The organism is Corallococcus sp. CA049B (assembly GCF_003611685.1).
Classification (GTDB): domain Bacteria; phylum Myxococcota; class Myxococcia; order Myxococcales; family Myxococcaceae; genus Corallococcus; species Corallococcus coralloides.
In genome coordinates this window covers 1-52,355 of record NZ_RAWC01000044.1, presented here as the reverse complement: position 1 = coordinate 52,355, position 52,355 = coordinate 1, and the positions used below count along the sequence as shown (strand labels likewise).

39 protein-coding genes are annotated in these 52,355 nt (G+C 70.2%); 25 read left to right on the top strand and 14 right to left on the bottom strand.

Features of this window, described 5'->3' with window-relative positions:
- Nucleotides 1-82: 82 nt before the first annotated feature.
- A complete protein-coding gene (locus D7W82_RS13140) occupies nucleotides 83-1,441 on the bottom strand; it encodes an RtcB family protein (RefSeq protein WP_120618679.1) in 1,359 nt (452 codons plus the stop codon).
- A 235-nt stretch (nucleotides 1,442-1,676) separates the two neighbouring features.
- On the opposite strand from D7W82_RS13140, the gene D7W82_RS13135 reads away from it, so the two are divergent.
- Nucleotides 1,677-1,958, top strand: a complete 282-nt coding sequence (locus D7W82_RS13135; protein ID WP_120618678.1) for a hypothetical protein — start codon at nucleotides 1,677-1,679, stop codon at nucleotides 1,956-1,958.
- Nucleotides 1,959-1,965: 7 nt separating this feature from the next.
- Here the strand turns inward: D7W82_RS13135 and D7W82_RS13130 are convergent, their stop codons facing one another.
- From D7W82_RS13130 to D7W82_RS13120, 3 genes are all read right to left on the bottom strand, one after another.
- The gene (locus tag D7W82_RS13130) at nucleotides 1,966-2,316 is read right to left on the bottom strand and encodes a DUF2019 domain-containing protein (protein WP_120618677.1); all 351 of its coding nucleotides are present in this window, start codon (nucleotides 2,314-2,316) and stop codon (nucleotides 1,966-1,968) included.
- A complete protein-coding gene (locus D7W82_RS13125; protein WP_120618676.1) occupies nucleotides 2,313-3,656 on the bottom strand; it encodes a hypothetical protein in 1,344 nt (447 codons plus the stop codon). The genes D7W82_RS13130 and D7W82_RS13125 overlap by 4 nt, the downstream gene beginning before the upstream one ends.
- A 97-nt stretch (nucleotides 3,657-3,753) precedes the next feature.
- Nucleotides 3,754-4,947, bottom strand: a complete 1,194-nt coding sequence (locus D7W82_RS13120) for a BTAD domain-containing putative transcriptional regulator (RefSeq protein ID WP_120618675.1) — start codon at nucleotides 4,945-4,947, stop codon at nucleotides 3,754-3,756.
- A gap of 204 nt (nucleotides 4,948-5,151) precedes the next feature.
- On the opposite strand from D7W82_RS13120, the gene D7W82_RS13115 reads away from it, so the two are divergent.
- On the top strand, nucleotides 5,152-5,478 hold the full coding sequence (locus D7W82_RS13115; protein WP_158617649.1) for a pilus assembly protein N-terminal domain-containing protein: 327 nt from the start codon (nucleotides 5,152-5,154) through the stop codon (nucleotides 5,476-5,478).
- 21 nt (nucleotides 5,479-5,499) lie between these two features.
- Here the strand turns inward: D7W82_RS13115 and D7W82_RS13110 are convergent, their stop codons facing one another.
- The gene (locus D7W82_RS13110; RefSeq protein ID WP_120618673.1) at nucleotides 5,500-5,952 is read right to left on the bottom strand and encodes a PaaI family thioesterase; all 453 of its coding nucleotides are present in this window, start codon (nucleotides 5,950-5,952) and stop codon (nucleotides 5,500-5,502) included.
- Nucleotides 5,952-6,380 (bottom strand): PaaI family thioesterase, encoded by a 429-nt coding sequence (locus D7W82_RS13105; RefSeq protein WP_233587464.1) that lies wholly within the window; start codon nucleotides 6,378-6,380, stop codon nucleotides 5,952-5,954. Before D7W82_RS13105 ends, D7W82_RS13110 begins: the two co-directional genes overlap by 1 nt.
- A 181-nt stretch (nucleotides 6,381-6,561) precedes the next feature.
- Here D7W82_RS13105 and D7W82_RS13100 point away from each other — a divergent pair, with 181 nt between their 5' ends.
- Nucleotides 6,562-10,005 carry an amidohydrolase family protein gene (locus tag D7W82_RS13100; protein WP_120618671.1) on the top strand — a complete coding sequence of 1,148 codons (3,444 nt, stop codon included), beginning with the start codon at nucleotides 6,562-6,564 and terminating at the stop codon, nucleotides 10,003-10,005.
- Between the two features lie 409 nt (nucleotides 10,006-10,414).
- Nucleotides 10,415-10,885, top strand: coding sequence for a hypothetical protein (locus D7W82_RS13095; protein ID WP_147439310.1), 471 nt, complete (start codon nucleotides 10,415-10,417; stop codon nucleotides 10,883-10,885).
- Nucleotides 10,886-10,889: 4 nt separating this feature from the next.
- On the opposite strand, the gene D7W82_RS13090 is transcribed toward D7W82_RS13095, so the two are convergent.
- On the bottom strand, nucleotides 10,890-14,279 hold the full coding sequence (locus D7W82_RS13090; protein WP_120618669.1) for a PAS domain-containing protein: 3,390 nt from the start codon (nucleotides 14,277-14,279) through the stop codon (nucleotides 10,890-10,892).
- A gap of 625 nt (nucleotides 14,280-14,904) precedes the next feature.
- Between D7W82_RS13090 and D7W82_RS13085 the strand changes: the two genes are divergently transcribed.
- Complete coding sequence (locus tag D7W82_RS13085) at nucleotides 14,905-16,416, top strand: M20/M25/M40 family metallo-hydrolase (RefSeq protein WP_120618668.1); 1,512 nt, start codon at nucleotides 14,905-14,907, stop codon at nucleotides 16,414-16,416.
- Between the two features lie 7 nt (nucleotides 16,417-16,423).
- Here D7W82_RS13085 and D7W82_RS13080 read toward each other — a convergent pair whose 3' ends face one another.
- Nucleotides 16,424-18,184 (bottom strand): MDR family MFS transporter, encoded by a 1,761-nt coding sequence (locus tag D7W82_RS13080; RefSeq protein WP_120618667.1) that lies wholly within the window; start codon nucleotides 18,182-18,184, stop codon nucleotides 16,424-16,426.
- 247 nt (nucleotides 18,185-18,431) lie between these two features.
- Here D7W82_RS13080 and D7W82_RS13075 point away from each other — a divergent pair, with 247 nt between their 5' ends.
- The 4 genes from D7W82_RS13075 to D7W82_RS13060 all read left to right on the top strand — a co-directional run bounded on the left by D7W82_RS13075 (nucleotide 18,432) and on the right by D7W82_RS13060 (nucleotide 25,153).
- Complete coding sequence (locus tag D7W82_RS13075) at nucleotides 18,432-20,417, top strand: lysyl oxidase family protein (protein ID WP_120618666.1); 1,986 nt, start codon at nucleotides 18,432-18,434, stop codon at nucleotides 20,415-20,417.
- A 147-nt stretch (nucleotides 20,418-20,564) separates the two neighbouring features.
- Nucleotides 20,565-22,526 (top strand): lysyl oxidase family protein, encoded by a 1,962-nt coding sequence (locus D7W82_RS13070; protein ID WP_233587458.1) that lies wholly within the window; start codon nucleotides 20,565-20,567, stop codon nucleotides 22,524-22,526.
- A 152-nt stretch (nucleotides 22,527-22,678) separates the two neighbouring features.
- Nucleotides 22,679-23,905: an ABC transporter permease gene (locus D7W82_RS13065; RefSeq protein ID WP_120618664.1), complete on the top strand. Its 1,227-nt coding sequence runs from the start codon at nucleotides 22,679-22,681 to the stop codon at nucleotides 23,903-23,905.
- Between the two features lie 21 nt (nucleotides 23,906-23,926).
- Complete coding sequence (locus D7W82_RS13060; protein WP_120618663.1) at nucleotides 23,927-25,153, top strand: ABC transporter permease; 1,227 nt, start codon at nucleotides 23,927-23,929, stop codon at nucleotides 25,151-25,153.
- A gap of 94 nt (nucleotides 25,154-25,247) precedes the next feature.
- On the opposite strand, the gene D7W82_RS40930 is transcribed toward D7W82_RS13060, so the two are convergent.
- Both D7W82_RS40930 and D7W82_RS13055 read right to left on the bottom strand, forming a co-directional pair.
- A complete protein-coding gene (locus tag D7W82_RS40930; RefSeq protein ID WP_014392946.1) occupies nucleotides 25,248-25,421 on the bottom strand; it encodes a hypothetical protein in 174 nt (57 codons plus the stop codon).
- A gap of 166 nt (nucleotides 25,422-25,587) precedes the next feature.
- Nucleotides 25,588-26,385 (bottom strand): hypothetical protein, encoded by a 798-nt coding sequence (locus D7W82_RS13055; protein WP_147439309.1) that lies wholly within the window; start codon nucleotides 26,383-26,385, stop codon nucleotides 25,588-25,590.
- 195 nt (nucleotides 26,386-26,580) lie between these two features.
- Here D7W82_RS13055 and D7W82_RS13050 point away from each other — a divergent pair, with 195 nt between their 5' ends.
- The 4 genes from D7W82_RS13050 to D7W82_RS13035 all read left to right on the top strand — a co-directional run bounded on the left by D7W82_RS13050 (nucleotide 26,581) and on the right by D7W82_RS13035 (nucleotide 32,293).
- Nucleotides 26,581-27,825: a phosphatidylserine/phosphatidylglycerophosphate/cardiolipin synthase family protein gene (locus D7W82_RS13050; protein ID WP_120618661.1), complete on the top strand. Its 1,245-nt coding sequence runs from the start codon at nucleotides 26,581-26,583 to the stop codon at nucleotides 27,823-27,825.
- A gap of 99 nt (nucleotides 27,826-27,924) precedes the next feature.
- Nucleotides 27,925-29,889: a DUF4091 domain-containing protein gene (locus D7W82_RS13045; RefSeq protein ID WP_120618660.1), complete on the top strand. Its 1,965-nt coding sequence runs from the start codon at nucleotides 27,925-27,927 to the stop codon at nucleotides 29,887-29,889.
- Nucleotides 29,890-30,353: 464 nt separating this feature from the next.
- The gene (locus D7W82_RS13040) at nucleotides 30,354-30,878 is read left to right on the top strand and encodes a GNAT family N-acetyltransferase (RefSeq protein ID WP_120618659.1); all 525 of its coding nucleotides are present in this window, start codon (nucleotides 30,354-30,356) and stop codon (nucleotides 30,876-30,878) included.
- Nucleotides 30,879-31,057: 179 nt separating this feature from the next.
- Nucleotides 31,058-32,293, top strand: coding sequence for an AAA family ATPase (locus tag D7W82_RS13035; protein ID WP_120618658.1), 1,236 nt, complete (start codon nucleotides 31,058-31,060; stop codon nucleotides 32,291-32,293).
- A gap of 6 nt (nucleotides 32,294-32,299) precedes the next feature.
- On the opposite strand, the gene D7W82_RS13030 is transcribed toward D7W82_RS13035, so the two are convergent.
- From D7W82_RS13030 to D7W82_RS13020, 3 genes are all read right to left on the bottom strand, one after another.
- Nucleotides 32,300-33,046, bottom strand: coding sequence for a hypothetical protein (locus D7W82_RS13030; protein WP_120618657.1), 747 nt, complete (start codon nucleotides 33,044-33,046; stop codon nucleotides 32,300-32,302).
- Nucleotides 33,043-34,782, bottom strand: a complete 1,740-nt coding sequence (locus D7W82_RS13025; RefSeq protein ID WP_147439308.1) for a PilZ domain-containing protein — start codon at nucleotides 34,780-34,782, stop codon at nucleotides 33,043-33,045. The genes D7W82_RS13030 and D7W82_RS13025 overlap by 4 nt, the downstream gene beginning before the upstream one ends.
- A 149-nt stretch (nucleotides 34,783-34,931) precedes the next feature.
- Nucleotides 34,932-35,648 carry a hypothetical protein gene (locus D7W82_RS13020; RefSeq protein WP_120618655.1) on the bottom strand — a complete coding sequence of 239 codons (717 nt, stop codon included), beginning with the start codon at nucleotides 35,646-35,648 and terminating at the stop codon, nucleotides 34,932-34,934.
- A gap of 285 nt (nucleotides 35,649-35,933) precedes the next feature.
- Here D7W82_RS13020 and D7W82_RS13015 point away from each other — a divergent pair, with 285 nt between their 5' ends.
- The 11 genes from D7W82_RS13015 (at nucleotide 35,934) to D7W82_RS12965 (ending at nucleotide 48,841) form a co-directional block, all read left to right on the top strand.
- Nucleotides 35,934-36,587: a hypothetical protein gene (locus D7W82_RS13015; protein WP_147439307.1), complete on the top strand. Its 654-nt coding sequence runs from the start codon at nucleotides 35,934-35,936 to the stop codon at nucleotides 36,585-36,587.
- A gap of 209 nt (nucleotides 36,588-36,796) precedes the next feature.
- Nucleotides 36,797-37,237 (top strand): hypothetical protein, encoded by a 441-nt coding sequence (locus D7W82_RS13010; protein WP_120618653.1) that lies wholly within the window; start codon nucleotides 36,797-36,799, stop codon nucleotides 37,235-37,237.
- Nucleotides 37,238-37,439: 202 nt separating this feature from the next.
- The gene (mmsA, locus tag D7W82_RS13005) at nucleotides 37,440-38,924 is read left to right on the top strand and encodes a CoA-acylating methylmalonate-semialdehyde dehydrogenase (RefSeq protein WP_120618680.1); all 1,485 of its coding nucleotides are present in this window, start codon (nucleotides 37,440-37,442) and stop codon (nucleotides 38,922-38,924) included.
- Between the two features lie 68 nt (nucleotides 38,925-38,992).
- Nucleotides 38,993-40,246 carry a GTP cyclohydrolase II gene (locus tag D7W82_RS13000; RefSeq protein WP_120564756.1) on the top strand — a complete coding sequence of 418 codons (1,254 nt, stop codon included), beginning with the start codon at nucleotides 38,993-38,995 and terminating at the stop codon, nucleotides 40,244-40,246.
- The gene (locus D7W82_RS12995) at nucleotides 40,239-41,447 is read left to right on the top strand and encodes a URC4/urg3 family protein (RefSeq protein ID WP_120618652.1); all 1,209 of its coding nucleotides are present in this window, start codon (nucleotides 40,239-40,241) and stop codon (nucleotides 41,445-41,447) included. Before D7W82_RS13000 ends, D7W82_RS12995 begins: the two co-directional genes overlap by 8 nt.
- Before the next feature lie 24 nt (nucleotides 41,448-41,471).
- Nucleotides 41,472-42,116: a uracil phosphoribosyltransferase gene (gene upp / locus D7W82_RS12990; protein ID WP_120618651.1), complete on the top strand. Its 645-nt coding sequence runs from the start codon at nucleotides 41,472-41,474 to the stop codon at nucleotides 42,114-42,116.
- Nucleotides 42,117-42,171: 55 nt separating this feature from the next.
- Nucleotides 42,172-42,945 (top strand): serine protease, encoded by a 774-nt coding sequence (locus D7W82_RS12985; RefSeq protein WP_158617648.1) that lies wholly within the window; start codon nucleotides 42,172-42,174, stop codon nucleotides 42,943-42,945.
- Nucleotides 42,946-43,052: 107 nt separating this feature from the next.
- A complete protein-coding gene (locus D7W82_RS12980; RefSeq protein ID WP_120618649.1) occupies nucleotides 43,053-44,456 on the top strand; it encodes a hypothetical protein in 1,404 nt (467 codons plus the stop codon).
- A gap of 63 nt (nucleotides 44,457-44,519) precedes the next feature.
- Nucleotides 44,520-45,278, top strand: coding sequence for a class I SAM-dependent methyltransferase (locus tag D7W82_RS12975; protein ID WP_120618648.1), 759 nt, complete (start codon nucleotides 44,520-44,522; stop codon nucleotides 45,276-45,278).
- Nucleotides 45,278-46,567, top strand: coding sequence for a CapA family protein (locus D7W82_RS12970; RefSeq protein WP_120618647.1), 1,290 nt, complete (start codon nucleotides 45,278-45,280; stop codon nucleotides 46,565-46,567). The genes D7W82_RS12975 and D7W82_RS12970 overlap by 1 nt, the downstream gene beginning before the upstream one ends.
- 6 nt (nucleotides 46,568-46,573) lie before the next feature.
- Nucleotides 46,574-48,841 carry a membrane dipeptidase gene (locus tag D7W82_RS12965; protein ID WP_120618646.1) on the top strand — a complete coding sequence of 756 codons (2,268 nt, stop codon included), beginning with the start codon at nucleotides 46,574-46,576 and terminating at the stop codon, nucleotides 48,839-48,841.
- A 7-nt stretch (nucleotides 48,842-48,848) separates the two neighbouring features.
- Here the strand turns inward: D7W82_RS12965 and D7W82_RS12960 are convergent, their stop codons facing one another.
- A complete protein-coding gene (locus tag D7W82_RS12960; protein ID WP_120618645.1) occupies nucleotides 48,849-50,135 on the bottom strand; it encodes a chloride channel protein in 1,287 nt (428 codons plus the stop codon).
- A 227-nt stretch (nucleotides 50,136-50,362) separates the two neighbouring features.
- Between D7W82_RS12960 and D7W82_RS12955 the strand changes: the two genes are divergently transcribed.
- Nucleotides 50,363-51,448 carry an SGNH/GDSL hydrolase family protein gene (locus D7W82_RS12955; RefSeq protein WP_120618644.1) on the top strand — a complete coding sequence of 362 codons (1,086 nt, stop codon included), beginning with the start codon at nucleotides 50,363-50,365 and terminating at the stop codon, nucleotides 51,446-51,448.
- Nucleotides 51,449-52,355 lie beyond the last annotated feature (907 nt).

Genomic DNA, 52,355 nt, shown 5'->3' with positions numbered 1-52,355 from the left:
GGGCATGGGTGGGGCTCCAGGCGGAGGCTCAGTCTAGCGCCGCCCGGCCTCCCCCACGAGTCCCCCTTCCAGGGATATCCCGTCAGTCCGCGCCCTTGATGCAGGCCACCGGCTTGAGGCGGTGGGCCACCCGGGCGAGTCCTGCCTGCTCCACCGTCTCCAGCACGTCGTCCAGGTTCTTGTAGCAGGGCCCGGACTCGTCCAGCGGCGTGGTGCGGGTGTTGAGCAGGATGCCGGCCTCCGCCATGCGCCGGTCCGTCTCCTCCTGCTGGAGCTGCCGGCGCGCGGCGGCGCGTGACAGCCGCCGGCCGGCGCCGTGGTTCACCGAGTAGATGGACTTCTCCGCCCCCGCTTGCGCGAAGAGGATGGCGCTGCCCGTCTCCATGGAGCCGGGGATGAGGATGGGGTGCCCGGTGGCCTCCCACGTCGTGCCCTTGAGGGCCGGATGTCCGGCGGGGAAGGCCCGCGTGGCGCCCTTGCGTGCGACGAACTTGCCGCCCTCGCGCTGGATGAGGTTGTGGCTGATCTCGTAGTAGATGTTCGCGGTGCCGCCGAACACGTCCTCGAGCGCCCCGCACACGGCCTCGCCGATGAGCAGCCGGTTGGCCACGGCGAAGTTGGCCGCCATGTTGTGCAGGTTCCAGTAGCTGCGGCCCAGGGCGCTGTCCGCGTCCAGCCAGACGAAGTCCTCGCTGTGGCTCTTGAGGCCCAGCTGCGCGGCGCCCGCCACGAAGAAGTGCTTGGCGATGTTCCAGCCGAACCCCCGGCTGCCGGTGTGGAGCATCACCCAGACGCGGCCCAGCTCATCCACCTGCATCTCGGTGAAGTGGTTGCCGCCGCCCAGGCTGCCCAACTGCCCGCGCTTGTCGAAGGCGCGCTCGGGGATGGACACGCCGGTGTCCTCCACGGGGATGAAGTCGCGCTCGGTGACGGAGCGGCTGCGGCCCAGGGCCTTGGCGCCGTGGCGGAGGACTTCCTTGAGGGTGGGCTCGCTGAGCCTGCGCTGCTTGCGCGCCCGGGTGGCGCCCACGCCCACGGCGATGCGGTCGGTGACCTCGTTGATCCACTGGCGGCGCTTCGCGGGGTCGGCCACGTCCTCCACGGTGAGGGAGGTCTGCAACTGGACCATGCCGCAGCCGATGTCGTAGCCGGCGGCGGTGGGCAGCAGGGTGCCGTCCGTCTCCACGATGGTGCCGATGGGGACGCCATAGCCCACGTGACAGTCGGGCGTGACGGCGACGCGGGTGACGCCGGGGAAGGTGGCGGCGTTGACGACCTGATCGAAGACGGCGTCTTCCAGCGAGGGGGCTTCCGGGTTGCCTTCTTCCCCCCAGAGGAGCTTGTCGGAGAGGAACAGGTCCGCGTGCACGCGCATGGTCTTGGTGCGCGGCAGGACGTAGTGGCACTCGGAGACCTTTTCCAGGTGTTGCTTCCAGCTCATGGTGAATCCCCCAGGTGGGTGAACCCGCGGCAGGGACGAAGCCCTCCCTCATCCCTGACGGTGCCGGTTTCCGGACACACGATTGGCTGCCTGCCTGGCGCTCGTCGAGAGGAAACACCGTGAGGTGGACGGAGGGAACGGCCGGGAGTGCACGGAGCGGCATTCAGACAAGCCTGGGGGTTGCGGCGGCGGATCGGCATTCCCATTTCTGCAGCGTGCATCAAGGGGGTGGGCGATGGGGTTTTTGACGGGGATGGTGCTGTCGATGGCGTTGCAGGCGGGGCCGGTGGAGATGACCGCGGCTCCGGTGTTCAATCCGTCGCTGTGCGCCAAGAAGCGCGTGGATCCATGCGGGTGCCATCACGTGTACGGCATCCGGCACTGCCACCAGAACCGGAAGAGCAACCACTGCGAGGCGCAGGTCCGCGCCTCCGAGCCGGACGTGGAGCAGGAGACCGCGGAGGCCACGAATCCGCTCCAGAGCCTCATCGACCCGGCGAAGTCCGTGTCCATGTAGGCCCGGGCTATCCCGGGTCCAGGGACCAGGTGCCTTCCCTCCAGTGCTTGAGGGCCATGATGGCGTCGATAGCTCCGATGCCGCCCTCTTTCGCCGCCACTTCCAGGACGGCCGTGGCTTCCGCCGTCCGGTAGCGGAGCAGCTGGGCCGCCGCAGCGGCACGGACGTCCGTGCGCTCGTGCTTGAACAGCACCAGGAGTGCGTCCCTCCCGGCATCGCCATGGGCCATGAGTTGATCGAGCGCAGCCCCATACTTCCTGGCGTGCTTGTTTCCGGTCCTGGGGTCGCCTCGGTGGATGGCGTCGGTTTGCGCGGCGACGTGCTTCGCGACCTGTTCGACCAGCTCCTCCAGCGTCATCTCCAGACTCCCTTCCGCACGTTCTCGATGGCGATCAGGCCGAACTCGCGTTGGGCCTCGTAGGACTGCGTGCTCAACCATTGCCGCACGGTCTGTGTATTCGACTGCGTGATGGCACGGCGAACCGAGGAAAAGAATCCACTGACATCCGTGTGCAGGCGCTTGTCCAGCGGGATGACGTTCTCGGTGTTGTGAAGGGCCTGGGGACCGAACCGCTGCACGTTGCCCGGGGTCTGCTCGACGATGTGGTGCCACTCCTTGCCAGGACCCGCCGGGCCCAGGGCCTTCTTGAAGCCACTGAACGAGCCCCATCCCCTGGGCGCACCCGCGGGGGGCGTAGGTCCACCGCCGTTGGCGGCCATGGCCACCGCGCCAGGCGCGAGCGCAACCGTCACGGTCTCAGCGCTCACCGCCACCGTCCGCACTTCGCCGACCGCCGCGAGCCGCAGGCCCAGCTGGGACTCGGCCTGCACCGTCGCCAGGGCGGCTCCGGGGAGCCGAGGAACCTTCGCGGCCAACCCGGGGGCCGTGGTGCCGATCGCCGCCGTGGCCAGCAGGGCGAACGCGCGTGCCGCGTTGCGGCCCATGACCTTTCCATAGCGCTCGCCCGCCTCGCGCAGTGCGCCGAACGTGGTGGCCCGGTCCGCTGCGTCCACCAACTGTTTGAAACCCACGATGAGGTTCCAGAAGGTGTCGACGCCCACGTAGGCGATGAGCGTGGCGGTCATCACTGCCGCGAGCCCCTTGGAGAAGGGCTCGGGCACCGCGAGCAGGACCATGTACGTGGTCCAGGTCCAAAGGACCGTCGTCAGCATGGCCTGGGGATCGGCCATGTCCTTGAAGGCATCCAGCAACTCCTCCAGCACGGCCCCCTGAGCAAGCGCCATGGCCAGGGCGTAGCGCCCGTCTCCGTTGACCGTAGGGCCTTCCATCAGCAGACGCAGGCAGTCACCAGACCTGCCCGTGCGCTCGCACCAGCGCAGGTAGGCACGCGTCAGTTCCACGTCCGCACTGGAGGCCTCGCCTTCCAGGTGCTCATCCGGCCCCAATGGCGTGATGCGGCGGTTGCGCGGGTCATAGAGATACGAACCACTGCGCGGCTCCACCTGCCAGAGACGCCGTGCCGCATCCTGGGGACGTGGGGCCGGACGCACGGCCCGGGCCAGCACCGCGACGGCTTCTTCGAAGTCCTCCTCGTCCACTTCCACCGGCGTGCCGCCTGAGGAGGGTGTGACCACGATGGGTGCACCCCTGCCTGTTTCCAGACGTACCGACCGCGTGACGCCGCCACAGCCAGTCAGCAGCACGACCACGAGCGGAATCAACCACCAGCGTCGCATGCGGATGTCCTCTCCGGAGACTGAGACGCTCCGTGAGAGTCATTTGAGCAGGCAATGGCAGACGAATACAGAGGGCATGCTCCTCGCTCAGCCCGCCTCAATGCGCGGCGGCAGGCTCCCCAGGAAGCGCCTCTGAACGGCTCACCTCCAGGTCGCTCTCCGAGCGGATGATGACCCAGCGCGCCTGCGGCGACACGCGCAGGGCCACCACGTTCGGCGCCAGGCGGCGCATCTCCGGCTTGTAGGGCATCACCGCGGACGGAGGCGTCTTCGGTGGGCCCCCAGACGCGCGATTCATCAGCGTGAGGACCTTCACCGTGGGGCGCTCCGGCGGCGGAGCAGGATGCAGCGTGGGCGGCGGCACGCGCGGAGGACTCCGCCGCAGCGCGGGCAGGCCCAGCGGCACACCTGGCAGGGGCTTCTGGGGCACGCTCCTTCCCACCGTGACGGGCGCGATGCCCGGAGGCGTATTCCCTCCCGGCTGCGCGGCCCCCACCGCCGGCTCCCCGAAGGCGGACATCGACACGATGACCTTCGGCAGCGGCGCGGCCTCCGGCGCACGCTGCGCACCCGCCGCCACCTGCGCCATGGAACGCGACATCGTCTCCGTCGCCGAATCCAGCGCGGGCGTCACGGTCGGGATGGCAGGACGCGGATCGGGCAGCACCGCCTGCCGCCCCGGCCCCGGCATCGCGCTCGGTGTCCCACGGATGTTCATCGGCGTGATTGATGGTGGCGGCGGAGGCGGCGGCACGCTGCGCATCCGTCCGGGCGGTGGCGTCGGCGGCGGCAGCCGGTCGAAACGGTAGAGTTCCTCGTCCTCCAGCGCCGTCGGCGTCACCGCGCCCTGACCCAGCCGCGCCAATTCCTGCTGCAACGTCGGGTCGCGCGGATCCAACTCCAGCGCGGCCTTCAGCGCGCCTCGCGCGCGGGACTCGCAACCCAGTGACAACAGCACTTGAGCTGCCTTGCGGTACGCGGCAATCGCTTGCTCCTTCTGCCCCGCGCGGCGGCAGGCCTCCGCCAGCCGGACGCGCACATTCGCGTCGCGCGGGAGCAACTTCGCGAGCTGCGCGTACGTTTCCACGCACTGCGCATACCTCCCCCGCTGGTACAGCGCATGGGCGGCTTCCTTCAACTCCCGCAGCTTCATCGACTCGCGCTCGCTCATGGGGGTCTCCGCGTCGGTGTCGCTCCCCTGAGCTAGCAGGCGACGTGCCGCGCTCCCGTGACGCGCGCTCGCGTTCACTGCCGCGCCCCCACCGAGCCCCCAGGCGGGAAACCCTGTCATCCACCCGGCGGCCCCCAAGGCAATCCACCGTGTCCTCGTTCACGCTGTCCGCTGCAGGACCTGGCAGGAACCCTGTAGAAATGGGAACCACGCTGTAACAACGTCAGTGTCCGCGGCGCGGGGGCTCTCGGGAGACGTCGGATGCCCACGCATGGGACATTGGGGCAGCTCCGGACTCCCCGGAGTCACCCGGAGGTCGCATCCATGGCTTCACGCATCATGGCCCTGACGTTGGGAACCCTGCTGCTCAGCGCCCTGCCCGCGGGGGCCAGGGAGCCCGCCGCTCGCGCTGGGGACGCGAAGGACCTTCCTGCCGCGGACGAGACGCTCACCCTGAAGAAGGGCGCGAAGCGCGTGCTCACGGTGCCGGGGATGAGCCGCGTGGCGCTGGGCGACCCGTCCGTCGCGGACGTGAAGACGGTGGGGGCGGACGGCGTGGAGGTCTCCGCGCTGGCGAAGGGGACGACCACGCTCATCATCTGGGGCGCTGATGGCAAACGCCGCACGTACCGCATCGTGGTGGACGGCTAGCGTCCACCGGACTCCGGCCGTTCACGGCTCCGACAGCAGGAACAACGCGTGCGCGCTGGCGATGGGCCGCGTGCGGTCGTCCTGCCAGGCCTCCACGCGCACGTTGGCCACGCGCCGTCCCTGCCGCGTGATGAACGCTTTCGCGAAGGTGTCCTGCGCCTTGCCCGAGCGCAGGAAGTCCACCGTGGTGGAGATGACCTTGGGCACGCGCTCGGTGTCCGTCTGGAGCAGCAGCTCGAAGATGGCGCTCGACTCCAGCAGCGCCCCCAGCGTGCCGCCGTGCAGCGCGGGCAGGATGCTGTTGCCAATGAGGTGCGGCGCGTAGCGCATGCGGCAGAGCATCTCGCCGGCCAGGTTCTCCACGCCAATGCCCATGAAGCGCGTGTAGGGGATGGCGTCCGTGAGGCGGTGGTACTCGCGCGACTGGCGCACCTGGCGCACCAGGTCCGCGAGGGGAAGCGAAGGCGTGCTCATCAGCTCTCCACCCGCATGAAGGTGCCCTGTGAGGAGGCCACCGGCGTCGCCGGGTCGCCCTGGTGCACCAACGCGCGCACGAAGGCGACCATGCGGGTGACCTTGTAGCACTCGGCCTGCGCGGTCAGCGGCAGGCCCGGGCGCGCGGGGCGCAGGTAGTCGATTCTCAGGTCCAGCGTGACGATGGCCGCGAACGCGCCCAGCGCCGCCATCACCGCCGCGCCGCTCGCCGCGTCGATGAGCGTGGTCACCGCGCCGCCCGCCACCACCCCCGTCTCCGGGTTGCCGACGAGCACCTCCGCGTACGGCATCACCACCGTCGCGTCCGTGGTCCCCACCGCTTCCAGCCGCAGCCCGAGCGCGTGATTGTGAGGCACCGCCTCGGTGAACAGCACGGAGAGCGCCTCGCGCCGCCCCTCCGGATCCATGGGAAGACTGAAGTCCGACATGGGCTGGAGGCAGTAGCAGATTCGGACCGCGCCGGGGGAACGCACCGCGGCACGCCGCGCCCAGGAACACGCCTGCCCGCCCGCGAGTTCACGGGCGCCCTGCGAGCCCGCGCATCCTGGCAGGATGCCGCGCCCCGCGTCTTCCCCGAGGACACTTCCGGTGAACCGACCCCTCTCCTCCCTCTGCTTCGCGCTGCTCGTCCCAGGCCTGCTCCTGGCGGCGCAGCCCCTGCCCAAGCCCGCGAGTGCACCCGAGCCCGCACCCCCAGGGCGGGGTGAAGCGCCTCCGCAGGAACCGCCCAAGCCGCCCGCGCCCAAGGACACCGCGCGCGAGGCCGCCCGGGCGAGCGAGGGCGACGGCGGCACCCTGGCCCCCGTCGCCACCCCGGAAGCACCCGACGCGAAGAAGGACGAGTGGAAGGTGGACGCGCCCCCGGGCGTGGCCAGCAGCCAGGTGCCCATCGACGTGCGGGAGGGCACGTGGATGAACGTGGACGTGAGCCCGCGCGGGGACGAAATCCTCTTCGACCTGCTGGGAGACCTCTACGCGCTGCCCATCGCGGGCGGCGAGGCGCGCGCGCTGACGTCCGGCGCCGCGTGGGACATGCAGCCGCGCTACAGCCCGGACGGGAAGTCCATCGCGTTCACCAGCGACCGGGGTGGCGGGGACAACGTCTGGGTGATGGACCGCGACGGCAAGAACCCGCGCGCGGTGACGCAGGAGAAGCTCCGCCTGCTCAACAGCCCGGCGTGGAGTCCGGACGGCCAGTTCCTGGTGGCGCGCAAGCACTTCACCGGCCGGCGCTCGCTGGGCGCGGGCGAGGTGTGGATGTACCACCGCGCGGGCGGCGAGGGCGTGAAGCTCACCGAGCGCGCCAACGACCAGAAGGACCTGGGCGAGCCCGCGTTCTCTCCGGACGGCCGCTACGTCTACTTCAGCCAGGACGTCACGCCGGGGAAGTCCTTCGAGTACGACAAGGACCCGAACAAGGAGCTCTACGCCATCCAGCGGCTGGACCTGGACACGAAGGAGGTGGAGCCCTTCGTCACCGGTCCGGGTGGCTCCATCCGGCCCACGCCGTCGCCGGACGGCAAGCAGCTGGCGTTCGTGCGGCGGGTGCGCGGCAGGAGCGTGCTGTACGTGACGGACGTGAAGTCCGGAGCGGAGCGGCCGCTGTATGTCGGGCTCGACCGGGACATGCAGGAGACGTGGGCCATCCACGGCGTGTCCCCGGTGATGGCGTGGACGCCGGACAACAAGTCGCTGGTGTTCTGGGCGGGCGGGACGCTGCACCGCATCGACGTGGCGACGAAGAAGGTGTCGCCCATCCCCTTCCACGTGAAGGGCACGCGCACGGTGTTCGCGGCGGTGAAGGGCACGCGGCCCGTGGCGCCGGACCGCTTCGACGTGAAGATGCTGCGCTGGATGCAGGTGTCACCGGATGGCAAGAGGCTGGTGTACCAGGCGCTGGGCAAGCTGTACGTGAAGGAGCTGCCGTCGGGGACGCCGCGGCGGCTGACGCGGCAGAACGAGCACCTGGAGTTCTACCCGTCGTTCTCGCGGGACGGGCGCTCCATCGTCTATACGACGTGGGACGACGACGCGCTGGGCGCGGTGCGCATGGTGTCGGCGACGGGCGGCGAGGGCCGCGTGGTGACGACGCAGCCGGGCTTCTACGTGGAGCCCGCGCTCAGCCCGGACGGCAAGTGGGTGGTGTACCGGACGACGGGCGACGGCTACCTGATGCCGGGCACGTGGAGCCGCGAGACGGGGCTGTTCGTGGTGCCGTCCACTGGTGGCGGCGTGGCGCGCAAGCTGACGCGGGACGGGGAGCAGCCGCACTTCGGCGCGAAGCCGGACCGCGTGTACTTCCTGCACGTGGAGTCCAAGGACGTGGAGGACGTGCGCACGCTGCGCAGCATCGGGCTGGACGGCGGCGAGCCGCACACGCACCTGACCAGCGGCGGCGCGCTGGAGATGCGCGTGTCGCCGGACGACAAGTGGGTGGCCTTCCGCGAGGACTTCAACGCCTACGTGACGCCCTTCGTGCGCGGCGCGAAGGAGGCGCGGGTGGGGCCGTCCACCAAGGCGATGCCGGTGACGCAGGTGAGCCGTGACGCGGGCGAATACCTGCACTGGTCTGGCGCGGACGCGCGGCTGTCGCTGCACTGGGCGCTGGGGTCCAGGCTCTACACGCGGGCGCTGAAGGACGCGTTCACGTTCATGGACGGCTCGCCCAAGACGCTGCCGCCGCCGGAGGCGGACGGGGTGGACGTGGCGTTCTCCCAGAAGTCGGACGTGCCGGAGGGGACGGTGGCGCTGGTGGGCGGGCGGCTCGTCACCATGAAGGGCGAGCAGGTGGTGGAGGAGGGCGTGGTGGTGGTGAAGGGCAACCGCATCGTGGCGCTGGGCCCGGTGGGGAAGGTGAACGTGCCCGCGTCCGCGAAGGTGGTGGACGTGAAGGGCAAGACGCTGATGCCGGGCCTGATTGACGTGCACTGGCACGGGGCCATGGGCGTGGACGGGCTGATGCCGGAGCAGAGCTGGGTGCAGGCGGCGTCGCTGGCGTTCGGCGTGACGACGCTGCACGACCCGTCCAACCACTCGGAGACCATCTTCGCCGCGAGCGAGCTGGGCAAGGCGGGGATGCTGACGTCGCCGCGCATCTTCTCCACGGGCACCATCCTGTACGGGGCGGCGAGCGCGGACGCGCACGTGGAAATCGACACGCTGGACGACGCGCGCCGGCACCTGCGGCGGATGAAGGCGCTGGGGGCGTTCAGCGTGAAGAGCTACAACCAGCCCCGGCGCGACCAGCGGCAGAAGGTGCTCCAGGCGGCGCGCGAGCTGGACATGCTGGTGGTGCCCGAGGGCGGCTCGCTGCTCCAGCACAACCTGACCATGGTGGTGGACGGCCACACGGGGCTGGAGCACTCGCTGCCGGTGGCGCGCATCTACGACGACGTGCGCCAGCTCTGGAAGGGCACGCAGGTGAACTACACGCCGACGCTGGGCGTGGCCTACGGCGGGCTCATGGGGGAGAACTACTGGTACCAGAAGACGAACGTCTGGGAGGACACGCGCCTCTTGTCGTTCGTGCCCCGGCGCGTGGTGGACGGGCGCTCGCGGCGCCGCGTGATGATTCCGGACGAGGAGTTCAACCACCAGAACGTGGCCCGCGTGGCGAAGGAGCTGAACGACCTGGGCGTGGGCGTGCAGCTGGGCGCGCACGGCCAGCGTGAAGGCCTGGCGGCGCACTGGGAGCTGGCGATGTTCGTGCAGGGCGGCATGTCACCGATGCAGGCCTTGCGCGTGGGCACGCTCAACGGCGCGCGCCACCTGGGCATGGATAAGGACCTGGGCTCGCTGGAGGTGGGCAAGCTGGCGGACCTGGTGGTGCTGGACCGGAACCCGCTGGAGGACATCTCGAACAGCCGCACGGTGCGCTACACGATGGTGAACGGCCGGCTGTACGACGCGAACACGCTGAACGAAGTGGGCACGCGGCAGCGCACGCGCGCGAAGTTCTACTTCGAGAAGGATGGCAACGAGGGCTGGAGCCCCCGGGCCACCACGCACGCCACGGAGCAGGTCTGCGATTAGGCGTCGTCCTCGTGTTGTGTGGAGTGCTCGCGGGCTGCGCAGGCGGCCCGCGGCAATTCCATCAATCCCTGGGCCCGGGGCCCGGGCCGGGCTGCGTCAGCACAGTGGATTGCCAGTGCAAGAGCGGCTCGGCGGCGGCGTGCGAGACGATGGAGATGATGAAGCCGCCCCGGCCCCGGAAGCCGAATCCGTTGCCTCCACCTGGAGCGGGTGAGGAACTGGAGAAGACGGAGAAGGAACGGGTCAGGGAGACCTGCACCCAGGACTACGTTCGCTGTGTCGATGCGGGCGGAGACAGCAAGCCCGGACGGGTGGAGGGAGAGAGCCGCTGTGACTCGTGTCGATCCTATTGTATGGCCAACGGGTTCTGGCCTGACGCCGTATACAACTGGAACGGGAAGGCGTTGGAATGCCCGCGAAGAAAATGAAGAAGGCGTTCCAGGATCCGCCCTTTCGGGATCCGGCCTGGAGTGCCTTCATCGATGATGTGTCGGACGTGACGGGCCTCGCGCCCAGGGACTGGCCCCGGTTTCGTGCGGGCCTCAAGCAGGTGGGGCGGCGCCATGAAGGACGAGTGCCGTCAGCCTCGCTTCTCCGGTTCATCGCCAAGACTGCCTTCTTCTGCGCCGCGCATTGGGGGCAGACCCCACGGGTCGTCAAAGGCGCCCTGCGTGCGTACCTGAAGCACCCGCTGGACACTCAAATGTATTCATACATGGCCGCGGAGTACTGGCAGTGGGCGTTCAAGGTCTCCCCCGAGGACCTGCCCGCCGCGGAGGCCATGCTCGCGGAGGTCCGCGAGTACCTGCCGTCCCTGGACGACCACGAGCGCCGCAACACGGAAGGCATGCTGGCCTTCCTGGAGCGCCAGCGCCGCTGACCCCTCAGCGGCTCGTCGCGGCCACCTGGGCCAGGGCCTGCTGAATTTGCGGCAGCGCATAGGGCTTGGGCAGCACCACCACGCCCAACCACTGCTGCGGATCCCCATCCAGCGCGGCGCGGCCATGACCGGACGCGATGATGACGCGCATGGCGGGCTTGCGCAGCGCCACCTCGCGCGCCAGGTCCACGCCGGACATGCCCGGCAGCGTGACGTCCGTGAAGAGCACGTCGAACCGCTCCGCCGCCAGCGCCACCCGCGCCTCCTCCGCGCTCGCCACCGACATCACCGCGTGGCCCAGCAGCCCCAGCAACTCGCTGGCGGACGCGCGGATGTCCTCGTCGTCCTCCACCAGCAGCACGTGCATCCGCCTCGCGGCCTCCTGCGCGGCGGACGTTTCCCCGGTGCGCGCCACCTCCGGCCGCTGGAGCTTCGGCGTCGCCATCCGCTGCTGCCGCTGGTCTAGCAGCGCGCGCACCTTGCGCGCCAGGTCCTCGCGCCGGTACGGCTTGGACAAGAGGCTCACGCCCGGGTCCAACCGTCCGCCGTGCACGATGGCGTTCTCCGTGTAGCCGGACGTGAAGAGCACCTCGATGTCCGGCTGCAGCGCCTTCGCCTGCCGCGCCAGCTCCGGGCTGCGCACCGGCCCCGGCATCACCACGTCCGTGAAGAGCAGGTCCACCGCCACGCCGCTCTTCAGGATGGACAGCGCGCTCTGGCCGTCCACCGCGCGCAGCACGCGGTAGCCCAGCTCCGTCAGCAGCTCCACCACCGTGGCGCGGACCTCCGCGTCGTCCTCCACCGCGAGGATGGTCTCCTTCCCGCCCTCCACCGGCCCCGTCACCACCTCCGTCACCGGCGCCTCCGGCTGGAAGGCGCGCGGCAGGTACACCTTCACCGTCGTGCCGTGCCCCAGCTCGCTGTAGAGCTTCACGTGCCCGCCGGACTGCTTCACGAAGCCGTACACCATGCTCAGCCCCAGGCCCGTGCCCCGGCCCTCCGGCTTCGTGGTGAAGAAGGGCTCGAACGCGCGCTCCATCACCTCCTGCGACATGCCCCCGCCCGTGTCCGACACCGCCAGCAGCACGTACGCCCCGGCCATCACCTCCCGGTGCGCCTGCGCGTAGTGGTCGTCCAGCGCCGCGTTGCTCAACTCCAGCGTCAGCTTCCCGGCGCCCCCCATCGCGTCGCGCGCGTTGATGGCCAGGTTGAGGATGACGTTCTCCAGCTGGTGCGGATCCGCCATCGTGTTCCACAGCCCGCCGCCGATGACCGTCTCCACCTCCACGTCCTCGCCCAGCGCGCGGCGCAGCAGGTCGTCCATGCCCCGCACCAGCCGGCCCAGGCTCAGGGAGCGCGGCTCCAGCGGCTGCCGCCGTGAGAACGCCAGCAGCTGCCCGGACAGCCGGGCCCCGCGCTCCACCGCGCTCAGCGCCGAGCGCACCCGGTTCAAGCCCCGTTCGTTGCCCGCCACGTCGCGCTGGAGCAGCTGGAGGTTGCCGCCCACCACCTGGAGCAGGTTGTTGAAGTCGTGCGCCACGCCGCCCGTGAGCTTGCCCACCGCCTCCATCTTCTGCGCCTGCCGCAGCTGCTCCTCCGCCTGCCGCTGCGCGGTGACGTCACGCCCGGCGGCGTACAGCACGCCGTCCTCCGGCACCGGCACCGCCGTCCAGGAGATGCGCCGGGAGCCGCCGTGCTTGCACCGGTAGGAGCTCTCGAAGTTCAGCGTGGGGTTTCCTCCCTCCAGCCGGTGCACCTCGGCACGCGACCGCGCGTAGTCGTCCGGGCGCTCCAGCCACTCCGACGTGCGGCCCAGCAGCTCCTCCTCCGTCCACCCCAGCATCCGCGTCCAGGCCGGGTTGACGCTGAGGAACTTCCCCTCCGACAGGCTCCCCACCACCAGCAGGTCCTGGGACACGTTCCACACGCGGTCCCGCTCCCGCGTGCGCTGCGCCACGCGCTGCTCCAGCGTCTCGTTGGCCTGCTTCAGGTCCGACAGCGCCTCGAGCCTGGACAGCGTCGCCCACACGCGGTCGGCCACGTCGCGGCACAGCTCGATCTCCTCCGCCGTCCACGTGCGCGGTTGCACGTCGTGCAGGAACAGCACCGCCACGAACCGGCCGTGCTCCAGGAGCGGGATGTTGAACAGCGCCCGGATACCCACCTGCTCCAGCGCGTCCGCCTGGGGCGCCGTGCGCGGGTCCTCCCGCACGTCCGGGATGGCCACGACCTCGCCCTTCAGGAGGTCTTCCAGGAACACGCCGTAGTCGTGGAAGCGGTGCACGCCCTCCACCCGCACCACCTCTGGCGAGGCCACCCAGTTCGGGTGCATCAGCACCAGCGCGTGCGCCGCGTCCACCGTGCCGTAGCCCGCGCGCGGCACGCCCAGCAGCCGCCCCACCACCTCCATGGACAGCTGCGCGGCGGCGTCCGGGGACGAGGCCTCGCGCAGCCGGTCCGCCATCTCCAGCAGCGCCGTCTGCCGCAGCTCCGCCCGCTTGCGCGCGTCGATGTCCACCAGCACGCCGGGAAAGCGCAGCGGGGCGCCCTGCGCGGAGAGGTGGCAGTGGCCGCTGGCCTCCACCCACCGGTGCTCGCCGTCGGCGTGGAGCACGCGGTACTCGGCGCGGTACGCACCGCCCGTCGTCAGCACGCGGGCGATGGCCGCCTCCACCCGGGGCCGGTCCTCCGGGTGGATGGCGGCCACGAACTGGGAGAGGGGCAGACCTTCGCGCGCCTGCACGGGGTCCAATGAGAAGGAATGCGCGAAGCGCTCGTCCGCGACGACGCGGTTGCCAGGCACGTCCCACACCCAGGTGCCAATCATTGCCTCGGCGTTCAGCGCCAATTGCACGCGCTCGTTCGCCTCGCGCAGGGCGTCGTTGGCCTGGTGGCGCTCGGTGACGTCCTGGGTGATGCCCACCAACTGCACCGGCTTGCCGGCCGCGTCGTACACCAGCGACGCGCGCCGGTGGATCCACCGCACGTCCCCGGTGTCATGACGGCGGATGCGGTACTCCACCGACGGCGTGACCTGCCCCGAGGCCCGCGTCCGCGCGTTGGACACGTGGCGCCGGTCCTCCTCCAGCGCGAGCGCCTCGATGACCGGCGCGGGCAGGGTGTCCGAAACCGGCACGCCGTACAGCCGGCAGAACTGCGGCGTCACCGTCAGCTGATTGGTGGCGATGTCCAGCGTGAACACGCCAATCCCACCCGCCTCCTGGGCCAACCGCAGCTGCTCCTGCTTCACGCGCGCGTCGGCGTTCCCGCCAGGGGACGCCGGGGCGGGAGCCGCGCCAACGCCGTCATCCAGACCCGCGGCGCGCAGGCGGAATCGCAGACGTTCGACCTCGGCCCTCAGGGCCTGTTCCGTTTCGGAGGGGGACACGCTCATGAGCGGGGGGACCGTGGGTCGAGGGGGGCGACCTCCGGCCGTGGCACTGTCACCCGGGTCCTCCGGGGTGGGCAACGGGGAATTCCGAAGGAGTCATTCCTCCGGAACCGGAGCATCCTCCCCGGTCTCTGCGTCCGTGCCCGGCTGTTCCGGGTCAACGCCCGAGGGCGTGTCGCCAGTCCGCCGTGCCGGCGCGCGAGCCCCTCCGTCCCGCCGCTTTGACGCAGGGCAGCCAGGGCGTCAGGTCGTCCCGGGCCCGGGGAATAGGGCGCGCGGCGGCGTGTCCAGGGCCCGCGGAAGCGGAAAGACGTCACGGGTCACCCAGGGCGGATGCGAGCCAGGGGACGTCCCGCGTAGCGGAGGGTCGTGAACACTCACATCACCCGCGGGTCGCAATGCTCACTTCCCGCCTTGACGCTGCCAGGAATTTCTTTAAAGAATGCACGCACGTCCTCTTCTTCTTGGAAGATGGCGTATGTACCGGGCCTCGCGTTCCCCAACCGCGGAACCGGTGCGTGACGTCCCAGTTGAGCCCCGCGCGCCGCGTTCCCCCTCTCGGCGCGCGGTGGCCCCTGGGACTTCCACCCCGCCCCTCATCACTCATCAGGTCCCCTCGAGGATTCGAGTGTCCACGTCCACCTTCGTCCTGCCCATCTCGCTGGCCCTGCGGCTGCTCACCTCGGCGTCGCCTTCCCCCCAGAACACGGCCACCGCGCCCTCCCAGGAGCCCGCGCCGAAGTCCCCGGCCACCTCGTCGGTGAAGGCCACGCCCCCGGCCGTGACGAAGCTGAGCGCCGCGCAGCAGGCCACGGCGGCGAAGCTGGTGGGGCCCGCGCTCGCGGAAGGCCATGCGTACGCGCGGCTGGCGGAGCTGACGGACGGCATCGGGCCGCGCCTGTCCGGCTCCGAGTCCGCGGAGGCCGCGGTGCAGTGGGCCCTGCGCGGGTTCCAGGCGGACGGGGTGAAGGCGTGGAAGGAGCCGGTGAAGGTGCCGCGCTGGGTGCGGGGCGAGGAGCACGGCGAAATCCTCGCCTCCGCGCGCACGCGCGGCCTGCCCCTGTCGCTGCTGGCCCTGGGCGGCAGCGCGCCCACGCCGCCGGAGGGCGTCACGGCGGAGGTGGTGGAGGTGAACTCCCTGGAGGAGCTGGCGGCGCTGGGTGACAAGGTGAAGGGCCGCATCGTGTTCTTCAACCACACCATGTCGGAGGCGGCGGACTACGGCCGCTTCGCGGGGCTGCGAGGCCGGGGTCCGGCGGCGGCGGCGAAGCAGGGCGCGGTGGCCGCGCTGGTGCGCTCGCTGGCCACGGCGTCGCTGAGCACGCCGCACACGGGCGCCACGCGCTTCGACGAAGGCGGCCCGCGCCTGCCCGCGGCGGCGGTGTCGGTGGAGGACGCGCTCACGCTGCACCGGATGCTCCAGGGCGGGGCGGTGAAGGTGCGGCTGGTGCTGGGGTGCTCGGACCTGCCGGACGCGGACTCGTCCAACGTGGTGGCGGAGGTGCGGGGCCGCGAGAAGCCGGACGAGGTGGTGCTGCTGGGCGCGCACCTGGACTCGTGGGACGTGGGCACGGGCGCGCACGACGACGGCGCGGGCGTGGTGATGGTGATGGAGGCCGCGCGGCTCATCGCGAAGCTGCCCCAGGCGCCCCGGCGCACGGTGCGCGTGGTGCTGTTCATGAACGAGGAGAACGGGCTGCGCGGCGGCCGCGCGTACGCGCAAGCGCATGCGAAGGAGCTGCCCAAGCACGTGGCCGCCATCGAGATGGACGCGGGCGGAGGGCGCCCCCTGGGCGTGAGCCTGCACGCGGGGCCGGGCGGTGAGACGCTGCTGTGGCCGTGGCTGGCGCCGCTGGAAGGCCTGGGCGCGGCGAAGTTCCTGGTGGGGCACGCGACGGGCGCGGACCTGAGCCCCATGGAGCCCGCGCACGTGCCCTTCGTGGGCGTGCGCGTGGACAGCAGCCGCTACTTCGACGTGCACCACTCCATGGCGGACACGCTGGACAAGGTGGACCCCCAGGACCTGTCGCGCAGCACCGCCGCGGTGACGTGGATGGCGTACGCGCTGGCGGAGTCTCCGGGCACGCTCGCGCGCCCCACCGGGCCGGAGTCGGACGGGCCGCCGCCGCCGAAGAAGTAGGGCGCTGCTATGCCTCCGCCGGGGCCTTGCGCGGCCCGCCCCGGCGCGGCGGCAGCTCCGGCAAGAGCAGCGTGACGAGCAGGGCCGCCAGCGCGACGAAGATGGCGAAGCGGTACACCGCCATCGTCGCGCGGGTGAAGGACTCCTTCAGCGCGCGTTCCATGCGGTCCACGGTGGACAGCGCGCGGGCCTCGTCCGCGTCCACTCGCGCGCGGGCCTCGGGCCCCTCCTGCAATGCCTGCCGCCGCTCCTCGGCGAAGCCCTCGCGCAGCTTCGCCTTCACCTGCTCCGGTTGGAACCGCTGGCCCTGCGGCGCGCCCTCTCCTCCGCCCAGGCCCGCCGGCGCGGACGCGTGCAATTCCTGACGCACGTCCGGAGGCAGCCCGCGCGTGGCCTGCTGCGTGCGCGCGTGCAGCTCCCGGCCCAGCGTGCCCGCGAACACGGTGCCCAGGAGCGCCACGCCCACCGTCATGCCCAGCTGCCGGAAGAACGTCGTCGCGGACGTGGCCACGCCAATGCGCTGGGGCGGCACGGAGTTCTGCACGGCCACGGTGTAGAGCGGGATGGACGGGCCCAGGCCCAGGCCCACCAGCACCATCTTCACGGTGACCTCGGCCTGGCTGGAGTCCGGCGTCAGCGTGAAGGCCATCACCGCGAAGCCGCCCATGAGGAACAGCAGCGCCCCCACCATCAGCGCCTTGTAGCGGCCCATCCGGGACGCCAGCTGCCCGGACAGCACGTTGCCCGCCACCACGCCCAGCGTCAGCGGCGTCAGCGTCAGCCCGGAGTGCGTCGCGGACAGCCCCACCACGTTCACCATGAACAGCGGCAGGAAGGTGACAGACGCCAGGAACACCGCGCCAATGATGAACACCGCCGCGTTGCCCGCGGAGAACGCGCGCAGGCGGAACAGCGACGGCTCCAGCAGCGGCTCCTTCGCATGGCGCTCCCTCCACACGAAGAGTCCCAGCCCCACCGCCGACAGCGCGAACAACCCCAGGATGGGCGCGGAGCCCCACGGGAACCCGCCCGCCCTGGGCGCCGCCGCGCCGTGGCCCAGGCTGAGCGCGAGCAGCAGCGGCACGACACCTACCGCCAGCGCCACCGCCCCCAACAGGTCCAGCTTCCCGCCGTGCACGCCCTCCGGCTTGAGCGCCGGCATGCGCAGGATGATGAGCGCCAGCGCGAGCGCGCCCACCGGCAGGTTGATGAAGAACACCCAGTGCCAGCCCAGCGCGTCCGTGATGAAGCCACCGGCCAGCGGGCCAATGACGCTGGACAGGCCGAACACCGCGCCGAACAGGCCCTGGTACTTGCCCCGTTCGCTCGGCGGGAACAGGTCCGCCACCACCGCCAGCGCAGCGGTGAAGAGCGCCGCGCTGCCCAGCCCCTGCACCGCGCGGCAGAGGATGAGCACGAGCGTGGAGCGGGCCGCGCCGCACAGGAAGCTGCCGGTGAGGAACACGGCGATGCCCGCCACCAGCACCGCGCGGCGGCCCAGCAGGTCCGACAGCTTGCCCCACACGGGCACCATCATCGTGGAGGCCACCAGGTACGCGGTGGTGAGCCACGGGTAATGCTCCGGCGCGATGTGGAGGTCCGCCTGGATGGTGGGCCCCGCCGTGGCCACGATGGTCTGGTCCAACGCCGCCAGCAGCAGCCCCAGCAGCGCCCCCGCCAGCGTGAAGGCCTTCTGTGAGCGGCTGAACCGCTCGGACGCCGGAGCGGCGTGGGAGTCCAGGGCGGTGTCGGCGGCGGTGTCGGCCATGGCTCGGGCACGTGCTCAGGGCGCGTGCATTCGCGCGAATGTGGGGATGGCGGCGGGGGCTGGCCATGCCCGCCTGCCCGGCTGCTCTCCGTCCGGAAGGCAATGCGCCGTCGGGCAGCCGTCGGAAGAACCGTTCATCCAGGAAGGGCCTTTCGGGGAACGGAGCACGCCGCTCTATCCTGCGCGCCCCTTCATGCGGGACCTCGGATGCGCTGGGGGCGTGAGCGCGTCCTGCCCAGGAGTGAACATGCGGATCCGTGGAGCGCTGGCCTGCGCCGTGGTGGTGTCCCTGACGGCGGGCTGCAAGGACGACCCGAAGCCCCAGCCCGACGCGGGCGTCCCGGACGCGGGTTCCCAGGACGACGCCGGCTCCACCGGGCCCACCCTCTCCGAGACGCCCCTCTGGGAGGTCGAAGGGGATGGCCTCGAACCGAAGGAGTGCTTCGGCCGCGGCGTGGCGCTGGGTGACCTCGACGGGGACGGGCGCAAGGACCTGGTGGTCATCTCTCCGCCGTGCACCAGCGGCCCCACGAACCCCGGCCGCGTGATGGTGTACCCCGGAGAGGGGGCCTCCTTCTCCAAGACGCCCGTCACCTCCAAGCTGTCATGGGTGCACCCCAGCCCGCGCACGTCGGGCTACCAGATGACGGTGGGCACGGGCGACGTCGACGGGGATGCGTACGCGGACGTGGTGGTGAAGAGCTACTACGGCGTCAGTGTGTACAAGGGCGGGCCGGACCTGTCCCAGGTGTTCGCCCAGCCGCTGTTCCGCGTGCCGGACTCCTCGACCACGCGCTTCGGCATCGGGCGGCTGCTGGACGTGGATGGCGACGGGCTGGACGACCTCATCGTCTCCACCTTCACCGGGAGCACCACGATCTACCGCGCGACGCCCGGCGGGAAGGAGGGCCCCTTCACCAACGTGCGGGTGCTCTCCGGTTACGCGTCACCCGCCGGAGACACGGATGGGGACGGCGCCCAGGACCTGCTCATCCCCCTGTACGACGAGGAGAACAGCCAGGGCCTCTTCCTGGGCTGCAAGGCGGACAGCTCGCGCGTCTGTGATGGACCGCTCACCACGCAGCCGGTGTGGAAGGGCACGGCGGAGAGCGTGAGAGGGATTCCGGACCTGAACGGGGACGGCCGTCCGGAGATGCTCGCGGGGCTGAGGGGCAGCGTGCGCCTGCACCTGTCCGACGCCTCCGTCCAGGGCTACTCCGCCACGCCCGTGTGGACGTTGATGGACGACCCGGCCTTCCCCAGCGTGGCCGCCCAGAGCCTCACCGTGGGCGCCATGGTGGAGGGGAGCACGGGCCACGACTTCGTGCTCGCCTCGCTGGGGCGCGTGTACCTCTTCCGCCCCACGGCGAACGTGTCCGGTCCGCTGGAGCCGGTGTGGTCGTGGCCGCGCGCCAACCGCCTCCTGTCCCAGACGATGCTGGGCTTCATCCTCCCCAGCGTGGCGAGCCCCGGCGACCTGGACGGGGACGGCTACGACGACCTGGTGGTGGGCCTCTCGCAGGAGAATGACGGCACGCGCGCCCCGGGCCGGGTGCGGGTGTACGGCGGCGGCGCGGTGCCGGACTCGCAGGAGCCCGCGCCCGCGCTGATGCCCACGAAGACGTGCGGTCTCCAGGTGGACTCCGTGAACGGCAAGCCGGACCTCACGGTGGACCGGGACGTCATCGCCCGCTCGCTCTACATCGAGCGGCGCGCCTTCGCGGCGGACTCCTGCGAGGTGCGTGAAGGCTGCGTGCCCGCGGGCGGCGAGCGGCGCCTCTTGCGCTTCACCACCTCCATCGTGAACATGGGCACCGCGCCCGCGGTGGTGCCCTCGCCGCAGGAGCGCCCGGACCTCTTCGTCTACGACGAGTGCCACCAGCACGACCACCTGGTGAACTTCGCCGGCTACGACCTCAAGGATGCCTCCGGCAACTCCCTGTCCATGGGGCGCAAGCAGGGCTTCTACATGGTGGACTTCACCCAGTACTGCGCGGACGGCACCCCGTTCTCCTGGTACGACCCGGGCACGGGCATCTCGCCGGGCTGGTCGGACGTCTACACCGCGGACACCGCCTGCCAGTGGCTGGACGTCACGGACACTCCGGACGGCGATTACACCGTGCGGGTGGGCGTGGATGAGAACCACATCATCGACGAGCTCGACGCGCTCCCCAACGAAGCCACCGTCAAGGTGCGCCTGAAGGGGGACACCGTGACCGTGCTGCCCTGACGCGAAAGGGCGGACCGCGCGCATCGTTTCTCCGCGAAGGGGCTCCTGGTGATGGGGCCGGTGCAATGCCGGCCGGTTCATTCCGGGGAGAGCGACACGATGCGGATGCGATGCGCGCGGTCCTGCGCGGTGGTGGGGCTTCTGGTCTTGACGGGCTGCAAGGACGACCCGAAGCCCCAGCCCGACGCCGGCACACCGGACGCGGGCTCCACCCTCTCCGAAACGCCGCGTTGGCAGGTGACCGGTGATGGCGCGAACCCCAGGGAATGCTTCGGCCGCACCGTGGCGGTGGGAGACCTCGACGGGGACGGGCGCAAGGACCTGCTGGTGACGTCCGCGCCCTGCTCGAGCACCCAGACCGACCCTGGCCGCGTGATGGTGTACGCGGGCGAGGCGCGCGACTTCTCGAAGACCCCGGTCACCACCACGCTGTCGTGGGTGCACCCCAGCCCTCGCGCCTCCAGCAGCCGGATGACGGTGACCACGGGCAACATCGACGGGGACGCGTACGCGGACGTGCTCGTCGCCACCGCCTTCGGCGTCAGCGTCTTCAAGGGCGGGCCGGACCTGTCCCAGGTGCTGGCGCAGCCCGTGTTCCGAGCGCCGGACTCCACCACCCTGCGCTTCAAGGGCGCGCGGCTGCTGGACCTGGACGGAGACGGGAAGGACGAGCTCGCCGTCTCCACGCTCGACGGGGAGCTCACCGTGTACCGGGCGACGCCGGGCGCACCGGAGGGCGCCTTCACCGCCGTGCGCAAGCTGACCGGCGTCCCCAACCCCGCGGGCGACGCGGACGGGGACGGGGTGCAGGACCTGGCCGTGACCCACGATGACTTCACGGTGGAGCTCTTCCTGGGGTGCAAGGCGGGTGGCGCTCGCGTCTGTGAAGGGCCGCTCACGGCGCAGCCGGTGTGGACGGGGCAGGCCGAGCTGTTCGCCGCGCTGCCCGACCTGAACGGAGACGGCCGCGCGGAGGCGCTCCTGCTGTTGGACGGCAGCCAGCGCCTGCACCTGTCCGACGCCGCGGGCCCTGGCTACGCGCCGCGAATCACCTGGCAGCCCATGGACGACGCGGCCTTCCCCCTCCTGGGACAGGCCTTCGTCACCTTCAGCAAGACCGTCGTCTCCGTGGGCTCCATGGTGGAGGGCGGCACGGGCCACGACTTCGCCATGGGCGCCGTGGGCCGCGCGTACCTCTTCCGCCCCACCGCGGACGTGTCCGGTCCGCTGGAGCCGGTGTGGGCGTGGCCGCGCGCCAACCGGCTCGACCTCCAGACGTCGATGGGCACCGACTACCTGGGCATGGCCTCCGCGGGCGACCTGGACGGGGACGGGTACGACGACCTGGTGGTGGGCGTGTCCCCGGGACTCAGCGGCACGCCCGCGGGCACACCCTCGGGAGGCGGCGGCGAGTCCGCCCTGGGCCGGGTGATGGTGTTCGGCGGCGGCGCGGTGCCGGACTCGCGGGAGCCCGCGCCCGCGCTGGCGCCCACGCGGACGTGCGGCCTCCAGGTAGACCCCGTGAACGGCAAGCCGGACCTCACGGTGGACCGGGACGTCCTCGCCCGCACGCTCTACATCGACCGGCGCTCCTTCACGGCGGACTCGTGCGAGGTGCGCGAGGGCTGCGTGCCCGCGGGCGGTGAGCGGCGCCTCTTGCGCTTCACCACCTCCATCATGAACATGGGCACGGGCCCGCTGGTGGTGCCTTCACCGGAGGAGCGGCCGGACCTCTTCGTCTACGACGAGTGCCATGAGCACCACCACCTGACGAACTTCGCCGGCTACGACCTGAAGGACGCGGCGGGCAACACCACGTCCGTGGGGCGCAAGCAGGGCTTCTACATGATCGACTTCACCCAGTACTGCGCGGACGGGGAACCCTACAGCTGGTACGACCCGGGCACGGGCATCTCGCCCGGCTGGTCGGACGTCTACACCGCGGACCTGCCCTGCCAGTGGCTGGACGTCACCGACACCCCGGACGGCGAGTACACCGTGCGCGTGGGCGTGGACGAGAACCACATCGTGGACGAGGCCGGCACGCTCCCCAACGAGGTCACCGTCAAGGTGCGCCTGACCGGTGACACGGTGACCGTACTGCCCTGAAACGGGAAAATCCCGCCGTGAAACGCTGTCCGGTGAAGGCCGCGTGCAATGGGCGGCCCTCCTGGGCGTAGAGTGCCTGACGCGGCCCGTCCGCCGGGGACCCTCCCGGTGTGCGCCAGGCCGCGCGGCTTCCAGCGTGAAGGGGTGGTTTCGTGAACTTCCGGGTCGACGTGTGGGAGGGCGCGCGCATCGCGCTGACCTCGCTGCGCTCCAACCGGCTGCGGACGGTGCTCACCACGGTGGGCATCGGCGTGGGCGTGTGCACCCTGCTGGCCATCGTCGGCATCATCCAGGGGCTGAACAGCTCGTTCGCGGACCAGCTCAGCAAGATCGGCTCCAACACGCTCCAGGTGTCCAAGTTCCCCTGGGTGATGAACGGGGACTGGTGGGCGTACCGCAACCGCAAGAAGCTCTCGCTGGACCTGGTGGAGCCCATGCGCGCCGCCTCCGAGCACGTCATCGCCGTGGCCCCCATGATGTTCGTCAACGCGGAGGTGTCCTTCCAGAACCGGAAGCTCGCCTCCGTGCAGACCATGGGCACCAGCCCCGACTACGCGATGACGTCCTCCGTGGAGATGGGCCAGGGCCGCTTCCTCACGCAGGCGGACGTGGACAACCGCTCCCCCGTCGTGGTGATTGGCGCGGAGATCGGCAAGGTGCTCTTCCCGGGCATCAACCCGGTGGGCCACCGCATCCTCGTGGACCGCCGCCCCTACCGCATCGCGGGCGTCATCGTGGAGCGCGGCACGCTGCTGGGGCAGAACGTGGACCTGGTGGTGATGCTGCCGTACACCGCGTTCCAGGGGCACTTCGGCACCCAGCGCGACGTGACCCTGGTGCTCGCGGTGGACCAGCAGGAGAACATCCCCCGCGTGCAGGACCGCCTCACGGAGACGCTGCGCCGTGAGCGCAACACCAAGCCCGGCGCGCCGGACGACTTCGCCATCAACCGGCCGGACCAACTGGCCAACATGTACGCGCAGCTCACCGGCGCGCTCTACGGCGCGGCCACCGGCGTCGGGCTCATCACGCTGCTCGTGGGCGGCATCGGCATCATGAACATCATGCTGGTGTCCGTGCGCGAGCGGACCCGCGAGATTGGCGTCCGGCGGGCGCTGGGCGCTCGCAAGCACACCATCATCCTCCAGTTCCTCATGGAGGCGGCCAGCGTGTCCGCGGTGGGCGGCGCCATGGGCACCGCGGTGGGCATGAGCCTCGCGTGGCTGGTGAACTACCTCACGCCCCTGGCGGCGGCGGTGCAGCCCATGACGGTGGTGCTGGGCGTGGGCTTCTCCGCGGTGGTGGGCCTGCTGTTCGGCATCTGGCCGGCGGCGCGCGCCGCGAACCTGGACCCCGTGGAAGCGCTCCGCCACGACTAGGCGCGAGCGGGAGACCTGACCATGTGGATGGCTTTCTGGGACACGGTGCGGCTGGCGTTCGGCACGTTCCGCTCCAACCCCCTGCGCTCCTTCCTCACGCTGCTGGGCATCGTCATCGGCGTCACCACCGTGGTGTCCATGATGTCCCTCATCGAGGGGCTCAAGAACCAGGTGAACGACCAGATGTCGGAGCTGGGCAGCGACTGCTTCCAGGTGCAGCGGCTGCCCTTCGGCCAGGGCGAGCTGTCCATCGCGGAGCTCGCGCGCCGGCCGCGCTTCAGCTACGCGGACCTGGACGCCATCCGCACGCAGCCCTCCATCTCACAGGCCGCGGGTGAAGACTCCAAGGGCGGCCAGAAGGCCTCCACCGCGGACCGCGAGTCGCGCCCCAACGTGAACGTCTGGGCCGGTACGGCGGAGTACTTCAACACCAACTCGGTGAGCCTCTCCAGCGGGCGGCCCTTCACGGACGCGGAGTTCGTGGACGGCCGGCGCGTGGCGGTGATTGGCCAGGACCTGGCGGACACGCTGTGGCCCGGCCTGGACCCCCTGAACCGCGAGTTCCGCCTCCTGGGCCGCACCTTCCAGGTGGTGGGCACGCTCAAGCGCCGGGGCGGGTTCCTGGGCGGCGGCAGCCAGGACAACCAGGCCATGATTCCGCTGTCCACCTTCGCGTCCATGTTCGGCGTGCGCGACTTCCGCATCAGCATCCAGGCGAAGTCCCCGGAGGTGCTCCAGCGGGCCCAGGATGAAGTGACGCTGCTCATGCGACGCCGCCACGGGCTCAAGCCGGACGAACCGGACGACTTCTTCCTCTACAACAATGCGTCCGCCACGCAGATGTTCAACAGCCTCTCCGCGGCGGTGTCCGCGGCCAGCTTCGGCGTGTGCATCCTGTCGCTGCTGGTGGGCGGCATCGGCATCCTGAACATCATGCTGGTCGCCGTGACGGAGCGGACGCGGGAGATTGGCATCCGCAAGGCGCTGGGGGCCAAGCGCTACCGCATCCTCGCGCAGTTCGCGCTGGAGGCGGTGGTGCTGTCGCTGGTGGGCGGCGCGGTGGGCGTGGCGCTGGGCGTGGGCCTGGCGCACCTGGCGCGCTGGATGATCAACCTGCCCACGGAGGTCCCCATGTGGTCCGTGGTGGTGTCGCTGGTGATGAGCTGCGGGGTGGGGCTGGCGTTCGGCATCTACCCGGCGGCGCGCGCCGCGAAGCTGGACCCCGTGGAGGCGATGCGCACGGAGTAGCGCGCACTCATCCGAGCATGGCGCATGAAGAAGGCCCCGGCCCGGCATGAAGCGGGCGGGGCCTTTTTCCATCACGGTCGTGTCCGGCCCGGGACTACGGGCAGGGGTACGTACAGGTGATCTGCCCGGTGATGGGGTTCTTGAAACACGTGGGCGTGCAGTCCTGCGCGTCGGCGGAGGACGGCGTGGCGGCGATGCCCAGGCCCATCACGGTGGCGGCGGCGGCGAGGACGAATGCGATGCGACGGACGTTCTTGCGAGCCTGCATGGTGTCGTCTCCCTGCGATGTGTTGGCGCTGCACGGAGCACTCTAGGGACCGGGGCTGACAACGCCACTGGCGAGATTGCAGGCACGCGCGCACGCGCGGAGGGCGGGGCGCCGAGGCGCCGCACGCGGGAAGAAATTTGAAACCCCGATGCGGCGAAACAATGCGTCAATGACTGGGCGTGGGGGTGCGGCTCCACTGATAGCCCACCGTCGCTCCGCTGCCGATGAGCGAGAACGCGAGGTACTGGCGCAGGAAGTCCAGCCGTTCGCTGGTGCCGGCCAGGTGGCGCAGGCCCTCATGCGCGGCGAGGCCCAGCAGCATTCCCACGGTCGCGCCGCCGAGCGCGCCCAGGTACGCGTGGCCGCGATGCTGGCTGTCGCCGAACGCAACCTCTCCCATGCCCCAGGTGCCGAGCGCGGCGATGGGCGGCGTGACGACCATCGCCGCGCCGAACGCGCCCACCTCCAGCTCCATCTGCCGTCCCAGCGGATAGGAGGGATGCACGAAGAGGAAGCGCCCCGGAAGCGACGCGAGCACCGTGCCCGCGGCGGCCTCCGCGGCGGTGGCGCCCAGGCGCGTATCACCGCCCACGCGGGTCGCGGCCCAGACGGTGGTCAGGGGCAGCAGCGTGACGCCGCCATGCGCGGCCCAGGTGCCGGCGGACAACGGGGCCTCCGTGTAGGGCTCGCCGTGCGGAATGAAGGGCCGCAGCGGGCGAGGCGGCACGGCGGGAGGCGGAGGATCCGCGTCCAGGAGCGGCGCATCCAGGACGGTGGGCTTCAGCGGAGGCGGTGGAGGTTCGGGCTCGGGTGACGCGGGCGCCTGTTCATCTCGAGGCGCGGATGAAACATCCCCCGAGGACGGCACGTCCTGCCTCCACACCGAGGCGGACGCGGCCGGCGCCCCCAGCAGGCCCACCCACAGGAGCGCTCCGTACGCGGGTGCCATCCCCTGTCGCCCCATGCCGTGTCCGTCCTCCTGTGCATCCGTTGTCCGCACCCAGCAGTGCGCACGCGGCGCGTCCAGCACCACCGGCCTCTCGTGCCAAGGGGCTCAAGCGTCGGCGGGTGGACGGTGTCCGTGTCCATCCACGCGCTTCCTCCACTCGGAGACACACGGCGGATGCGGAAGGGGCGGGGGTGCCCTAGCTTCCGGACCGTGCGGCTGGTCTGGCCCATCCTGCTCGCCCTGCTCACCGCGGGGTGTCCCTACCCGAACCACCGACAGGACCTGCGCCTGCGCGCGTTGCCGGAGGACCCGGCCGAGAGGGACCTGGCCATCGAGCAGACGATGGGCGTCCCGATGGAGCCCGGCAACGGCGTGGAGCTGGTGCAGAACGGCGAGGTCTTCGACGTCATCGAGGAGGAGATCCGCGCCGCGCGCTCCAGCATCCACATCGCCAGCTACATCTGGCGTCCGGGCATCCCGTCGGACCGGCTGCTCATCGCGCTGCGCGAGCGTGCCCCCGGCGTGCAGTGCCGGGTCATCGTGGATCCGCTGGGCAGCGTGAACTTCGAGCTCGTGGCCCCGGTGCTCGCGGACGCCGGCTGCGACGTGCGCATCTACCGTCCCTACCAGGGCGCGGTGACGTCCCTGGACGCGGTGCGGATCCGCGCGCGAATGCACCGCAAGATGGTCATCCGCGACGGCGAGGTCGCGCTGACCGGCGGCTTCGGCATCTGGCGCAGCTGGCTGGGCAACGGCGACGCGGCGGAGACCTGGCGCGACACGAACGTGCGGGTGCGAGGCCCCGTCGTGCGAGGCATGCAGCTCGCCTTCGCGCAGAACTGGCAGGAGTCCGGCGGCGCCTTCCTGCCACCGGAGTCCTTCCCGGAGCTCTCGCCCGCGGGCAACGCGAGGGCCCTCTTCGTGGCCAGCACCGGGCACCGCTTCCTCTCGGAGGCGTCGAAGATGTGGCTGCTGTCCATCGCCGCCGCGAAGCACCGGCTGTGGATCGCCAACTCGTACTTCATCCCGTCGGAAGCCATCAGCGACATGCTCATCCTCAAGGCGCGCGAGGGCGTGGACGTGCGGGTGCTGGTGCCCGGCCGCTACCACGACGTGAAGCCCGTGTTCAACGCGCAGCGGGCGTCCTATGCGCGGCTCCTCGCGGCCGGCGTGCGCATCTACGAGTACGAGATCTCGATGATGCATTCCAAGACGCTGGTCGCGGACGACACGCTGAGCGTCGTGGGCTCCACCAACCTGGATCCGCTGGCGCTCAGCCACACCGACGAGGCCTCGGTGATGGTGGAGGACCCGGTGTTCGCGGAGGAGCTGGCGAAGTCCTTCGAGGCGGACCTCCAGCACTCGGCGGAGATCCACTGGCAGGGCTGGAAGCGGAGAGGCCTGCTCCAGAAGCTGGGCGAGCAGCTGCCGTGGTTCATCGGCGACTTCCTCTGAGCTGACATGGCTGGGGAGTGGCTGGCTGCCTGCCTGTCCGGCTGACAAGGGATGTCAGGGGCGGGAAGGCCCGTGGGGCCAGGTCGCGTTGGATTCTTCATGCCTTCGATTCGACCGTTCCGTGCCGCGCTGTTGACGCTGACCGTGGGCCTGCCGGTGTTCGCGGCCGGGCCCGCCGTGTGGGGCGAGGGGATGATGGTGAAGGTGCGGCCGGGAATCGCCGCCCGGAGCGCCACCGAGGTGCGGCTCACCGCCGCGCGCAACGAGTTCGTCTCCTTCCAGGTCGCGCTGCACGGCGGCGACACGGGGCTGACGGGCGTGCGCGCGAAGCTGCCCGGGTTGGAAGGCCCGGGTTCCAAGACGCTGACGGGGCCGGACGTGACGCTGTACCGCCAGGCGCTGGTCACCACGAAGCAGGCGTCGGTGGCGGGCGAGCCCGTGGGCGCGTGGCCGGACGGGCTGGTGCCGGACACGGACGAGATCGCCGGAGAGACGCGCAGCGCCTTCCCCTTCGACGTGCCAGCGAATGAGGCACGGGCCCTCTGGGTGGACGTGCACGTGCCGGAGGACGCACCGCCTGGGGACTACCTGGGCACGGTGACGGTGGAGGCGGATGGAGGCTTCCAGCGGCAGGTGACTGCGAGGCTGACGGTGGTGGACGCGGCCTTGCCGAGCACGTCCTCCCTGCCGTCCGCGTTCCTGCTCTGGCCGCCGCACGTGTGCCGCGCGCACACGGGCCGCGAGGACTGCACGCCAGAGGAACTCCAGCCGCTGCTCACGCGCTACCAGCGGATGGCGTTGGAGCACCGCTTCACGCTCTCCAGCCTCCTCCCGCGCAAGCCGTGGCCGCCGGAGTGGAGCAGCTTCGACGCGACGTGGGGCCCGTTCCTGGAGGGCACGGCGCCCAATCGGCTGCAAGGCGCGCGGATGACGAGCCTGGAGTACGTGGGGCCGCTCGACGCGGCGAACCTGAAGGACTTCACGGCGCACATGAAGGCGAAGGGCTGGCTGGACCGGGCCTACGTGCAGCTGGGGGACGAGCCGCCCTACGGCACGCCCTTCGCGCAGGTGCACGCGACGGGAGACCTGGTGCGCCAGGCGGCGCCCGGGCTGCGCACGATGCTGACGACGAACTCGCGCGAGCTGAAGGCCAACAACCTGGAGGACGCGGTGGACACGGCGGTGCCGCTGGTGAACCACCTGGACGGCACGGACGCGAACTTCCGGGGCGACCAGCGGGCGACGTACACGCGCTTCCTGGAGCGTCCGGGAACGGCGTTGTGGATGTATCAGAGCTGCATGAGCCACGGCTGTGCGTATGGGACCAACGCGCCGGAGAACAAGCCGGGGGCGGGCTGGCCGTCGTACATGCTGGACCGGTCGGCGGCGAAGGCGCGCGCGATGGAGTGGGTGACGTTCCTGCAGGGCGCGACGGGCGAGCTCTACTACCAGTCGGTGGGCATGCTCTCCACGGCATGGACGGACCAGTACCGCTTCAACGGCAACGGGGACGGGACGCTCTTCTACCCGGGCACGCCGGAGGCCATTGGCGGGAAGACGGACGTGCCGGTGGCCTCGCTGCGGCTCAAGCTCATCCGTCAGGGCATGCAGGACTACGAGTGGCTCAAGGCGGTGAGCGACGCGGGAGACCCGGACTTCGCGCGCAAGGTGGCCAGGGACCTGATCCCCGCCGCGTCGCAAGTGACGGACGACGGCGCCGCCTTCGACGCGGCGAGGCTGAAGCTCATCCAGCGCTACGAGGAACTGACCGCGACCCGAACGCCGGACGCGGGAGCGCAGCCGCCGGACGCAGGCACGCAGCCGCCGACGGACGGAGGCACGGCGTCCATGCCGGACGAAGCCGCGGGAGGTCCCTCGCGGGGCTCACCCGGAGCTTCTTCAGACGTGACGCCGGACGCGGTCGCTGGCGCGCAGGCGGGAGGCTGCACCACGGGTGGAGGCGGAACGGCGACGGTCGCGGGAGGCCTGTTGTTCGCGGCCTGGGCGTTCGGCGGCATGCGCCGTCGTCACGCTCACGTGACCGTGCCCGCCCGGAAGAGGTAGGCGCACGGAGGGCAGGCAAAGCGCACCTGCCGCAACGCGCCAGGACAGGGCTCTCCCTGCCGGAGGCACTCCGGACAAACTTGTCCGACAGTCGGACAGGTTTTGGAAGACCGCGTCCAGGCCCCGGGCCCACCTTGCCGGAGGCACACAGCGCGAACCTGTCCGACAGTCGGACCGGTTTTGAAGCGCCGTCGCCCGGCCCCCGGCGCCCACCTTGCCGGAGGCACTCCGGACAAACTTGTCCGACAGTCGGACAGGTTTGGGACGCCCGCGGCTCGGGGGGCTCCCGTTCCATCCGGGCAGCGGAAACTTGTCCGACAGTCGGACCGGTTTTGAAGCGCCGCGGCCCGGCCCCCCGGTCCTGGTCGCCAGGTCGGGCCCGTGTCGGACGGGGGAGGTACAACCCTGGCTGCCTGCCTGGAAGCGCCGCGCGGGCTCCGGGGCGTCATGCTAGAGGGCGGCGCATGAGCACGGACGTGGTGAAGCGAGCCGTCATCCGCGAGGCGCGGCCCGAGGACGACAAGGCGATTGGCGAGCTGTTGGTGGACGCCTACGTCACGCAGTACGCGAAGAAGCTGCCGGAGGTCGTCTACTCCGAGGAGCGCAAGGCGTTCCTGCGCGACGTCGCCGCCAGGCGCAAGGTGTGCACCATCATGGTGGCGGACGTGGACGGAGAGGTCGCGGGCACCGTGGCCCTGTACCCGCCCGGCGCACCCGGCACCGAAGCCTGGCTGCCCCGCACGGCGGACCTGCGCGCCCTGGCCACCTCCGTGCGCTACCACGGCCAGGGCCTGGCCCAGCCGCTGCTGGCGGAGGCGGAAGCCCTCGCGAAGCGCTGGGGCGTGGACGCCATCTCGCTCCACGTACGCCGGGGCGCGATGGGCGTCGCGCGCATGTACCAGCGCCGGGGCTACCAGCGCACGCCGGAAGGCGACATGGACCGCCTCCCGGATGTGTTCCTGGAGGCGTACCTGCTGCCCCTGAAGTGACGCATGTCAGGCGGGGACGCGTTCAAACGTAGAGAGCGCATCCCGTCTGACGCCGGAGGGTCCGCGAACGCTCGCGTGACCCGGGCACTGGAAGGGATCGCGCGCCGGAGTCGTGGCGTGCGCCCTGCCCCGGAAGGGGCGCCGGTCGGTACGCCGACCCCCACCCCGGTGTTCCCACCATGATGATCCCCATTCCCGAGCAGTCGCTCGTGCTGCTCCTGGGCCCCTCCGGCTCCGGCAAGTCCACCCTCGCGAACGCGCACTTCCTCCCAGAGGACGTGCTGCCCGGCACAGGCAACGAAACGAAGCTCCACGACGAGGTGGCGCGAAGGCTCGCGAAGGGCACGCTCACCGTCATTGACGGCGTCCCCCTCAGCGCCGAGTCACGCAGGCACTACGTGACCCTGGCACGCGAGCACCACGTGGCCCTGGTCGCGGTGGCCATGGACACGCCGGAAGCGCTCTGTCTGGAGCGCAACCGCACGCGCTCCGGGTCGGCCAGTCCCAAGGCCCTGCGCAACCAGGTGCAGCAGCTCCAGAGCGCGCTGAAGGGGCTGACGAAGGAAGGCATCCGGCACGTGCACGTGCTCACGCCGGAGACGGTGGGAGCGGTGGCCTTCGAGCATCAGCCACTGCGCTGCCATCGTCAGTACGAGCACGGCCCCTTTGACATCATCGGAGACGTCCACGGGTGCTTCGACGAACTCAAGGCCCTGCTGACGAAGCTCGGCTACGTCATCGGGCCACGCCTGGGCTATCTGCGCTACAACGAGGGCTTCGAGGTGGGGGGCAACGAAGGACGCATGGTGGTGTTCCTGGGCGACCTGATTGACCGAGGGCCAGGAGTCGTGGAGGTGCTGAAGCTGGTGATGGGAATGGTGTACGCGGGCAGGGCGCTGTTCGTGCCGGGCAACCATGAAATCAAGTTGCTCAAGAAGCTGCGTGGCAAGGACGTGCGCGTAGGCCGCGGGCTCGCGATGACACTGGAACAACTGGAGCGCGAGCCTCCAGCGTTCGTCCAGGACGTGGCGGAGTTCATCGAGGGCGGGCCCACGCACTACGTCCTGGCCGACGGCCGCCTGGTGGTGGCGCACGCAGGCCTGAAGGAGTCCATGCACGGCCGGGACACCCCGGAGGTGCGCGACTTCGCCCTCTACGGAGAGACGACGGGAGAAGCGGACGCCTACGGCCTGCCGGTGCGAGCCGACTGGGCCCGGGACTACCGGGGACCGGCGACGGTCGTGTACGGCCACACCCCCGTGCCGGAATCCGAATGGGTGAACAACACCCTCTGCGTGGACACGGGCTGTGTGTTCGGAGGCAAGCTGACCGCGCTGCGCTATCCAGAGCGTGAGCTCGTCTCCGTGTCCGCGCAGCGCGAGTATTGGAAGTCACGGAGCCACGCGGCCCCGTGAGTCCCCTCAGGCGGCAGCGGCGGTGACGCCGCCCAAGCTCCGGCGCGCCGCCTCCATGCAGTCGTCCAGGAAGCGCAGGTAGCAATCCAGCCCGCGCGAGCCGAACGACGCCAGCCGCCGGCCTTCCTCGGGGTGGGTGCTCAAGAGCCCCTCCATCATCCGCTCGTTGAGCGCGGTGTGGCCCACGTCCACCTCCGCGTGCTCGCGCAGGAAGGTGAGCGTGTCCAGCGTCCCCTGCCCCAGCACCGCGCGCACGTTCGCCAGGATGCGCGGCACCAGCACCACCGCCAGGTAGCCCACCTCGTACTCGATGGCCGCCTGGCCCAGAGGCAGGTCACCGGTGATGGCCTCGTCGTGCACCTGCCGGTACTCGCGCATGGCGGCCGTGGGCGCCTGGGCGACCAGCGCCTCCGCGTCCAGCTGCTGCGAGTGGCTCGCGTTCCACTGCGCCGTCAGCACGCGAGCGTCCTGGAGGGTCATCAGGTGATGGCCGGCCTCGTGCTTCGCGTGGGTGATGAGCTGCCGGCCCACCTTCTCCTGGCCCAGCGCGATGCAGCGCTCACCGGCGCCGCGGATCCATCCGTCCACGGGCTCGGTCATGTACGCGCCCCGGGCGGACCACTCGATGAGGAAGCGCGCCATCAGGTCCGGCGTGATGTCTGGCGACAGGAGCGTGCGCACGACAGGGTCCGTCTCCAGGCGGGCGCGGGTGGGCTGAGCGTGCGGCAGGTACTGCGTCTGGATGAGGGTCATGACAGCTCCTTCTGGGGGTGGGAGAGCGGACGGGGAGCCGTCTGCTCGTGGATGTGCTCCAGGAACTCGGGAGCGAGGTCGGCGGGGATGAGCCACAGGGAGGGCCTCGCGTCAGGCGCGGCGTCGTGCAGGCCCGAGGCCTCCACGTCACCAGCCTCTTCGGCCAGGAACGTGAATCCGTCGCGGCCCCGTTGGGCGAACCAGCTTCGAGCCCCCTCCATCAGCGCCGGATAGGCCTGCCGCGCACGCGGCGACAGCGCGAACACCCGCACGGAGTCCAGCAGACCGAAGGGATTGGTGCCGGGAGGCCCCGACTCCAGGACGGCCACCGCCACCGGCTTCGCGCCCTCGCGAGCGACCAGCAGGTGCCGCTCGCGCTCCAGGCCCACCGCCTGCCAGGCCCGAGTCACGTCCCGCAGGTCCAGCGTCTCCATGCGCAGGTCCAACGCCTCGGAGTAACAGGCAGGGCGGGTGAGGGCGATCCGCTCCACGAGCAGCCGCCGCTCCGCCTCCGTCGCGGGCCCCAGCTCCAGCCCCGTCGAAGGCAGGGCAGGGGAGTGGCCACACTCGACGTCAATCATTCGCATCGGCAGCATCAGCGTCCGGCCCGTCGCCGCCATGCGGTCCGCGAAGCCGACGTGCGACCGGGACGTGAAGGGCACGGTCGATTCGATGTACGCCGCGAACCACCGGAACCCGCAGTCCCGCTGCGCGTGCTCCACGCAGTGCACGTACAGCTCACGCAGCATCTGGCCCTTGAGGCGCTCGAACCGCGTGGCGTCCTGGCGCCGCGCCAACTGGTGCACCATCCACACGGAGCGGTAGGGCTTCATCGCGGAGAGGGTCGCCTCCACGCCACGCTCGGAAGGCCACACCACCTCGGTGAGGACCGAGCCCATGGAACCGGCCTGGCGGCCCAGCTCGATGAAGCTCCGCCGCCGCGACTCGAAGTCCTCCGCGGACCGGCCGGCCAGGTTGAAGTAGCCGGAGTCGATGAACAGCCGCCACTGCTCCTCCACCCGCGCACCATCGACACACGTCGTCGGATGAAGGGCCCGAGCCACCAGCGCCTGCCATCGCTCCGAGTCCTCGGAGGTCAGCGGCGTCACCAGGAGCCCGCACTGGAGCTCCCCATCGGAGCGGTCCGACACATGGCGCACCTCCCCGCGCAGAGAGACGACCTCACCCGCCGCCGTGCGCAGCTCGATGGGCTGGAGCACCCGGCCCGGCGAAAGACGTTCCCCAGCCCCCAGCCGCAGCGCCATCCCGTGCAGGGACACATCCACCGCGTCGCGCTCCCGGCCCAGCCACCCCGGCAGCGGCAGACGCACGCGCAGGCCCGGAGGCGCGGGAGCACGCCGGTGCGCCCGGCGGCGCACCTGGATCAACTGACGAGGCAGCGGCGTCACCCACGTCCCCGGCTCCGCCGTCTCACCGGACAGGAGCATCCGGTAGACGCAGCCATGGCCAAACACCTCCACCTCCCACGCGTCCGCGCCCGGATCCACCGTCAGCCCGGACCAGTGGAGGACTCCGCCTTCCAGCTCCAGCGTCTCCAGCCGCAGCGGCGACGCCGCCTCTCCCTGTCGCAGCAGGGCGGGCGAGCCCAGCGCGGCGGCGGTGGCGAGGATGATGCGGATGCGCTCGGAGTCGGTGATGTCCCACCGGCTCTCCCACTCCAGGACCGGTGCCTCGGACAACGGACGCGGCTGTGCGCGAGCGAAAGGCGCTCCCACGGTGGACTCTCCAGATGAATGACGTCAGGGGGCGCGCGAATCCTCCGGGACCGCTGTGGATCCGCGCTTGAACGGGATACGCAACCGGACCTTGGGTCTGGTCGTTCAATCCCGCTGGAAGCCCGCCTCATCCGAAGGTCACGGGTGGGTCACTTCGATGGAGCAAGCCCCGGCGCGCTCCCGGCGGTCGTCGGCGTGCCGCCCGTGAGACGGAAGATCCGGTGGGGAGAAAGGATGAACTTTTGCTCCGGGCCCTGCGTCTTCAGGGTCCACGCCGCACGCCGGGGAGGGGTGTTCAGCAGCCGCGCCAGCACGGCCCGCGCGGGCTCCCGGGTCACGGCTTCCAGGGTGACCCGGCTCTCCAACGGAAGCCCGGCCGTGCTCCCCAACTCGACCTGCGTCCCGCTCTGCTTCGAGACCTCCGCGCAGAGGAGCCGGAGGAGTTCTCCCAGGGAACGTTCCTGGCGGGGCAGGGTGAGGGGCGTCTCCAGTGGAGAGCCCTGCTCGGGCGTGACGTGCCAGAGTCCTCCCTCCTGCACCAACCGGAAGCGCGGGGCCTCCTTCCCGGCCTGCTGCGCGAGCAGCCGCGTGAGGACCTCCTCCTGGAGTTTGGCATCCGTCCGGGTAGCGTCCGTGACGGCATAGGTCAGGGTGATGGAGCCCTTCGGCGCGGGCCTGTCGGGCGGTTCCTCATAGGTGATGCCCCACCCCTCGCGGGTCTCCAGCTGCTTCACCGCGGCGGCGAGCGGCTGGGGCACGTCCTGGACGGTGAGCTGGACCTCCTCGCTCCAGGCAGTCCTTCCAGCAATGCAGACAGACAGCAGCATGGCGGCGCGAATCCCAGACTTCATCATGGACAGGGGCATGGCCTGACTCCTTTTGGGTGAAAGCTTGGCAAGCGCTATGCCGTCTGGAACCCACTGGGATTCCTCGCGGATGGGGTGCCTTCCCGCCTGGGACCGCGACAGTTTGTCAGGGTGCGCCCCAGAAGCCTGTCAGATGTGCCCCCAGGCGCCGAGCCGGCTCTCGGAATGCCTCTCCAGTCTCAATCGAAAATCTATACGCAGATGGTAAATTCATGAAAGACATTGAAAAGCTTTGAGCCCATTTGGTGGGGGTTGGGAGTCACTGACAAGTGGGAGGGATTGCCAATGAAGCGGTTGCTGACCGTCGTTGCCTCGATGTGCATGCTGCTGGGTTCCACGACTGTCCTCGCGGAGGGGCCGGCGTCCGGGAGTGGGGCGTCGTCGCGGAAGGAGGGGTTGGCGGCGCGTGCCCAGGCGCTGCTCGCTCGCATCCAGGCGGAGGGGCTCGTCTCCGTGACCCTGCGGGCTCAGGACCCCGTGGACGTAGGGTTGTTGCGGCTGGTGTCCCAGTTCGATGGGACGCTTCCGGGCACGGCGGAGGCCCGGGCGCTGCTCGCGCTCCGTCCCGTGACGGCCCGCCCGCTGTCCATCCTGGCTGGGGGGACGCCGTCCTCGTCCGGAGCGCTGCTGGAGGACATCTATACGGTGACGGTGCGCAACCTCACCTCGGCGGACTGGTTCGACATCGTCGTCTTCTACAAGCGGGTCGGCCTGTCGGGCGTCGTCTACCTGGAGGCCTTCGATGTGCAGCCGAACGCCGCGCCGGTCTTCCAGATGGGCGTCTGCTCCCAGATGGAGAGCTACGTGGTGGGCTTCTTCATCGGGGATGACCTGGTGGCGCAGATTCCCTCCTCGGGCAACATGACGCCGACGCTGGCGAGCATCTACAACCCGTCGGACATCGAGCCCTGCGCGGACTCGTGGTCCATCGCGGACTGAGGCCGCGGGCTCTGGATGGGGGATGGGCGGCGGCACGCGCTACACAGGTGCCGCCGCGCTTCCCGGGCACCGGGAGTGCGTCCACCGGACACTCCCCCTCACGCCAGGGCACTGAAACCAAGAAACCTCCTGGGTTTCATGTGACAGGAGGGTGCCCTCGGGGCGGGAAACGTGCGGACGCCCCGAGTCGGGCTTACCCTGCGAGGCCCATGTCCCTCCGCAAGGACTTCATCGAGCGCGCCATCGAGCAGTTCGTCGCCGCCATCGCCAGCATCCTCAAGGCCCGGAAGGAGAAGCGGTACGGGGACGCACGCGCCCTCATCCGCGACACCTCCCTGACCGTGCTGGGCATGGAGTACGGCGCGCTCGTCCTCGCGGACGCCGAGTCCACCTCGCGCCTGCTCGGCACCGCCTCGCGCGTGCGGATGCTCGCGAAGCTGGTGCGCGAGGACGGCGAGCTGATGCGCGAGCAGGGCGACCCCCTCACCGCCGACTCGCGCTTCCTGCTGTCGCTGGAGCTGTACCTGGAGGCCATCTCGCTCGGCCTCAACCCGGACACCGAGGACGCCACCGCCATCGCGGAGCTGCGCACCCTCACGGACACCACCACCCTGTCGGAGCGGCACCAGCGGATGCTCTCCCAGGCCTGACGAAGCGCGGCGCACACGTTCGCGCACCCGTGTGGAGGCAATCCCCTCCGCGCGCATCGGTCGGGTTTGCGACACAGCAACATGGGGAGATCCATCGCTTCCGATCAGGCGCGGACACGGTGACGCCCCCCGCCTTGCCCTGGCTTCCGGGTTTGCGTCTATCCTTGCCGCCCATTCGTCACGCAACACCGGGGGGGTGCGCGTGTCCTTTGTTCGGTTACCCGAGAGCGTTGTCTCTTGTCGCAACCTCGTGGGCGGAGAGTGGGTCTCTCCGGCCGGAGCGTCCGCGCAGGAGGTCCGCAGTCCCTACACAGGCGCGCTCATCGGCCGGGTGCCGCTGACGCCCGCCACCGGTGTCGCCCAGGCCGTGGAGGCCGCGAAGGCCGCCGCGCAAGGCTGGCGCGCCACCCCACTGCGCGAGCGAACCCAATTCCTGCAACGCTTCCGCACGCTCTTGGAGACGCACCTGGAAAGGCTCGCGCACCTGGCCGCGAGCGAATCCGGCAAGACGGTGGCGGAGGGCCGCGCGGGCCTGCTCAAGGGAATGGAGGTCTGTGATTTCGCCCTGTCGCTGCAGAACCTGGACAGCGGCGCGCACCTGGAGGTGAGCCGGGGCGTCACCTGCGAATACCGCCGAGAGCCCCTGGGCGTCGTCGCCGGCATCACGCCGTTCAACTTCCCCGCGATGGTGCCCCTGTGGCTGTTCCCCATCGCCGTCACGGTGGGCAACGCCTTCATCCTCAAGCCGTCGGAGAAGGTGCCGCTCACCGCGACCGCCATGGGCGAGCTGATGGTGGAGGCAGGCTATCCGCCGGGCGTCTTCTCCGTGGTGCACGGCGCGAAGCCCGCGGTGGACGCGCTCCTGGAGCACCCGGACGTGAAGGCCCTGGCCTTCGTGGGCTCGTCCCCGGTCGCGAGGCACGTCTACGTGGAGGGCAGCCGCCACGGCAAACGTGTGCTGGCGCTGGGCGGCGCGAAGAACCACCTCATCGTCGTTCCGGACGCGGATCCAGAGCTCACGCCGCAGGCGGTGGTGGACTCGTTCACCGGCTGCGCGGGCCAGCGCTGCATGGCGGCCAGCGTGATGCTCGCGGTGGGGGACGTGCAGCCGCTGGTGGACGACATCCTCCGGCGAGCCTCCCGCCTGGAGGTCGGCCCGGGCATGGGCGCGCTCATCGACCGGGGCGCGGTGGACCGGCTGGAGACAGCCATTGCCCAGGCCCAGGCGGACGGAGCGCGAGTGCTCCTGGACGGGCGCGGCAAGCGGCCCGCGGGTGAGGCCTACGCGAACGGCCACTGGCTGGGGCCCACGGTGCTGGACCACGTGCGCCCGGACATGGAGGCCGCGCGGCGCGAGCTGTTCGGACCGGTGCTCTCCATCGTTCGGGTGCCCACGCTGTCGGCGGCGCTCGCGGTGGAGAACGCGTCGCCCTATGGCAACGCGGCGTCCATCTTCACCACCAACGGCGCGGTGGCGCAGACGGTGGTGGAGGGCGCCAGGGCCGGCATGGTGGGCGTGAACGTGGGCGTGCCGGTGCCGCGCGAGCCCTTCTCCTTCGGCGGCACGGGCGAGTCGAAGTTCGGCCACGGGGACATCACCGGACCGTCGAGCCTCGACTTCTGGAGCCAGCTCAAGAAGGTGACGCGCAAGTGGTCCGCGCGCACCGACGGCTCGTGGATGAGCTGACACACGCTGCTTCGCCCATTCCCAGACATCTGTCCTTTCCCCACGCGCCCCGCGAGGAGGGTGCACCCATGGCTGACAAGAAGCCGGTCAATCACATCCGTCTCACGTCCCATCCCGATGGCCAGGCCCCCGGAGTCCCCCTGCGCTGGGGCGAGTCAGAGCCGCTGCGCCGGGGCCCGGTGGTGGCCACGCTCTCCGACCCCGCGAACCGCAACGTCATCGGCACGCACTCGGGCGCGTACTCCATCTACCGGGCGCTGGCGGTGTCCGCGGGCAAGCTGCCGCAGGACCACAAGGCGGACCTGACCAACACCTCGCCCGCGGCGCAGGTGGGCCCGCATCCGGCGTGGAGCGACCCCAAGCGCATCGTGTCGCTGGACCCCTGGGGCGCGGTGGCCTCGCAGGTGTTCCGAGCCTACGCCGAGCAGGGCGTGGACTACCGGCCCACCATCGCCGTCACCCGGGCGCACATCAACATGCCGGAGGTGCGCGAGGCCATGGCCGCCGGGCGCCTCAAGGTGGACGGCGACCTGGTCGCGGCGAATGGCGACGTGAAGGTGGTGAAGGCCGCGGTGGAGCCCGTCTGGTACCTGCCCGGCATCGCCGAACGCTTCGGGCTCACGGAGGGTGCGCTGCGCCGGGGCCTCTTCGAGCACACCGGAGGCATGTACCCGGAGCTCATCACCCGCCCGGACCTGCACGTCTTCCTGCCGCCCATCGGCGGGCTGTCGCTGTATGTGTTTGGAAACATCAACTCGCTCGCGGACCGGGACGTGCCGCTGGCGGCGCGGGTGCATGACGAGTGCAACGGCTCGGACGTCTTCGGCAGCGACATCTGCACCTGCCGGCCCTACCTGGTGCACGGCATCGAGGAGTGCGTGCGGACGGCGCAGCAGGGCGGGGTGGGGCTCATCGTCTACCACCGCAAGGAGGGCCGGGCGCTGGGTGAGGTGACCAAGTTCCTGGTCTACAACGCGCGCAAGCGCCAGGAGGGCGGAGACTCCGCGGCCACGTACTTCCACCGCACGGAGTGCGTGGCGGGCGTGCAGGACATGCGCTTCCAGGAGCTGATGCCGGACGTGCTGCACTGGCTGGGCATCACGCGCATCCACCGCTTCATCTCCATGAGCGACATGAAGCACGACGCCATCGTGCGCTCGGGCATCGAAATCCTCGAACGGGTGCCCATCCCGGACGGGCTCATCCCCGCCGACGCGAAGGTGGAGATGGAGGCGAAGAAGGCCGCGGGCTACTTCACGCGCGGGCCGGTGGCGGACGCGGGGGAGCTGGCGCAGGTGAAGGGACGGGACCTCGATGCTTGACGCGATCCGGGTGCAGGAGGTGTCCCCCACGGTGGCGTGGCTGCGCAGCCCGGCGGCCATCCGCGAGCGCTGTCACCAGGTTCTGGACCTGGGGCTCGCCGGCCGGCTGGAGTACTTCCGGGTGGAGCCGTCCCGGCTGCCCACGGTGGTGGACCGGGTGCTGGCGGTGACGCACGAGGCGTACCCCCGCCTGGACATCCCGGTGCACAGCCGCTGGAGGCACTTCGACGCGGGAGGCGTGCCCAGGCTCGCGCAGCTGGAGGCGAAGCTCGCCCCGCTGCCGCCGGAGGAGCGAGCCAGGGCGAAGGTGGACCTGGGCGTGGTGAGCGTGCTGCTGGACGCGGGCAGCGGACCCGCGTGGCGCTACCAGGAGTCCGGAGGCGCGTCCTACGTGCGCTCGGAGGGGCTGGCGGTGGCGTCGCTGCGCATGTTCATGGCGGGCGGCTTCTCGTCGGATCCGGACCGGCCGCTGCGCGCGGACGCGGAGGCGCTGGGCCGCATGACGCGCGAGCATTTGGAGCGCGGCTTCCAGGTGTCCGAGACCAATCCCTTGCTGGGCGTGGAGGGGCGGCTGCACCTCATGCAGGCGCTGTCGCGCGTGCTGCCCAGGCCGGGGACGCTGTTCGACATGCTGGCCGCGCACCGCCGCAGCGTGCGAGCGGCGGAGGTGCTGGGCACGGTGCTGGAGGTGCTGGGCCCCATCTGGCCGGGTCGCACGACGGTGGACGGCGTGAACCTGGGAGACGTGTGGCCGCATCCAGCGCTCGGGCCGCCCGGGAGCGCGGACGCGCTGGTGCCCTTCCACAAGTTGTCCCAGTGGCTGGCGTACTCGCTGGTGGAGCCACTGGCGGAAGCCGGCGTGACGGTGACGGAGCTGGACGCGCTCACCGGTCTGCCGGAGTACCGCAACGGCGGCCTCTTCGTGGACCTGGGCGTGCTGGTGCCGCAGGACCCGCGCCTGACGACGGAGGTCTACGGCCCGGGTGACCCGCCCATCGTGGAGTGGCGGGCGCTGACGGTGGCGCTCCTGGACCGCGTGGCCGCGCTGGTGCGAGGGCGTCTGGAATTGAGCGCGGAGGAGCTGCCGCTGGCGAAGGTGCTCCAGGGCGGCACGTGGACGGCGGGGCGCCGGGTGGCGGCGGAGCTGCGCCCCGGAGGCGTGCCGCCCATCCGCATCCGCAGTGACGGCACGGTGTTCTGAAACACAAATCCAGGAGGAGGACGCATGGACTTCCCGAACTGCACGGTGGTGGACCACCCGCTGGTGAAGCACAAGCTGACGGTGATGCGCAGGACGGACACGAGCACGGCGTCCTTCCGGGCGCTGCTGGAGGAGATCTCCCTCCTGCTCGGGTACGAAGCGCTGCGGGACCTGAAGCTGCGCGAGGAGGAGATTGAAACGCCCATGGCGCGCACCACGGGCTGGGCGCTGGACGGCAAGAAGCTGGTGCTGGTGCCCATCCTGAGAGCAGGGCAGGGCATCCTGGACGGCCTGCTCCAACTCGTCCCCTCCGCGCGAGTGGGCCACATCGGCCTGTACCGCGACCCGGAGTCGCTCGGAGCCGTGGAGTACTACTACCGCGTGCCCGCCAACCTGGAGGACCGGGACGTCATCGTCTGCGACCCCATGCTCGCGACGGGCAACTCCGCGGTGGCGGCGCTCCAGCGGGTGAAGCGAAGCCGCCCGGGCTCACTGCGCTTCGTGTGTCTGCTCGCGTGTCCGGAGGGCCTGACGAACCTGCGCGAGCACCACCCCGACGTGCGGGTCTTCACCGCCGCCATCGACGAGAAGCTCGACTCGCACGGCTACATCCTCCCCGGCCTGGGTGACGCGGGAGACCGCCTCTTCGGCACGAAGTCGGCGGACTGACTAGTCTTGATTTGCTGGATTGACGGTGAGACGTGAATCCTTCATGTCTCACCGCATGAAGACACCTCGTTTCGCGTCCGCGTTGATGGCCTTGGGGTTCCTCGCCTGTGGAGGGGAGCCGGATGAGGGAGCAGCCCCCGGCGTCCAGACCCAGGAGATCCTCGGCGGAGGCCTCGCGGCCCGGCACGAGCTGCCCCACCAGGTGCGCCTCCACGTGACGGGAGCGTTCACCTGCGGGGGCACGCTCATCCGGGCCGGCTGGGTGGTGACGGCCGCCCACTGCGTCCAGGGCGTCACGCCCGCGTCCATGCGCGTCTACGCGGGAGACCTGCGGCTGGGCACGGTGGAAGCGGACGAGCAGTACCGCGCGGTGTCGCGCAAGGTGATGCACCCGTCCTACGACGGGTCGGCCCACGACGTCGCGCTGCTCCAGCTCGCCCAGCCCTTCAACCTGTCACAGGCGATACAACCGCTGACGCTGCCGGACGCGCCCGCGCCCATGGGAGTTCCGTACGTCGCCAGCGGCTGGGGCCGCACCCAGAACGCGCCAACGTCCGATGCGCTCAAGCGCGTGAACCTGAGCATCACCTCCACGGCCACCTGCCGCGACAAGGTGGGGAGCGACTACGTCAACGGCGCGATGCTGTGCACGGCGCCGAGCGCCACCGCCAACGTCTGCACGAAGGACGACGGCGGACCCCTGGCCCTCAACGGGAAGCTGTATGGGATTGTGAGCGGGTTCGGCTCCAGCCAGTGCAACACGTTCTCCGTGTTCACCAACGTGGCCACCTACACGCCATGGCTCCGCTCCGTCATCAACGGGACGTGATGCACCGGGCCAACGCTGTTTCACGCCTTGGCTCTTGAGAACCGGGAAAGATGGATTTAAACGTTGAACGGTCTAAACATTTTTGTCCATTTCCCGGGAGTCCAGGCATGCGCGCGTCGTGGCGGTCCACCCTGATGGCGGTGATGTTGGGCGCGGTCTTCGCGGAAGGAGCGGAGGCGGCGGAGCCCGGCGCGCAGCGCTGGACGGAGAACATCTCCGCCGGAACGGGCACATCGGAGCTCGTGGGCACGCGGGACGGGCTGCTCTACGAACCCAACGCCGTGATGCGCCGTCCCGAAGGCCTGAGCCGTCTCACGGGCCTCTTCGAGTTCCCGGCGCGCACGCTCGAGCAGCCCGTGGACACCTTCCGTCCCCGGGTCCAGGCGAAGGTGGGCCTGGGGCAGGGCGTCGAAGTGGACGTGCGCGTGAGGACCCCCGGAGGTGCCTGGAGCGAGTGGCGCACCGCCACCGGAGACGAAGCCGTGCGCCTGCCCCGTCCGGGCACGGAGGTGCAGGTGCGCCTCGCGCTCATCGCGGACGAGCGAGGCCGCGGCCCGGTGGTCCAGGAGGTGGACCTGGAGGGCTGGCGCGAAGGCGGCACGGAGGAGGGGCTCCAGACGCTCGCGCCGCTGACCTACCGCGTCTACGCCACCCGTGAGGGCCTGGTGGGCGGCACGACGGCGAACGGCCACGTCATCAAGACGAACGACCGCTTCGCGGCGCTGCCGTCGCGGCGAGGGCTCGCGTCCAACGGAGGCTCCGAGTACCAGGTGCGCGTCTGTTATTCGAAGACGGCGAAGTGCACGACGACGTCCGTCTGGGACGTGGGCCCGTGGAACACGAAGGACGACTACTGGAACCCGTCCAGCGTGCGCGAGATGTGGAAGACGCTGCCGCAGGGCAAGCCGGAGGCGCAGGCGGCGTACCAGGACAACTTCAACGGCGGGTTGGACCAGTTCGGGCGCCGGCCGGCGAACCCGGCGGGCATCGACCTCGCGGACGGCACGTTCTGGCTGGACCTGGGCATGTCGAACAACGACTGGGTGGACGTGACGTACCTGTGGACGTCCGGCGGCGGCTCGTCGACGGGGCTGGTCATCGACAGCAACAACGCGAACAACGACCAGACGAAGGGCTACATCCAGCTCACGGGCACCAGCTGGGCGTCCTCCACGAACGTGGCGGGCTACTACGGCACCAGCTACCTGGTGTCCCCGGGCGCGGCGGTGTCGGAGCCCGCGACGTTCTGGTTCTACCTGTCCGCGGCGGGAACGAAGACGGTGGACGCGTGGTGGACGGCGGCGAGCGACCGCTCCACGGCCGCGCCCTTCATCGTCACGAACGCCTCCGGCACGCAGCTGGCGAACGTGAAGGTGAACCAGACGGTCAACGGCGCCAGGTGGAACACGCTCGGCACGTGGAGCTTCCCGGCGGGGTGGAACAAGGTCCAGCTGAGCCGCTGGGTGACGGCGGGGACCTACGTGGTCGCGGACGCCATCCAGGTCCGTTAGGCCTCATGGACGCACGGGTTGTCCGGGCGGTAGAACGGTGCCCCGTCTCCGAGGAAGTCATCCATGGCGTCGTTGCGCACCGTGCTCCCGCCTCCCGTGGAGGAGCCCCAGCTCTACACCGACCTTGCTGGCTGGTGGCCGTTGTTCTCGCCACCGGAGGAGTACGGGGAGGAGGCGGAGGACCTGCTCCCCATGTTGCACCCGGAGGAGGGCCCGGCGCGCACGATGCTGGAATTGGGCTCGGGCGGAGGAAGCCTGGCCTTCCACCTGAAGAAGCACTTCACGCTGACGCTGACGGACCGCTCGGCGGAGATGGTGGCGGTGAGCCGCAAGGTGAACCCGGAGTGCGAGCACCGGGTGGGGGACATGCGCTCGCTGCGGCTGGGGCGCACGTTCGACCGGGTGATGGTGCACGACGCCATCATGTACGCGGTGGAGCGCGAGGACGCGCGAGCCACGGTCCACACGGCGGCGGCGCACTGCCGTCCGGGAGGCCGGGTGGTGCTGTTGCCGGACTGCGTGCGTGAGACCTTCGAGCCCCTCACCGAGTCCGGAGGCCACGACGGGCCGGACGGGCGCGGAATGCGCTACCTCATGTGGACGTGGGATCCGGATCCGGACGACGAGACGTTCGAGACCGCGTTCGCCTATCTGCTGCGAGAGGCGGACGGAACGGTGAGCATGTCGCAGGAGCGCCACCGCTTCGGACTCTTCCGGCGAGACGACTGGCTCGAATGGATGCAGGAGGCCGGCTGTCCCGCGACGACGCGCAGGGACCCCTGGAACCGGGAAGTCTTCATCGGAGTGCGGGAGCAGGACTGATGCGAGGGTGGGGGGCCCTGCTGCTGTTCATCCCGCTGTGGGGGATGGCCGCGCCCGCGCGGGTGGAGCTCGTCTTTGGCGGCGACGTGATTCCGCACGGCGAGGTGAAGTCGGTGGCGAAGGCCCACGCGCGCAGTGGAAACCACGAGGGTTGGGACCACGTCTTCGGCCCGCTGTCGGACGTGCTGCGAACGGCGGACGTGGGCGTGGTGAACCTGGAGACGCCGGTCACGGACGAGCGCAAGGCCGTCACGCAGGAGCTGGTCTTCAACGCGCCCCCAGCGATGGTGCAGGCCCTGGTGAACGCCGGAGTGAAGGTGGTGTCCACGGGCAACAACCACGCAAGGGATCAGCACCTGGAGGGCATGGCGGAGACGCTGCGACACCTGGACGCGGCGGGGCTGCGCCACACGGGCACGGGGCTCACGAGAGACGCGGCGTGGGAGCCGGTGTTCATGGAGGTGCGAGGCCTCAAGCTGGGCTTCCTCTCCTTCACGAGGAGCCTGAACGGCTTCAGCAACCCGAAGGAAGCGGACGCGCCGCACGTGGCGCTGTTGCCCTACCCGGAGCACGCCTCGAGACGGGGGCTGAAGCCGGAGGAGGCACTGGAGCGGGTGCGAGCCGCGGCAGCGAAGTGTGACGCGCTCTTCGTGATGGGGCACTGGGGGCGCGAGTACGCGGACACGCCGCACCCGTTGGACAGGGCCTTGGGGCAGTCCTTCCTGGAAGCAGGAGCCTTCGCGGTCATCGGCCACCATCCGCACGTGTTGCAGCCCCTGGAGGCCTACACGACGAAGTCCGGGCGCCGGGGTTTCATCGCCTACTCCTTGGGCAACCTGGTGGCGAACCAGGCGCGCTTCTACCGGCACGTGAAGGGCCAGCTGGGAAAGGACGGAGACAAGAGGGACACCCTGCTCCTGAGAGTCGGAGTGACCCGAGCGGAGCCCGGAGCCCCGGTGTCCCTGGCGGATGTCTCAGTGTTGCCGGTCTGGATTGAGAACAACGCCCAGGGCCGCAAGGCGAAATCGAAGCGGAACATCCAGCCCGTGCTCATCGACCGCGAGATTGAAGAAGTATCGCGAAGGTTGGCTGCCCTCACCCAGCGCACCGCGACGCCCGACAAGGCAGCCCGAGCAGAGAAGACCGCCCTGGAGCAGCGCCTGACCAACGCCCGTCACCGCCGCGAACGCATCCTGAGGATGCTGCCCGCGGAGTTCCGGGTGGCCACCCCGGAGCTGAGGCGAAGGGACGACAGGGCCGTGGGACTGACGGCTCAGACCGCGCAGTGAACACACCTGGCTCTGACGCTGGTGGCCTCTCTCTCCTGTGCCCCCACCGAGGACCTGGAGCCCCCGCCGCAACCCACCACCCAGAAGCAGGGCGTGGACGTGCCGGGCTTCGCCGAGCTGCATCACCACATGTTCGCCGAGGAGGCCTTCGGAGGCGGCTGGTTCCACGGCGGCGTCAACGGCACGCTCGACACCTGTGACGGAGGCTGGCCCGAGAGCGACCACGCCCGCGTCCGCATGGACCTGAGCGGCCTGCTCAACCTGTGTCCCAACTCCGGAGGCGTGGACCTGAGCGGAGTCCCCATCCTGTCCCAGCTCTTCGGAGTCGCGGGAGCGGTGGGCTCGGAGTTCCTCGGGAAGATTGAAGGAACACAGGGGGACACCGGCCTGCACATGGGCCGCCGCAACCCCGGCACGGAGTGGCCCCGCTGGGACACCATCGCCCACCAGCAGTCCTGGGGAGGGTGGCTCAAGCAGGCGCACCAGGGAGGCATGTCCCTGGTGGTGGTCTCCGCCGTGAGCAACGGCTTCCTCTGCGAAGCGCTGCCTCCGCAGAACCGCAAGCGCGCCTGCGACGAGATGATGGACGTGGAGGTCCAGCTCCAGATGGCCCGCGCCTTCGACGCGGCCAATGACTGGGTGGAGATCGCCCTGTCGCCCGCGGACGCAAGGCGGATCATCTCGCAAGGCAAGCTCGCCATGGTCCTCTCCATCGAGACCAGCAAGCTCTTCGGCGCCAAGGACTGGCGAGCGGAGCTGAACCGCTTCCACGCGCTGGGCGTGCGCACGCTCCAGCCCGTGCACCAGCTGGACAACCGCTTCGGCGGAGCGGCCCCGCACAACGCCATCTTCCAGGCCGCGCAGTTCCTGGAGAACTGCCACATCGACACCGACTGCGGAATCACCGCCGCCGGCTTCACGCTGGGCTTCGACGTGGACGCGCAGTGCCGCAACGTGAAGGGCCTCACGGCGGACGGTCAGCAGCTCCTCCAGGTGATGATGGACAAGGGCATGCTCATCGACCTGGCGCACCTGTCGGAGAAGGGCGTGCGTGACGCGTACGCCGTCTCCCAGGCGAACCGCTACTACCCGCTCTACATCAGCCACGGCCACTTCCGAGAGGTGATGAACGGCAAGCTCGCCCAGCACGAGAAGACCACGCCCGCCTGGGTGGTGCAGATGCTCCGCCGCACGGGAGGCATGTTCGGTCTGCGCACCGCGCACGACGAGACGCGCACGTACACGCCCGCGAACATCGCCAACGACTGCCAGGGCTCCAGCCGCTCCTTCGCGCAGGCCTACGAGTACGGCCGCCAGGGCCTCAAGGTCCCCATGGCCTTCGGCGCGGACTTCAACGGCTTCATCCAGCAGACGCGGCCCCGCTTCGGTCCCAACGGCGCATGCTCCGCGGGCTTCCAGGCGGAGGCGGACGCGCAGGCCCACCAGCAGGAACTGGAGGCACCGGGCCGGCTGGGCACGCCGTTCGACGAGCAGGGCCTGGCCCACGTGGGCCTCCTGCCGGACCTGCTCCAGGACATGCGCAACCTGGGCGCGGACACCACGCCGCTGGACCGCTCGGCGGAGCTGTTCATCCGCATGTGGGAGCGAACCGCGAGCACCGCGCGCAACGGCGGCATGGCGGACCCCGCGCTGGACATCGACACGGGAGGCATCGCGCCGTGGGTGCCGCCGGACGAGCGCGAGAAGGCGTACCCCACCGTCTGCGGCAAGGCCTACGCACCGGACTCCAAGACGCTGGGCCAGGGCTGCCGCTTCGACGACGAGTGCCAGAGCGAGCAGTGCACCTCCGTGCTCTGCGCCACCTTCGACGGCCGCTGCGTCTGCAATGACGACGGCGACTGCGGCACGTCCCGCTACTGCCAGAACGACATCCCGGGCAACCCCGGCGACAACGACTGCGTGGACCGCAAGACGGACGGCACGTCGTGCAGCCGCGACGGCCAGTGTCTCTCCGGAGCCTGCGGAGGCTGCTTCAACGCGGTGGGCTGGTGCTACACGCCGCGCTCCAAGGCCTACGGGCAGACGTGCAAGTCCGACCGCGAGTGCACCACCGACCGCTGCAGCGCGGACTGCTACCTGAACCCCACGGGAAGCTGCCTCTGCGACAGCGACTCGCACTGTGGCGCGAACCAGTTCTGCGGCTGGGGGCTCAACTCCGGCAAGTGCGTGAACAAGCGAGGCCGGGGCGCGGCCTGCTCCAGCGATCGCGAGTGCGCCTCCGGCACCTGCCGCTGGTCGTTCACCTGCAAGTAGCGCCCGCTCAGCGAGGCGCCTCGGAGTCCTTCCGGGGCGCCGCGTGCAGGTCACGCAACGCGACGATGCGGTCCAGCAGAGGCCCACCCAGCTTCTTCCGGGCGATGCGCTGCGATGGATAGATGCCCCGGTGGCCGGTGAGCAGGTACGCCACCGTGGCGACGATGGCCACGTGGGGCAGCACGGAGGCGCCCACCAACTCCACCGCCATCAGGGACAGCGCGAGCGGCGTATTGGCCGCCGCCGCGAACAGCGCCGCCATGCCCACCGCCGCGCCCAGGTCCACCGGCAGTCCCAACAACCGAGCGAGGACATTGCCCAGCGCCGCGCCAATGAAGAACAGCGGCGTCACCTCACCGCCCAGGAACCCCGCGCCCAGCGTCACCACCGTGAACACGAGCTTCCAGGCGAACGCGCCCCAGGGCAGCGACACATCCTCGAACGCGCGAAGGATTCCGGGGACGCCCAGGCCCAGGTAGTCGCTGGTGCCCGCGAGCTTCCAAAGTCCCACCACCCCCAGTCCGCCCAGGGCCATGCGCACGGGAAGCCACGGCACACGCCGCTCCAGGACCCGCTTCAACCCATGCGTGCCCTCGATGAAGGCCACCGCCACGCCCGCGATACCCACCGCGAACACCAGCCACTTGCCCAGCACGGGCAAGGTCAGCGCCAGCGCCTGAGGCACCGGATACGCGGTGTGATGGATGCCCAGCCCGCGAGTCACGAGGTCGCCCACGACAGCCGCCGTGAGCGCGGGCAGGAGCGCCTCGTAGCCCAGCCGGCCCACGCACACGACCTCCAGCCCGAACACCGTGCCCGCCAGCGGCGTGCCGAACACCGAACCGAAGCCGCCCGCGATGCCCGCCGCCAGCAGCTCGCGCCGCGTCTCCGGAGTCACACGGAAGCGCCAGGCAATCTGGTCCGCCAGGCTGGCACCCATCTGCACCGCGGTGCCCTCACGCCCCGCGCTCCCGCCGAACAGGTGCGTGAGCACCGTGCCCAGCAGCACCATGGGTGCCATGCGCAGGGGAATCACCGCGTCGCCCACATGCACCGTGTCCAGCACCAGGTTGTTGCCGCCCTTGATGGACGCGCCCCACCGGCCGTACACGGCACCCAGGACGAATCCCGCCACGGGCAGCGCGTACACCAGCGACTCGTGCGCCAGCCGGAACTCCGTGGCCTCCTCCAGTAGCGCCAGGAACACCGCGGACGCCACACCGCACACGCCCCCCACGATGGCGCCCAACAGCAGCCACTGGCCCAGGGCTCGAGCACTCCCGGAGAGGTTCATGGTCGGACTCTAACCGTGAAACAACGCGTCAACCGGAAGCGCTGCGTCAGCAAAGAGCGAGTGGCGGCGCCACTCTGACGCACCGTGGCGGAATTCATGTTCAACATGAAATACATATTGCGGGGTTAATTCAGGTCTGAGGAGTGATTCCAGAGTCAAACCCGTGTACCGTGCGCGGCCTCTCCCCATTGCCGGGGCGGGAACCCCCTACCTCTTCAGGAGCCGGTATGTCCGTTCGTCGCAGCGGGCTGTCCCTCGCCGCCGTCCTCGCCGCCACCACCCTCGGTGGCACCGCGATGGCCAGCACCATCAACCAGAACACGTCGTGGACCATCAACCGCTCGGCGTCGCAGACGTACCGGGTGGTCGCCTACGGCGACTCCATCTTCGCCGGCTACAACGGCGGAATCACCAGCGTGGGGCGTCGTGCGGCCCCCGTGGTGGAGGGTGAGTACGCGGCGAAGAAGTGGGGCACCAACGTGGAGGTCATCCGCCGCACCAAGTCCGGCGCGAAGGCGGACGACATCTACAATAACAAGATCGTCTCCGAGCGCTCCTATATGCAGGACTCCCGGACGCGCGTCGTGATGTTCGAGATGTGCGGCAACGACTACCTGCAGGCCCGCAGCGCGTTCTCCGACCAGACCGGCACCTGTAACTACAGCGGCCTGCAGAACGCGCTGACGGCGTGCACCACGTACATGGAGCGTGGCATGCAGGCCATCAACCAGTACGCGACCACCGCCAAGGTGAAGGTCATCTCCAACATCTATTACCCCGGCTATGACGCGGACAACGTGCTGACGTCCTGCACGGACGCGACGACGGGCCAGAAGGTGAACAAGCAGCAGTACTTCCTGCCGCTGCTGGCGCGCAGCAACTGGCGCGCCTGCAACCTGGCGGCGAAGTACGGCTTCAAGTGCGCGGACGCCTTCGCGGAGATGATGGCCTCCGACTACGACCGCAACGGCGACGGCCAGATTGACTCCGCGGCCATCGCGTACCGCGCCGGCGAGACCGAGGACTCCTACGTCCAGCGCATCAGCGTCACCCTGCGCAGCACGCTGCGCGACGCGAACGGCCACCTGGCGAACAGCAGCACCAGCTACGACTACATCCAGTCGGACAACACGCACCCGACGTACACGGGCTCCACCATCAGCGTGAACATCTTCTCCGGCTCCGGCTCCGGCTCCGGGGCGCCGTCCTACACGGACGCCCAGGTCGTCGACGGCAAGAACCCGGACTGGAACAAGTTCGGCCACGAGCGCATGGGCTGGAGCATCTCCACGTTCGACCCCGCGACGCCGTGACGTAGGTCGGCTTCCGTAGGGAGAAAGGGCCTCCGACCTGTCACCGGGTCGGGGGCCTTGTCATGTCCGGACCCATGGAGTGGCCGGCCGCCGGGTCAGCGGCCAGGTGTCCAGGCCTCCTTTCGCCGGAGCGCCAATGATCAGGTCCGGGTCAAACGAGAGTTTGACGTCATCGGCCTGAAGCGTTAGAGAGTGCACCCCCCGCGACGAACCGCTGGCCCCCGGGCCTCGGAAATCAGCGCGGGGGGGAAGAAAAGGATCGACGAAGGTTGTTGATCCCGAACGCGGCAAAGAGGTAGAAGCCGCGCCCCTCACCTCGAAGCCCGCGCACTGGCGCGGAAGGCACTTCGGGGAGAGCGCAGCACCGAAAAGAAAATAGGGCAGTCAACGAGCGGGTTGACAGCGAACGCGGCGAAGAGATAGAAGCCGCGCCCCACCGAAGAAGCAGCGGTCCGGAAGGCAGCACGACGGACGCAAAGCGGTGAAGGAAGCTGACAGCAAGCGGTTGACAGGGAACGCGGCGCTGAAGTAGAAGCCGCTCCCCTCGAAAAGAAGCGGCGGAAGTCACTGGACGGCGCCGACGAACTTCGAAGTAGCCCGCAGGACGCAAAAGCGAAGTTGACGCTGACTGCGAACTGAAATAGAAGCTGCACCCCGCCGGGCGAAACAAACCGGCAAGCAACAAGGTCGCAACAAGCGGCTCGGTCTTTGAAAACCAAATAGCAAGCCCAAGTAGTAATGGATTGCGGAAACCCGCAGTCAATTTTTTGAGGGCGCTTCACCTCAAGAGCAGCGCTGAAAAGCGCAGCGAGAGGGAAGTGCCGACGAATCAGCGAGCCGAGACTCCTTAGCCGGGTCTCGGGGAACGCCGGTTCAAGCAAACCAAGAATACAATTGGAGAGTTTGA

Bases quoted from the DNA above. Each gene is read 5' to 3' on its own strand.
- D7W82_RS13140 (WP_120618679.1), bottom strand. From the start codon at position 1,441: ATGAGCTGGAAGCAACACCTGGAAAAGGTCTCCGAGTGCCACTACGTC.
- D7W82_RS13135 (WP_120618678.1), top strand. From the start codon at position 1,677: ATGGGGTTTTTGACGGGGATGGTGCTGTCGATGGCGTTGCAGGCGGGG.
- D7W82_RS13130 (WP_120618677.1), bottom strand. From the start codon at position 2,316: ATGACGCTGGAGGAGCTGGTCGAACAGGTCGCGAAGCACGTCGCCGCG.
- D7W82_RS13125 (WP_120618676.1), bottom strand. From the start codon at position 3,656: ATGCGACGCTGGTGGTTGATTCCGCTCGTGGTCGTGCTGCTGACTGGC.
- D7W82_RS13120 (WP_120618675.1), bottom strand. From the start codon at position 4,947: ATGACAGGGTTTCCCGCCTGGGGGCTCGGTGGGGGCGCGGCAGTGAAC.
- D7W82_RS13115 (WP_158617649.1), top strand. From the start codon at position 5,152: ATGGCTTCACGCATCATGGCCCTGACGTTGGGAACCCTGCTGCTCAGC.
- D7W82_RS13110 (WP_120618673.1), bottom strand. From the start codon at position 5,952: ATGAGCACGCCTTCGCTTCCCCTCGCGGACCTGGTGCGCCAGGTGCGC.
- D7W82_RS13105 (WP_233587464.1), bottom strand. From the start codon at position 6,380: ATGGATCCGGAGGGGCGGCGCGAGGCGCTCTCCGTGCTGTTCACCGAG.
- D7W82_RS13095 (WP_147439310.1), top strand. From the start codon at position 10,415: ATGCCCGCGAAGAAAATGAAGAAGGCGTTCCAGGATCCGCCCTTTCGG.
- D7W82_RS13090 (WP_120618669.1), bottom strand. From the start codon at position 14,279: ATGAGCGTGTCCCCCTCCGAAACGGAACAGGCCCTGAGGGCCGAGGTC.
- D7W82_RS13080 (WP_120618667.1), bottom strand. From the start codon at position 18,184: ATGGCCGACACCGCCGCCGACACCGCCCTGGACTCCCACGCCGCTCCG.
- D7W82_RS13075 (WP_120618666.1), top strand. From the start codon at position 18,432: ATGCGGATCCGTGGAGCGCTGGCCTGCGCCGTGGTGGTGTCCCTGACG.
- D7W82_RS13060 (WP_120618663.1), top strand. From the start codon at position 23,927: ATGTGGATGGCTTTCTGGGACACGGTGCGGCTGGCGTTCGGCACGTTC.
- D7W82_RS40930 (WP_014392946.1), bottom strand. From the start codon at position 25,421: ATGCAGGCTCGCAAGAACGTCCGTCGCATCGCATTCGTCCTCGCCGCC.
- D7W82_RS13055 (WP_147439309.1), bottom strand. From the start codon at position 26,385: ATGGGGCGACAGGGGATGGCACCCGCGTACGGAGCGCTCCTGTGGGTG.
- D7W82_RS13045 (WP_120618660.1), top strand. From the start codon at position 27,925: ATGCCTTCGATTCGACCGTTCCGTGCCGCGCTGTTGACGCTGACCGTG.
- D7W82_RS13040 (WP_120618659.1), top strand. From the start codon at position 30,354: ATGAGCACGGACGTGGTGAAGCGAGCCGTCATCCGCGAGGCGCGGCCC.
- D7W82_RS13035 (WP_120618658.1), top strand. From the start codon at position 31,058: ATGATGATCCCCATTCCCGAGCAGTCGCTCGTGCTGCTCCTGGGCCCC.
- D7W82_RS13030 (WP_120618657.1), bottom strand. From the start codon at position 33,046: ATGACCCTCATCCAGACGCAGTACCTGCCGCACGCTCAGCCCACCCGC.
- D7W82_RS13020 (WP_120618655.1), bottom strand. From the start codon at position 35,648: ATGCCCCTGTCCATGATGAAGTCTGGGATTCGCGCCGCCATGCTGCTG.
- D7W82_RS13015 (WP_147439307.1), top strand. From the start codon at position 35,934: ATGAAGCGGTTGCTGACCGTCGTTGCCTCGATGTGCATGCTGCTGGGT.
- D7W82_RS13010 (WP_120618653.1), top strand. From the start codon at position 36,797: ATGTCCCTCCGCAAGGACTTCATCGAGCGCGCCATCGAGCAGTTCGTC.
- D7W82_RS13000 (WP_120564756.1), top strand. From the start codon at position 38,993: ATGGCTGACAAGAAGCCGGTCAATCACATCCGTCTCACGTCCCATCCC.
- D7W82_RS12995 (WP_120618652.1), top strand. From the start codon at position 40,239: ATGCTTGACGCGATCCGGGTGCAGGAGGTGTCCCCCACGGTGGCGTGG.
- upp (WP_120618651.1), top strand. From the start codon at position 41,472: ATGGACTTCCCGAACTGCACGGTGGTGGACCACCCGCTGGTGAAGCAC.
- D7W82_RS12985 (WP_158617648.1), top strand. From the start codon at position 42,172: ATGAAGACACCTCGTTTCGCGTCCGCGTTGATGGCCTTGGGGTTCCTC.
- D7W82_RS12980 (WP_120618649.1), top strand. From the start codon at position 43,053: ATGCGCGCGTCGTGGCGGTCCACCCTGATGGCGGTGATGTTGGGCGCG.
- D7W82_RS12975 (WP_120618648.1), top strand. From the start codon at position 44,520: ATGGCGTCGTTGCGCACCGTGCTCCCGCCTCCCGTGGAGGAGCCCCAG.
- D7W82_RS12970 (WP_120618647.1), top strand. From the start codon at position 45,278: ATGCGAGGGTGGGGGGCCCTGCTGCTGTTCATCCCGCTGTGGGGGATG.
- D7W82_RS12960 (WP_120618645.1), bottom strand. From the start codon at position 50,135: ATGAACCTCTCCGGGAGTGCTCGAGCCCTGGGCCAGTGGCTGCTGTTG.
- D7W82_RS12955 (WP_120618644.1), top strand. From the start codon at position 50,363: ATGTCCGTTCGTCGCAGCGGGCTGTCCCTCGCCGCCGTCCTCGCCGCC.